The organism is Pseudovibrio ascidiaceicola (assembly GCF_900114245.1).
GTDB classification, from domain to species: Bacteria; Pseudomonadota; Alphaproteobacteria; order Rhizobiales; family Stappiaceae; genus Pseudovibrio; species Pseudovibrio ascidiaceicola.
Genome location: NZ_FOSK01000001.1, coordinates 222,906 through 279,694, shown reverse-complemented (window position 1 = coordinate 279,694; position 56,789 = coordinate 222,906). Strand labels below are relative to the sequence as shown.

At 50.5% G+C, this 56,789-nt stretch carries 59 protein-coding genes (2 of these 59 cut by a window edge); 29 read left to right on the top strand and 30 right to left on the bottom strand.

All coding sequences use genetic code 11. The annotated features are described in order from the left end of the window. The 3 genes in view from holA to leuS are tightly spaced (at most 7 nt apart) and all read right to left on the bottom strand, a layout consistent with a single transcriptional unit that may run on beyond the window. A protein-coding gene (gene holA / locus BM231_RS01445) for a DNA polymerase III subunit delta (RefSeq protein ID WP_063286218.1) crosses the window boundary here: on the bottom strand, nt 1-235 show its beginning. 806 nt of this gene lie to the left of the window's left edge; 235 of the gene's 1,041 nt are visible here — the first part of the coding sequence; its start codon is at nt 233-235; its stop codon lies beyond the left edge, outside the window. 7 nt (nt 236-242) lie between these two features. Further along, nucleotides 243-863 (bottom strand): LPS assembly lipoprotein LptE, encoded by a 621-nt coding sequence (lptE, locus tag BM231_RS01440; protein ID WP_063312956.1) that lies wholly within the window; start codon nt 861-863, stop codon nt 243-245. After that, on the bottom strand, nt 850-3,462 hold the full coding sequence (gene leuS, locus BM231_RS01435; protein ID WP_093516194.1) for a leucine--tRNA ligase: 2,613 nt from the start codon (nt 3,460-3,462) through the stop codon (nt 850-852). Before leuS ends, lptE begins: the two co-directional genes overlap by 14 nt. A 212-nt stretch (nt 3,463-3,674) precedes the next feature. On the opposite strand from leuS, the gene BM231_RS01430 reads away from it, so the two are divergent. After that, nucleotides 3,675-4,352 (top strand): YggS family pyridoxal phosphate-dependent enzyme, encoded by a 678-nt coding sequence (locus BM231_RS01430; RefSeq protein WP_093516192.1) that lies wholly within the window; start codon nt 3,675-3,677, stop codon nt 4,350-4,352. Nucleotides 4,353-4,415: 63 nt separating this feature from the next. Here the strand turns inward: BM231_RS01430 and BM231_RS01425 are convergent, their stop codons facing one another. Together BM231_RS01425 and BM231_RS01420 are read right to left on the bottom strand one after the other, a co-directional pair. After that, nucleotides 4,416-5,336, bottom strand: a complete 921-nt coding sequence (locus tag BM231_RS01425) for an alpha/beta hydrolase (protein WP_244527131.1) — start codon at nt 5,334-5,336, stop codon at nt 4,416-4,418. A 141-nt stretch (nt 5,337-5,477) separates the two neighbouring features. Further along, complete coding sequence (locus tag BM231_RS01420) at nt 5,478-6,476, bottom strand: alpha/beta hydrolase (protein ID WP_063300565.1); 999 nt, start codon at nt 6,474-6,476, stop codon at nt 5,478-5,480. Between the two features lie 386 nt (nt 6,477-6,862). Here BM231_RS01420 and ffh point away from each other — a divergent pair, with 386 nt between their 5' ends. The 9 genes from ffh (at nt 6,863) to BM231_RS01370 (ending at nt 15,554) form a co-directional block, all read left to right on the top strand. Further along, entirely contained in the window at nt 6,863-8,419 is a 1,557-nt protein-coding gene (gene ffh, locus BM231_RS01410; protein ID WP_093516186.1) for a signal recognition particle protein, read from the top strand. Beyond that, the gene (locus BM231_RS01405; protein ID WP_063303867.1) at nt 8,420-8,737 is read left to right on the top strand and encodes a chorismate mutase; all 318 of its coding nucleotides are present in this window, start codon (nt 8,420-8,422) and stop codon (nt 8,735-8,737) included. It abuts the gene before it with no gap. Between the two features lie 21 nt (nt 8,738-8,758). Then, on the top strand, nt 8,759-9,148 hold the full coding sequence (gene rpsP / locus BM231_RS01400; RefSeq protein ID WP_063294622.1) for a 30S ribosomal protein S16: 390 nt from the start codon (nt 8,759-8,761) through the stop codon (nt 9,146-9,148). A gap of 36 nt (nt 9,149-9,184) precedes the next feature. Further along, nucleotides 9,185-9,748, top strand: coding sequence for a ribosome maturation factor RimM (gene rimM / locus BM231_RS01395; RefSeq protein WP_093516184.1), 564 nt, complete (start codon nt 9,185-9,187; stop codon nt 9,746-9,748). Nucleotides 9,749-9,858: 110 nt separating this feature from the next. Beyond that, entirely contained in the window at nt 9,859-10,563 is a 705-nt protein-coding gene (gene trmD, locus BM231_RS01390) for a tRNA (guanosine(37)-N1)-methyltransferase TrmD (RefSeq protein ID WP_093516182.1), read from the top strand. A gap of 203 nt (nt 10,564-10,766) precedes the next feature. Next, nucleotides 10,767-11,228, top strand: a complete 462-nt coding sequence (rplS, locus tag BM231_RS01385; RefSeq protein ID WP_093517002.1) for a 50S ribosomal protein L19 — start codon at nt 10,767-10,769, stop codon at nt 11,226-11,228. A 921-nt stretch (nt 11,229-12,149) separates the two neighbouring features. Next, nucleotides 12,150-13,010, top strand: a complete 861-nt coding sequence (locus BM231_RS01380) for a metallophosphoesterase (protein ID WP_093516180.1) — start codon at nt 12,150-12,152, stop codon at nt 13,008-13,010. Nucleotides 13,011-13,315: 305 nt separating this feature from the next. Next, nucleotides 13,316-14,722: a 3-isopropylmalate dehydratase large subunit gene (leuC, locus tag BM231_RS01375; RefSeq protein ID WP_093517000.1), complete on the top strand. Its 1,407-nt coding sequence runs from the start codon at nt 13,316-13,318 to the stop codon at nt 14,720-14,722. A 274-nt stretch (nt 14,723-14,996) separates the two neighbouring features. After that, a complete protein-coding gene (locus tag BM231_RS01370) occupies nt 14,997-15,554 on the top strand; it encodes an HNH endonuclease (protein ID WP_093516178.1) in 558 nt (185 codons plus the stop codon). A 34-nt stretch (nt 15,555-15,588) separates the two neighbouring features. Here the strand turns inward: BM231_RS01370 and BM231_RS01365 are convergent, their stop codons facing one another. From BM231_RS01365 to BM231_RS01340, 6 genes are all read right to left on the bottom strand, one after another. Then, on the bottom strand, nt 15,589-16,176 hold the full coding sequence (locus BM231_RS01365) for a TadE/TadG family type IV pilus assembly protein (RefSeq protein WP_093516176.1): 588 nt from the start codon (nt 16,174-16,176) through the stop codon (nt 15,589-15,591). 26 nt (nt 16,177-16,202) lie between these two features. After that, complete coding sequence (locus tag BM231_RS01360) at nt 16,203-16,733, bottom strand: TadE/TadG family type IV pilus assembly protein (protein WP_159437943.1); 531 nt, start codon at nt 16,731-16,733, stop codon at nt 16,203-16,205. 4 nt (nt 16,734-16,737) lie between these two features. Then, the gene (locus BM231_RS01355) at nt 16,738-18,138 is read right to left on the bottom strand and encodes a TadE/TadG family type IV pilus assembly protein (RefSeq protein WP_159437942.1); all 1,401 of its coding nucleotides are present in this window, start codon (nt 18,136-18,138) and stop codon (nt 16,738-16,740) included. Nucleotides 18,139-18,442: 304 nt separating this feature from the next. Then, nucleotides 18,443-20,392 carry an acetate--CoA ligase gene (gene acs, locus BM231_RS01350; protein ID WP_093516170.1) on the bottom strand — a complete coding sequence of 650 codons (1,950 nt, stop codon included), beginning with the start codon at nt 20,390-20,392 and terminating at the stop codon, nt 18,443-18,445. 176 nt (nt 20,393-20,568) lie between these two features. Then, the gene (locus BM231_RS01345; RefSeq protein WP_093516168.1) at nt 20,569-20,967 is read right to left on the bottom strand and encodes a DUF1761 domain-containing protein; all 399 of its coding nucleotides are present in this window, start codon (nt 20,965-20,967) and stop codon (nt 20,569-20,571) included. A gap of 160 nt (nt 20,968-21,127) precedes the next feature. Then, nucleotides 21,128-21,730: a glutathione S-transferase family protein gene (locus BM231_RS01340; RefSeq protein ID WP_093516998.1), complete on the bottom strand. Its 603-nt coding sequence runs from the start codon at nt 21,728-21,730 to the stop codon at nt 21,128-21,130. A 463-nt stretch (nt 21,731-22,193) separates the two neighbouring features. On the opposite strand from BM231_RS01340, the gene BM231_RS01335 reads away from it, so the two are divergent. Continuing rightward, nucleotides 22,194-23,531 carry a D-alanyl-D-alanine carboxypeptidase family protein gene (locus tag BM231_RS01335; protein ID WP_093516166.1) on the top strand — a complete coding sequence of 446 codons (1,338 nt, stop codon included), beginning with the start codon at nt 22,194-22,196 and terminating at the stop codon, nt 23,529-23,531. Nucleotides 23,532-23,556: 25 nt separating this feature from the next. Then, entirely contained in the window at nt 23,557-24,714 is a 1,158-nt protein-coding gene (locus tag BM231_RS01330) for a CobW family GTP-binding protein (RefSeq protein ID WP_208859980.1), read from the top strand. 66 nt (nt 24,715-24,780) lie between these two features. Here BM231_RS01330 and BM231_RS01325 read toward each other — a convergent pair whose 3' ends face one another. From BM231_RS01325 to BM231_RS01300, 6 genes are all read right to left on the bottom strand, one after another. Next, a complete protein-coding gene (locus BM231_RS01325) occupies nt 24,781-25,662 on the bottom strand; it encodes a 3-hydroxybutyryl-CoA dehydrogenase (protein ID WP_057464631.1) in 882 nt (293 codons plus the stop codon). 146 nt (nt 25,663-25,808) lie between these two features. Beyond that, nucleotides 25,809-26,738 carry an electron transfer flavoprotein subunit alpha/FixB family protein gene (locus BM231_RS01320; RefSeq protein WP_093516162.1) on the bottom strand — a complete coding sequence of 310 codons (930 nt, stop codon included), beginning with the start codon at nt 26,736-26,738 and terminating at the stop codon, nt 25,809-25,811. Nucleotides 26,739-26,762: 24 nt separating this feature from the next. After that, nucleotides 26,763-27,512, bottom strand: a complete 750-nt coding sequence (locus BM231_RS01315; RefSeq protein WP_093516160.1) for an electron transfer flavoprotein subunit beta/FixA family protein — start codon at nt 27,510-27,512, stop codon at nt 26,763-26,765. A gap of 290 nt (nt 27,513-27,802) precedes the next feature. Next, entirely contained in the window at nt 27,803-28,378 is a 576-nt protein-coding gene (locus BM231_RS01310; RefSeq protein ID WP_057464634.1) for a cob(I)yrinic acid a,c-diamide adenosyltransferase, read from the bottom strand. 23 nt (nt 28,379-28,401) lie between these two features. Continuing rightward, on the bottom strand, nt 28,402-28,596 hold the full coding sequence (locus tag BM231_RS01305; protein WP_063286199.1) for a twin transmembrane helix small protein: 195 nt from the start codon (nt 28,594-28,596) through the stop codon (nt 28,402-28,404). A gap of 40 nt (nt 28,597-28,636) precedes the next feature. After that, nucleotides 28,637-29,167 carry a TspO/MBR family protein gene (locus BM231_RS01300; protein ID WP_084403717.1) on the bottom strand — a complete coding sequence of 177 codons (531 nt, stop codon included), beginning with the start codon at nt 29,165-29,167 and terminating at the stop codon, nt 28,637-28,639. A gap of 183 nt (nt 29,168-29,350) precedes the next feature. On the opposite strand from BM231_RS01300, the gene BM231_RS01295 reads away from it, so the two are divergent. Beyond that, entirely contained in the window at nt 29,351-30,502 is a 1,152-nt protein-coding gene (locus BM231_RS01295) for an MFS transporter (RefSeq protein WP_063294601.1), read from the top strand. Nucleotides 30,503-30,510: 8 nt separating this feature from the next. After that, nucleotides 30,511-30,996: a GNAT family N-acetyltransferase gene (locus BM231_RS01290; protein WP_093516158.1), complete on the top strand. Its 486-nt coding sequence runs from the start codon at nt 30,511-30,513 to the stop codon at nt 30,994-30,996. Here the strand turns inward: BM231_RS01290 and BM231_RS01285 are convergent. The 5 genes from BM231_RS01285 to BM231_RS01265 all read right to left on the bottom strand — a co-directional run bounded on the left by BM231_RS01285 (nt 30,993) and on the right by BM231_RS01265 (nt 37,246). Next, nucleotides 30,993-33,023 (bottom strand): SEL1-like repeat protein, encoded by a 2,031-nt coding sequence (locus BM231_RS01285; protein WP_093516156.1) that lies wholly within the window; start codon nt 33,021-33,023, stop codon nt 30,993-30,995. The genes BM231_RS01290 and BM231_RS01285 overlap by 4 nt on opposite strands. A gap of 149 nt (nt 33,024-33,172) precedes the next feature. After that, nucleotides 33,173-34,603 (bottom strand): cardiolipin synthase, encoded by a 1,431-nt coding sequence (cls, locus tag BM231_RS01280; RefSeq protein ID WP_093516154.1) that lies wholly within the window; start codon nt 34,601-34,603, stop codon nt 33,173-33,175. A 63-nt stretch (nt 34,604-34,666) separates the two neighbouring features. Beyond that, the gene (locus BM231_RS01275; protein WP_093516152.1) at nt 34,667-34,978 is read right to left on the bottom strand and encodes a YrhK family protein; all 312 of its coding nucleotides are present in this window, start codon (nt 34,976-34,978) and stop codon (nt 34,667-34,669) included. 93 nt (nt 34,979-35,071) lie between these two features. Next, complete coding sequence (locus BM231_RS01270) at nt 35,072-35,923, bottom strand: SDR family oxidoreductase (RefSeq protein WP_093516150.1); 852 nt, start codon at nt 35,921-35,923, stop codon at nt 35,072-35,074. A gap of 81 nt (nt 35,924-36,004) precedes the next feature. Beyond that, on the bottom strand, nt 36,005-37,246 hold the full coding sequence (locus BM231_RS01265) for a ubiquinone biosynthesis hydroxylase (RefSeq protein WP_093516148.1): 1,242 nt from the start codon (nt 37,244-37,246) through the stop codon (nt 36,005-36,007). Between the two features lie 127 nt (nt 37,247-37,373). Here BM231_RS01265 and tesB point away from each other — a divergent pair, with 127 nt between their 5' ends. Continuing rightward, entirely contained in the window at nt 37,374-38,255 is an 882-nt protein-coding gene (gene tesB, locus BM231_RS01260; RefSeq protein WP_093516145.1) for an acyl-CoA thioesterase II, read from the top strand. A gap of 88 nt (nt 38,256-38,343) precedes the next feature. Continuing rightward, nucleotides 38,344-38,724, top strand: coding sequence for a VOC family protein (locus BM231_RS01255; RefSeq protein ID WP_093516143.1), 381 nt, complete (start codon nt 38,344-38,346; stop codon nt 38,722-38,724). Between the two features lie 86 nt (nt 38,725-38,810). Here the strand turns inward: BM231_RS01255 and tlpA are convergent, their stop codons facing one another. Further along, nucleotides 38,811-39,494, bottom strand: a complete 684-nt coding sequence (gene tlpA / locus BM231_RS01250; protein WP_093516141.1) for a thiol:disulfide interchange protein TlpA — start codon at nt 39,492-39,494, stop codon at nt 38,811-38,813. Nucleotides 39,495-39,523: 29 nt separating this feature from the next. On the opposite strand from tlpA, the gene argH reads away from it, so the two are divergent. The 5 genes from argH (at nt 39,524) to BM231_RS01225 (ending at nt 46,157) form a co-directional block, all read left to right on the top strand. Continuing rightward, on the top strand, nt 39,524-40,924 hold the full coding sequence (argH, locus tag BM231_RS01245; protein WP_063286190.1) for an argininosuccinate lyase: 1,401 nt from the start codon (nt 39,524-39,526) through the stop codon (nt 40,922-40,924). Between the two features lie 139 nt (nt 40,925-41,063). Beyond that, nucleotides 41,064-41,333 (top strand): LPS translocon maturation chaperone LptM, encoded by a 270-nt coding sequence (gene lptM / locus BM231_RS01240; protein ID WP_063308919.1) that lies wholly within the window; start codon nt 41,064-41,066, stop codon nt 41,331-41,333. 49 nt (nt 41,334-41,382) lie between these two features. Continuing rightward, nucleotides 41,383-42,654, top strand: coding sequence for a diaminopimelate decarboxylase (gene lysA, locus BM231_RS01235; RefSeq protein ID WP_093516139.1), 1,272 nt, complete (start codon nt 41,383-41,385; stop codon nt 42,652-42,654). Nucleotides 42,655-42,750: 96 nt separating this feature from the next. Beyond that, entirely contained in the window at nt 42,751-45,396 is a 2,646-nt protein-coding gene (locus BM231_RS01230) for a TIGR02302 family protein (RefSeq protein ID WP_093516137.1), read from the top strand. Between the two features lie 131 nt (nt 45,397-45,527). Further along, complete coding sequence (locus BM231_RS01225) at nt 45,528-46,157, top strand: TetR/AcrR family transcriptional regulator (protein ID WP_093516996.1); 630 nt, start codon at nt 45,528-45,530, stop codon at nt 46,155-46,157. 69 nt (nt 46,158-46,226) lie between these two features. Here the strand turns inward: BM231_RS01225 and BM231_RS01220 are convergent, their stop codons facing one another. Continuing rightward, complete coding sequence (locus BM231_RS01220; protein WP_093516135.1) at nt 46,227-46,526, bottom strand: DUF1330 domain-containing protein; 300 nt, start codon at nt 46,524-46,526, stop codon at nt 46,227-46,229. A 103-nt stretch (nt 46,527-46,629) separates the two neighbouring features. Here BM231_RS01220 and BM231_RS01215 point away from each other — a divergent pair, with 103 nt between their 5' ends. Then, nucleotides 46,630-47,055, top strand: coding sequence for a winged helix-turn-helix transcriptional regulator (locus BM231_RS01215; RefSeq protein WP_084403523.1), 426 nt, complete (start codon nt 46,630-46,632; stop codon nt 47,053-47,055). Here the strand turns inward: BM231_RS01215 and BM231_RS01210 are convergent. From BM231_RS01210 to BM231_RS01195, 4 genes are all read right to left on the bottom strand, one after another. Further along, nucleotides 47,029-47,406: a S41 family peptidase gene (locus tag BM231_RS01210; RefSeq protein ID WP_093516133.1), complete on the bottom strand. Its 378-nt coding sequence runs from the start codon at nt 47,404-47,406 to the stop codon at nt 47,029-47,031. The genes BM231_RS01215 and BM231_RS01210 overlap by 27 nt on opposite strands. Nucleotides 47,407-47,521: 115 nt before the next feature. Beyond that, entirely contained in the window at nt 47,522-47,917 is a 396-nt protein-coding gene (locus BM231_RS01205; protein WP_063308914.1) for a response regulator, read from the bottom strand. Between the two features lie 14 nt (nt 47,918-47,931). After that, complete coding sequence (gene hpt / locus BM231_RS01200) at nt 47,932-48,477, bottom strand: hypoxanthine phosphoribosyltransferase (protein ID WP_063291253.1); 546 nt, start codon at nt 48,475-48,477, stop codon at nt 47,932-47,934. Beyond that, nucleotides 48,474-49,439, bottom strand: coding sequence for a zinc-ribbon domain-containing protein (locus BM231_RS01195; RefSeq protein ID WP_093516131.1), 966 nt, complete (start codon nt 49,437-49,439; stop codon nt 48,474-48,476). Before BM231_RS01195 ends, hpt begins: the two co-directional genes overlap by 4 nt. A 423-nt stretch (nt 49,440-49,862) precedes the next feature. Between BM231_RS01195 and ftsE the strand changes: the two genes are divergently transcribed. From ftsE to BM231_RS01170, 5 genes are all read left to right on the top strand, one after another. Then, nucleotides 49,863-50,522 carry a cell division ATP-binding protein FtsE gene (ftsE, locus tag BM231_RS01190; protein WP_057464653.1) on the top strand — a complete coding sequence of 220 codons (660 nt, stop codon included), beginning with the start codon at nt 49,863-49,865 and terminating at the stop codon, nt 50,520-50,522. Between the two features lie 25 nt (nt 50,523-50,547). Continuing rightward, on the top strand, nt 50,548-51,594 hold the full coding sequence (locus BM231_RS01185; RefSeq protein ID WP_208859979.1) for a cell division protein FtsX: 1,047 nt from the start codon (nt 50,548-50,550) through the stop codon (nt 51,592-51,594). 102 nt (nt 51,595-51,696) lie between these two features. Beyond that, nucleotides 51,697-52,404, top strand: a complete 708-nt coding sequence (locus tag BM231_RS01180; RefSeq protein ID WP_208859978.1) for a YdcF family protein — start codon at nt 51,697-51,699, stop codon at nt 52,402-52,404. A 65-nt stretch (nt 52,405-52,469) separates the two neighbouring features. Next, on the top strand, nt 52,470-53,249 hold the full coding sequence (locus BM231_RS01175) for a lysophospholipid acyltransferase family protein (RefSeq protein WP_093516127.1): 780 nt from the start codon (nt 52,470-52,472) through the stop codon (nt 53,247-53,249). A gap of 158 nt (nt 53,250-53,407) precedes the next feature. Further along, nucleotides 53,408-53,779, top strand: coding sequence for a hypothetical protein (locus BM231_RS01170; RefSeq protein ID WP_208859976.1), 372 nt, complete (start codon nt 53,408-53,410; stop codon nt 53,777-53,779). A 13-nt stretch (nt 53,780-53,792) separates the two neighbouring features. On the opposite strand, the gene BM231_RS01165 is transcribed toward BM231_RS01170, so the two are convergent. Beyond that, a complete protein-coding gene (locus BM231_RS01165; RefSeq protein WP_093516992.1) occupies nt 53,793-54,317 on the bottom strand; it encodes a gamma-glutamylcyclotransferase in 525 nt (174 codons plus the stop codon). Nucleotides 54,318-54,411: 94 nt separating this feature from the next. Here BM231_RS01165 and BM231_RS01160 point away from each other — a divergent pair, with 94 nt between their 5' ends. Then, nucleotides 54,412-55,455 carry a DUF2125 domain-containing protein gene (locus BM231_RS01160; RefSeq protein WP_093516123.1) on the top strand — a complete coding sequence of 348 codons (1,044 nt, stop codon included), beginning with the start codon at nt 54,412-54,414 and terminating at the stop codon, nt 55,453-55,455. A 14-nt stretch (nt 55,456-55,469) separates the two neighbouring features. Here BM231_RS01160 and BM231_RS01155 read toward each other — a convergent pair whose 3' ends face one another. Further along, on the bottom strand, nt 55,470-55,931 hold the full coding sequence (locus BM231_RS01155; RefSeq protein ID WP_093516121.1) for a GNAT family N-acetyltransferase: 462 nt from the start codon (nt 55,929-55,931) through the stop codon (nt 55,470-55,472). 268 nt (nt 55,932-56,199) lie between these two features. On the opposite strand from BM231_RS01155, the gene BM231_RS01150 reads away from it, so the two are divergent. After that, nucleotides 56,200-56,789 carry the 5' portion of an HpcH/HpaI aldolase/citrate lyase family protein gene (locus BM231_RS01150; RefSeq protein WP_093516119.1) on the top strand. The gene runs 313 nt beyond the window's last position, so 590 of the gene's 903 nt are visible here — the first part of the coding sequence; the start codon lies at nt 56,200-56,202; its stop codon lies beyond the right edge, outside the window.

The window sequence follows — 56,789 nt, the reverse complement described above, 5'->3', positions numbered from 1 at the left end:
AGAGAGGGATTGTCAGCGCCTCATCTATCAGCCGACTTGGATCTGCAGCGATATCAGCAGCATCCAGTTTAACTTGGGAGAATGGATCATCATTCTCGGAGGCTGCTTTGGAGATGAGTGCTTGTGCTCGCTCATTCACCAACCCGGTGTCTGGCCCATAAACAAGAATGAGGTTTACGGAATCTGGCGGGTTGGCGATGTACCGGTCAATTTCAGCAGCTTTAAGGGCTACCATAGTGGTCCTATTCTACAGGCTCTGCTGGCTCTACGGGATGTGTTGCAAAGAAACTTGCGATGCGGGTGTTGATGTCTGCAGCGACAACTTTGGCAGCGCGGTCTTCTGCGTCTCGTTCTGCTCTCAGGTTTGCAAAGCGCTGACTGGAAAAGTCAAAGGATGCAGAGGCAAAAGAGCGACCAGTGTAGAGCGTACGATCCGTCTGGATATCTGCCAGAACGAAGCTGGTGTTGACGGTGATGTTGTACGCGGTTGGCACGTCGGCCAGCTGTTCAACACCCACTTCAGCACGGCGTTTGTCTGTCAGGATTTCCAAACGATACTTCGGCGGTAGAGCATCACCACCACGGGTAAACGCGAAAATCAGCTGATTGCGCAAGACCTGATTGATATGCTTGATAGATCCAGAATCCCCATAACCTGGGAACTTCATGGAGATTGCCGCCATTTGAGCCTGGACGGTCTGGGTCTGCTCTGTGCCATCTGCTAGCAGCGTTGGACTAACGCCATAGAGTGGACGGAACTGGCAGCCAGAAAGAAGAAGTGCACCCGCAACAATTGTTGCCCCGCCGAGTAGAACCCGGCGGGAAGGGCGACCTGATTTAGCAGGGCGATCAAACAACGACATTTACAATCCTCTGAGGTACCACGATGATTTTACGTGGGGCCTTGCCATCCAGAGCTTTCTGAACAGCCTCATGTGCCAGAGTAGCTTCTTCTACCTGCTCTTTGGAAGAGTCTCTTGCTACAGAAAGCTCACCTTTTTTCTTCCCATTGATTTGAATCGGAAGCGTAATGGTGTTTTCTACCAGTAGATCTTCTTCGATAGCTGGCCAGTTTGATGTGGATACCAGTCCTTCGTTGCCAAGCATGGACCAGCATTCCTCAGAAAGGTGAGGTGTGATTGGTTCCATGAGTTGCAGGAGGAAGCCAGTTGCTTCGCGCAGAGCATATGCCATATCCGGCTTGGACAGGTCTGACTGAAGCGCCTTGCTGATCGCGTTGGTGAACTCATAAAGACGCGCAACAGCACGGTTGAAGCCAAGGCCATCAAAGTCTTTTGTGATGGCAGCCAGAGTTTTATGAGAAGCGCGGCGCAGGGCCGTTGCTTCATCACTGAACTCAGCAGGCTTTGCGATGTTGGCTTCAGTCTTTTCAGAGACTTCACCAATGATACGCCATACGCGCTGTACGTGACGCCATGCACCGATGACGCCGTCTTCTGTCCAGATGATGTCACGCTCTGGCGGGCTGTCAGACAGCACGAATAGACGTGCTGTATCAGCGCCGTAAGTGTCGATGATATCGGTTGGGTCAACAACGTTCTTCTTCGACTTGGACATCTTTTCGATGGAACCAATGGTGACAGGAGCGCCGGTTTCTGCGTGAACGGCCTTTCTGTCTCCTTCGGTGCTGATGATGTTGATCTCAGCTGGTGTTACCCATTTTCCATCGACATCCTTGTAGGTCTCATGGTTCACCATGCCCTGTGTGAAGAGGCCTTTGAATGGCTCTTTCACATCCAGATGTTTGGTGATCTGCATGGCGCGTGCAAAGAAGCGGGAATAGAGCAGGTGCAGGATCGCGTGCTCGATGCCACCGATGTACTGATCAACTGGCAGCCACTCAGAGGCAACCTTTGGATCAGTCGGATTGCTGTTCTTTGGATCAGTGAAGCGCGCGAAGTACCATGAGGAATCCACGAAGGTATCCATGGTGTCGGTTTCACGCTGAGCATCCTTGCCACAGCATGGGCATTTCACATTACGCCATGTTGGGTGGCGATCCAGCGGGTTGCCCGGACGGTCGAACGTGACGTCTTCCGGCAGAACGATTGGCAGGCTTTCTTTTGGCGCTGGCTGAACACCACAATCATCACAGTGGATGACAGGGATCGGACAACCCCAATAACGCTGGCGGGAGATACCCCAGTCGCGCAGACGATAGTTGGTCTCGCGGTGTGCCTGCTGTTTGCCTTTGGCTTTTTGCGCTTCCAGCTTGTCAGAAACAGCATTCTTCGCATCCTCGATGGACATGCCGTCCATGAACTCGGAATTAAAGATGGAGCCTTCGCCGGTGTAAGCTTCGGTACCAACGTCGAATGTGGATGGGTCTTCACCTTCTGGCAGCACAACTGCTTTGACTGGCAGCTTGTACTTGTGAGCGAAGTCCAGATCGCGCTGGTCGTGTGCAGGACATGCAAAAATAGCGCCTGTGCCGTAGTCCATCAGGATGAAGTTTGCCACATAGACTGGCAGCTCCCAAGATGGATTCAGCGGATGTTTGACGCGCAGGCCAGTGTCGAAGCCAAGCTTTTCTGCGGTTTCAATTGCTTCAGCTGTCGTGCCAATACGGCGACATTCAGCAATGAACTCCTGCAGTTCTGCGTTGTCTTCAGCCAGTTTCTGCGTAATTGGATGATCTGGTGACAGGCCCATGAAGGACGCGCCGTACAGCGTGTCTGGACGGGTCGTGAAGATCTCCAGAGTCTCATCACCGGTTGGAGCGGTTTCGGTGAACTCGAAATTGACTTTCAGACCAACAGATTTACCGATCCAGTTCTTCTGCATGAGACGAACTTTTTCAGGCCATTCAGTCAGAGTGTCGATTGCTTCCAACAACTCTTCGGAATGATCAGAGATCTTGAAGAACCACTGGGTCAGGTCTTTCTGTTCAACTTCTGCGCCTGAGCGCCAGCCTTTGCCATCGATCACCTGTTCGTTTGCCAGAACGGTCATGTCGACCGGATCCCAGTTTACCTTCGCGTTTTTGCGGTAAACCAAGCCAGCTTCCAAGAAGTCCAGGAACAGGGCCTGCTGCTGTGCGTAGTAACTTTCATCGCAGGTTGCGAATTCGCGGCTCCAGTCAAACGACAGGCCGATTGTTTTCAGCTGACCGCGCATTGCTGCAATGTTGTCGTAGGTCCAGCCCTTTGGGTGAACCTTCTTTTCAGCCGCTGCGTTTTCCGCAGGCATGCCGAATGCATCCCAACCCATAGGGTGCAAAACGTTGTAGCCGCGTGCGCGTTTGAAGCGTGCAACCACATCACCCATGGAGTAGTTGCGCACGTGCCCCATGTGTAGTCGACCGGATGGGTAAGGGAACATCTCTAGTACGTAGTATTTTTCGCGCGGATCATCGTTGTCCGTCTCGAAGACGTTCTTTTCGTCCCATACTTTTTGCCAGCGCGCTTCCGTTGCGCGTGCATTATACCTATCCGTAGCCATTTATTCCGCCGTGTGTTTGATTTTTGCCCTGATCAAGCAAATTAGGTTTGCTCGGACTGTCACCAGAAATTGCCAGCTTGGTCAAGCGGTAGACAGAGGAAAAACCAAGAAGATTTGTCAGAAATTTCTCAATGAAGTGCAACTACTCTTGCTTTTAGACCTTAGGGAGCGCATTTCATGTCTCCAATATGGATTTTTCGCTGGAGTTAGGAATGAGTGACGCTGCTGCACTTCGCCTTAAAGAGGTTAAGGAAAACATCGGAAAAGCTGAGGCGGACGTTGAACGTCCGAACGGCTCTGTAACGTTGATTGCAGTCTCAAAAACATTCGAAGCTTCAGATATTAAGCCGGTTTTAGAAGCTGGACAGCGTGTGTTTGGTGAAAACCGGGTTCAGGAAGCGATGGGCAAATGGCCTGGGCTTCGTGAGGAGTTTGAAGGTGTTGAGTTGCATCTGATCGGCCCGCTTCAGTCTAACAAAGCGAAAGAAGCTATACAGACCTTTGACGTGATCCACACTGTGGACCGCGACAAGATTGCAAAAGCGCTGAAAGTTGAGATGGACAAGCAAGGCAAAGCGCCAAAGCTGTTCATTCAGGTTAATACCGGGGAAGAAGACCAGAAGGCCGGTATTCCTCCAAAAGAAGCGGATGCGTTTATCGCGAAGTGTCGTGATGAGTATGGGCTGGAGATTGAAGGCCTGATGTGCATCCCACCTGTTGACGAAGCACCGGGCATGCATTTCGCGTTGCTAGAGAAAATCGCAAAGCGGAACGGCCTGGAAAAGCTCTCCATGGGAATGTCTTCTGATTATCCGATTGCTGTTCAACACGGCGCAACACATGTGCGTGTCGGTTCTGCGGTATTTGGTGCGCGCGATTATTCGCAGTAAGCATCACTGAAAATATTGAGTTTTGAACGGGCGAGGGATTTCTCGCCCGTTTTGCTTTCTGAATTAGAGAAGATGGTCGCTTAGCCACTGAACTGTGGTTGAGACCACGAGATCGTTGTTTTGTGGGCTGATGATGTCGCCTGCGATGACGTGGTTGTTGTCGTCACCTGAGCTTTCGATAAGCAGTCGCTGTTTTGGTGCTCCCCACTTTTCAAAGGCTTCGTTGGTGAGTGCTGCGTCGATGGTTTCATCTTTTTCGCTGTAGATGAACAAGGCAGGTACGCTTGCTTTTGCCGGGTCTTGCTCTTGCAACACAGAGATTGCTGTTGCCATTGGGAGGAGGGCTACACTTGGATAACTGATCGTCCAGCCCATCTGCTCTTCCTTAGACGGAGCCTTCGATGACGAACGGGTTTTACCAATGATCAGAGGCACATAGTGTCTTGCTAACGGCATATCGAGCAAGAATCCGCCCGCAGCTTTGACTCCGAAATTTGGCGAGACAAACACCATTGCAGCCACGTTGTCTTTCAATGGGTGATCCTGCATGGCGAGCCAAGCTGCCAATGAGCCTCCGGTTGACGTGGACATGATGATTGTTTTTTCACCGATGCGTTGGCCAATTTCGACCGCTTCAGCAAGGTCATTCACCCAGTCATTCAATGAGGCTTCAGCCATCGCTTCTCCCGAGCGGCCATGACCCGTCAGGCGGGTGAAAAACAGGTTGGCACCCATCTCATTTGCGACGCGGTCCGGGACTGGGCGGATCTCATGTTTGCTGGCGGAGAAGCCGTGGATGTAAATGATCGAGAGCGGGGTTTTGCTGCCTTTTTCGCCATTGAACCAAATGATCTCCTTAGCGGTGTCAGCGCGGATATCCTGAAACTTGGCTTCATTCTCTGACAAATACAGTTCGAGATCATCGCCCATAATTTCGGGTTTGAAGGTGATCTCTGTGTCGCGTGGTTCTCTTGGGCCTACCATGAAGGCTATTGTGCCAGTTACGAGTAAAATCAGTACTACAAAAATGAAATATCGAAATAGCATATGGGGTGCCTTTGTTCCTTAACGGCACCAGCTTATTCCAGCTTTGGTTGAAATATCAAATCAGCGCATCTGGACGCGTTATTGAGAGTAGACTGTGGGTACGTCTCTGGACCCGAGCCACTCGATGATTGCGTTGGAGACGAGCAGGTTATTTTCAGGATTGGTGATATTGCCTGCGATGACATGATGGTTGCCAGCGGACTCGGTTATTAGGAGCCGGTGCTTTGGTGCGCCCCAGTTTTCAAAGAACTTAGCTGTGGTGTGCTCATCTGATGTTTGGTCGCGAATGTCATAGATGAACATAGTCGGGATGGTTGCGTTTGCTGCATCCAGACTGCCCACCAATTTGACCGTTTCAGCAAGAGGAAGCAGGGCGGTTGAGGGATAAGCGTTGGTCCACGCGTAGATTTCTTCGAAGGTGGCGTTAGGGTCTGCAACACGATACCGACCCACTATGATTGGGGTGTAGTACTCTGCTAGTGGATATGTGAGTAGAGAGGTTCCTGCTGCAGCCAGTTCAAAGACCGGAGAGATGAGGACGATTGCTTCCACGTCCTCTTTAAGGGCGTGATCAGTCAGATCCATCCATGCTGTCAAAGAGCCACCGAATGAAGTGCTGATGATGATGACTTTGTTGCCGATGGCTTTTCCTATTGTAAGAGCTTCGGCTAAGGCATTGAAGTAGTCATCGACATTAGGCTCTCCCATGGCTGCAGGTGTACGGGCATGACCGGGAAGGCGTGTGTAATAGAGATTGGCCTGAATGGAGCTGGCGACGAGGTCGGGAACAGGTCTGATCTCATCTTTGCTGGCAGAAAAGCCGTGCATGTAGACAACGGCATAATCCGTTTTGGCCTTGGTGTCTGGATTTTGCCAGATGATTTGCTTTTCGAGACCGGGCTTAATATCTGTAAAGCGGCTTTCGACCCGTGCAATGTATGCTTCGGGGTCTTCGCCAATATCGCTTGGATTGAACGTGATAGAGGGGGACACATAGGTGTTGGCCCAATAGAGCAGGAAGCCGATGATCAGAACAATAAGAGACAGCAAAAACAGATAGTTCTTTCGGAACAGCATCGTTAAATCGCCTCTTTTTTGGCTGATTGTGAGCCAGCTTGGCAGGAAACCTGGTGCATCTGTGAGTTTTCCTTTTTATCCAAGCTTATACAATCTCCAACAAATGGCGGTTTTGCTTGACTCGGCACCTGTATTCTCGTAGATACCCGACCTAACTCCTTCTATGTGAATACTGGAGCCACTGACTGGGACCCGAAAAGGTATAAAGAGATCCCAGAAGTCAACACCCGACAGCGCGTTGCGCCCTCGGGTGATTTTTTGCTATGTGCATTTGATTTGCCGTGGCAATTTTGGCTTAGTGACACCAAATTCACTAGGAACGAGTGTACGACACCAGTTGGTTTTCTTCAGGTGTTTGTGCAGAAACGAGATTTTAAAGGAACGACATGTTCGATAATCTGTCAGATCGCCTAGGCGGCATTCTAGATAAGCTCACAAAACGCGGTGCGCTTTCTGAATCCGATGTTAATGAAGCGCTGCGCGAAGTTCGCCGCGCGCTCATTGAGGCTGATGTGGCGCTGCCGATCGTGCGTTCTTTTGTCGACAAGGTGAAACACCGCGCTGTTGGTGCAGAGGTTGTTAAGTCCATTAAGCCGGGTCAGATGGTCGTTAAGATCGTGCATGACCAGCTTATTGAGATGCTCGGTGAGGAATCTCATCCGATCGACCTGAATGCTCCGGCTCCGGTTTGCATCATGATGGTTGGTCTGCAAGGTGCGGGTAAAACCACTGCAACCGGCAAGATTGCACGTCGTCTGACACAGCGCGATAAGCGCAAAGTTCTGATGGCTTCTCTTGATACGCGCCGTCCGGCAGCGCAAGAGCAGTTGAAGGTTCTGGGTGAACAGAACCAAGTTGATACGCTTCCTATCATTGAAGGGCAGCAGCCAGTTGATATCGCAAAGCGCGCGCTGAATGCAGCGAAGCTTGGCGGTTATGATGTGGTCATGCTCGATACAGCGGGTCGTGGCCATATTGATGAGCCTCTTATGCTGGAGATGGAGCAGATCAAAGCTGCGTCCAACCCACATGAAATTCTGCTTGTTGCCGATGCTCTGACTGGTCAGGATGCCGTTAATCTGGCGAAGAGCTTTGATGAGCGCTGCTCTATCACTGGTATCATGCTCACCCGTATGGATGGTGATGGTCGTGGTGGTGCGGCTCTTTCCATGCGTGCTGTTACCGGCAAGCCGATCAAACTGATTGGTACCGGTGAAAAATCTGATGAGCTCGAAGATTTCCATCCAAAGCGTATTGCTGATCGCATTCTTGGAATGGGCGACATTGTTTCGCTCGTTGAAAAGGCTGCTGAAGCGATTGATGCGGAAAAAGCCGCAGAGATGGCTCGGAAGATGCAGAAGGGTCACTTTGACCTGAACGATCTTTCTGAACAGCTGAAGCAGATGGAAAAGATGGGCGGAATGTCCGGCATGATGGGCATGCTTCCGGGTGTTGGCAAAATGAAGAAGCAGCTTGCTGCCGCCAACCTTGATGAGAACATGTTCAAGCGCCAGATGGCAATCATCTCCTCTATGACCAAGAAAGAGCGTGCGAAGCCGGAACTGCTTAAAGCAAGCCGTAAGAAGCGTATTGCTGCGGGTTCTGGCGTCCAGGTTGCTGAAGTTAATAAGCTTTTGAAAATGCACCGCCAGATGGCCGATATGATGAAGGCTATGGGTAAGGGCAAAGGCAAGGGCATGCTCGGCAAGATGATGGGCGCTATGGGTGGCGGTATGCCAGGCATGGGCGGCGGAATGCCGAACATCGACCCGAAAGCGCTTGAGCAGATGGCTAAATCTGGCCAGCTGCCGGGCGGCATGGAAATGCCAAAAGGATTACCGGGTGGTGGGCTTCCCGGGGGATTGCCAGGCGTTGGCGGCCCTAAATTGCCCGGTCTTGGTGGAGCATCTGGTTTGCCAGGGCTCGGCAAGGGGAAAAAGTAATTGAGCGAGATCGACAAAACTGAAGAAGCCAAGGCAATCCTTGGTGGACTTCGCTCCAGCATCGACAACATTGACGCTGCTCTGGTGCATATGTTGGCTGAACGATTTCGTTGCACACAGGCTGTTGGGGAGCTGAAAGCTACCCATGGTCTTCCACCGGCTGACCCGGCCCGTGAAAAACTTCAGATTGAGCGTCTGCGCCGTCTCGCGGCTGAGGCCAATCTTGATCCTGACTTTGCTGAAAAGTTCCTGAACTTCATCGTGAAGGAAGTCATTCGGCATCATGAAGCTATTGCTGCTGAACACAGCACAGACTGAATACCTAGGAGTAAATAAACAATGGCTACTAAAATTCGCCTCGCACGCGGTGGCACTAAAAAGCGTCCTTTCTACCGTATCGTAATTGCAGACGTTCGCTCCCCACGCGACGGTCGTTTCATCGAAATCGTTGGTCGTTACAACCCAATGCTTCCTAAAGATGCAGACAACCGCGTTGAGCTGAACGAAGAGCGCATCAAGCATTGGCTCGGTCACGGCGCACAGCCATCCGACCGCGTTCTCCGCTTCCTGGACGCTGCTGGCCTGATGAAGCGTGAGCCACGCAACAACCCAATCAAAGCTAAACTCGGCAAGAAAGCTCAAGAGCGTCTTGACGAGAAGCTGGCAGCAGAAGCTGAAGCAAAAGCTGCTGCTGAAGAAGCAGCTGCAGAAGCACCAGCTTCCGAATAATATAAGCATACCCGATCTGAGAAGGAGACGCCGGCAATGGCAAACAAGCCTGAAGACCGCATTCTAATGGCTCAGATCGGGGCTGCTCACGGCATACGTGGAGAAGTGCGGGTCAAACCATTTGGTGATGACCCGCTTTCTTTTGGCGATTACGGTAAGCTCGAAAGCGCTGACGGTAGCCGCAAATTCAAGGTGAAGCGGGCTCGCGTCCAGAAAAACGTGGTAGTGACCAAGTTTGAAGGCGTGAATGACCGGAATGAAGCTGAAGTTCTTAATGGAATGAAGCTTTATATCGCTCGCGAAAAACTGCCTGAAACAGAAGACGAAGACGAGTTCTATCACACTGACCTCATTGGCCTGAAAGCCATTGATGAGAAGGGTGAGGCAATTGGAACTGTGTTGGCTCTTTTGAACTTTGGCGCAGGTGAATTGATTGAAGTTGCCCCGAAGAGCGGCAATTCTCTTATGTTCCCATTCACAAAAGCTGTTGTTCCTACCATTGATCTCAATGAGGGATACGTGGAGGTTCATGCTCCCGAAGGCTTTTATGATGAAGGTGAAAAAGAACCTGAAGACGGCTCTAAGCCAGACGCAGACTGATTTTTCGCATGACCAGATGCAGACATTGCTGAGATCATCAGCGTGATTTTTGCAGTTTGTGCATCAAAATACATTCCAGACACTGACCTTACTTGAGCAACGGGTATCCTATGACCTTTCGTGCATCCATCTTGACGCTGTATCCTGAGATGTTTCCGGGAAATCTGGCAATGAGCATGTCTGGACGCGCGTTGGAGCGCGGGGATTGGTCTCTTACAGCGAACAACATTCGCGATTATGCGACCGATAAGCATCGCTCCGTTGATGATACGCCTGCTGGTGGTGGGGCTGGCATGGTTCTGCGTCCTGATATTCTTGGCAAAGCGATTGATGATGTAACTGAGGATGAAGATATGCGTCCACGGCTGCTCATGAGCCCACGCGGTAAGCCGTTCACGCAGGCAAAGGCCCGTGAACTGGCTGATGGGCCGGGCGTGATTATCGTCTGTGGTCGGTTTGAAGGTGTCGATGAGCGCGTCATTGAAGGACGTCAGCTCGAGGAAGTCTCTATTGGCGACTACATTCTCTCAGGAGGTGAGGTTGCTGCTCATGTGGTTTTGGATAGCATTGTTCGCCTTCTTCCCGGTGTTATGGGAAATAAAGAGAGCGGTGAATCTGAAAGCTTTGAGAATGGCTTACTGGAGCACCCACATTATACGCGCCCAGTAGAGTTTGAAGGACAGGAAGTCCCATCTATTCTTAAAAGTGGTAATCATAAACTGATTGATCAGTGGCGCCTTGAGATGTCTGAAAAGATTACTCAAGAAAGACGGCCTGATCTCTGGAAGGATTACCTAGAAAATAGCCGTGGATAGCGGTTTTTCTACACTTTTTTCATGACAAACCTTCAAAAATCGGCTAAACCCGCGCCGACTGGAGTGGATTCTGTCTGGCGTTTGCCGCTAGGGTCCTAGTTCCACTTCACTTCCCGGCATAATGCCAAGGTTTGGTGAACACGTCCCGGTGGCTCGACCACTGAGGGACGCTCTGACCAATATTTAAAATGGAAGAAACTGCCATGAATATCATTGAGCAGCTCGACGCCGAAGAAATGGCTCGCATCGAAGAGAAGCGTACGCTTCCTGAGTTCTCTCCAGGTGATACCGTACGTGTTCTCGTACGCGTTACCGAAGGTACTCGTACTCGTGTGCAGGCCTACGAAGGCGTATGCATCGCACGCTCCGGCGGCGGCATCAACGAAAGCTTCACCGTTCGTAAGATTTCTTACGGCGAAGGTGTAGAGCGTGTATTCCCAATCTTCAGCCCAATGCTTGAAGGCGTGGAAATCATTCGCCGCGGTAAAGTCCGTCGCGCGAAGCTTTACTACCTGCGTGAACGTCGCGGTAAATCCGCACGTATCGTTGAAGCTACCAACGTACGCGCAAAGCGTCTTAACGAAGAAGCTCGTGCGGCTGCTAATGCTGCAAAAGCTGCAAAAGCTGCTGAAAAAGCTGCTGAAGCTAAAGGTTCTGCAGAGTAAGATTTACTCTTCAGCCTCTATGGTTTCTAAAACCCCGCTGAGAAATCAGCGGGGTTTTTTGTGTTTATGGTTAGGCTTTCTGCTGCTTGCTTGGTTTTGGGCTCTGCCGCTCTCCGGTGTCTTCCCGAGTGGAGCGGAGCGTAGACCCGGGATCCATACTCCCGGTGTCTGAGATTGGCTGAGCGCCTCAGTGGAAGATTGAGGCAAGGGGGTATGGATCCCGGCTCGGGGGCCGGGAAGACACCAGTGGGTGGGGTGTTGCAGAAAAACTTATCCCCCTAGCTTCAAACCATGCACATACTGAACCTATGCCTACGTAACGGGCTGCTGGCGGAGCGACCGTCAGTTTGTCGTAGGCTGGGCGGGGCTTCTGGAAGACGTAACGCACCTTTCAGAGGTCCGGTGAACCGAACTTCAAACGTGACCGCATGGTTTGAGGGGAAGGGCCCAGGACTATAAGGTATCACGCGGTGATAGATGCAAGCGCACCAGCAGTAAAAACTGCTTTTGCAAATGGATCTATCAAAGACGGAGGAACTGTTTGGGCATGGAAACGTGTCTGGATAAGCCACTTTCTTTCCGGGAAACCGGCTATCGTGCCTTATAGGCAAAAGAGGCGACGTTGTTCATCCCAAGAAAGCCCGGGCAAGGCGTGTAGCCAATGCCGAAGAATTAGTTTCAATAAGTAGCGCAGGTATTGCCTGCCGCCTTGCTCATCCCGACTTCCGGGAGTTCTGGTTCCACACTGCATGAGAGGTCATGTGGTGGTGTTGGTGTTTGAAGTGTAAATGTGACAAGTTCTGACACGCACCCTTTGCGCAAGTTTTCAGGGGGATATTCCGGGGAGCTGTCAGAATACAATTAATCCACGTGGGTTAGGTTGGTTCTGAAAGATGCATTGAGTAGGGGGCTTGAAGGCAAATGGTGATCGCATTCATCATCATTTTCATCATGTTACTCGGTATTTATGCCGTGTTTGTAGAGCCTTGGCTGCCACCGAGAATTACCCGGCATAAAGTTGTCGTTTCTCCAGAAGCTCTTGGCCAGAAACCTTTGCAGATTGTTGTTATGACCGACCTGCATGCGTGCTGGCCGTGGATGCGCCCTAAACGGATTACGCGCATCGTAGAGCGCGTGAACAGCCTGGAGCCTGATCTTATTGCGCTTTTAGGCGATTACCACACAGCTCTGCATCCTCCTTTTGCGAAGCCTTTGGCCTCTGCTGCCGCTTGGGCGCAGCCTATGCGGCATTTGAAGGCGCCTCTGGGTGTTTTTGGTGTACTGGGCAACCATGATTGGCTTGAAGGTGGTGAGGAGGCCAGAGAGGCGTTGGAAGCTTCTGGAGTAACTGTTCTTGAAAACAGAGCTCAGCGGGTATCTACGCGAGGCAACTCCCATGTCTGGTTACTAGGGCTAGATGATCAGTATGGCGAGGCCTGTCAGTTGCACGGGGCGGGGCGCCGGGATGATCTTGAGGTGGCCTTAAGTCAGGTTGAAGATGACAGCGCCCCACGGATCTTGCTTGCCCATGAGCCGGACATCTTTCTGGACGCAAAGAAATCTGTAGATTTGACCGTAAGCGGACATACGCACGGAGGGCAGGTTCGCTTGCCGTTTATTGGTGCACTGACAATACCATCGCGGCTTGATCGGAAGTATGCGAAGGGCGCTTTTGAGGAAAATGGAAGCACTCTCATTGTTGGCAGCGGGCTTGGCTGTTCAGGACTTCCAATCCGTTTTCTTTGCCCGCCAGAACTTTTGCTCATAGAAATATATGCTTAGGCCACAGGGCATTGATTGCGTCAGAGTGATCATTTGAGTGCTTCTAACTTGCTTTCATTACCTTTCCGTCTTGAGAGAATCTCAAGGCAAAGAAGCTTGATATTTTGGCGATCTGGGTCGATTAATAGAGCCAGTATAGCGGGAGCTTCGTTTATTGTTGTTTCCGTATTTTCAAGATTTATGCGGCCGCAGAGAGCTGCAGGTAATAAGTGAGTGGTCCTGTTTTCTCGGATCTTGAGCGCTTGGTAGGTGCGATCAGAGCCGGATTTGAAACAAGGATCATTCGTTTCCAGGAGACAAGCGCAATGTCGCAGGCCAAAACTCTTTACGATAAGATCTGGGACCACCACGTGGTCAGCACGCAAGAAGACGGCACTTGCCTGCTTTACATTGACCGCCACCTGGTACACGAAGTTACGAGCCCGCAGGCATTTGAAGGCCTGCGTATGGCTGGTCGTCAGGTGCGTCACCCAAAGCGTACACTGGCTGTTGTTGACCATAACGTTCCAACCACTGATCGCTCCCAAGGTATTGATGATCCTGAAAGCGCATTGCAGGTTGATACGCTCGCCAAAAATGCTGCCGAGTTTGGTGTTGAGTACTATTCTGAGCTCGATCAACGTCAGGGCGTGGTGCACATCGTGGGGCCAGAGCAGGGCTTTACACTGCCGGGCATGACCATCGTTTGTGGTGACAGTCATACATCCACTCATGGTGCGTTTGGTTCTCTCGCACATGGTATCGGTACTTCTGAGGTTGAGCACGTTCTGGCGACCCAGACGCTGATTCAGAAAAAAGCGAAAAACCTGCGTGTGACCGTGAATGGTCAGCTGCCGGAAGGCGTGACTGCTAAAGATATCGTACTGGCGATCATCGGAGAGCTGGGTACTGCCGGTGGCACCGGTTACGTGATTGAATACGCTGGTGAAGCGATCCGCAGCCTGTCTATGGAAGGTCGTATGACCGTCTGTAACATGTCAATTGAAGCTGGTGCACGCGCTGGTCTGATTGCTCCGGATGAGAAGACCTTTGAATACCTGAAGGGCCGTCCTAAATCACCAAAGGGCGCTGCATGGGAACAGGCACAGGCTTACTGGGAAACTCTGTTTACTGATGAGAATGCAGAGTTTGATACAGAAATCGTTCTGGATGCTGCGAACCTGCCTCCAATCGTGACTTGGGGCTCTTCTCCTGAGGACGTTGTCTCTGTTACCGGTGTTGTTCCTAATCCGGCTGAGATCGAAGACGACAACCGCCGCGCTTCTAAAGAACGTGCGCTTGAGTACATGGGTGTTGAAGCTGGTCAGAAGATTACTGACATTAAGGTTGACCGTGTATTTGTTGGTTCTTGCACCAACGGACGTATTGAAGATCTGCGTGAAGCTGCTGCCGTTGTTAAAGGCAAAAAGGTTGCAGACACCGTTAGCGCGATGATCGTTCCGGGTTCTGGTCTGGTGAAAGCACAGGCTGAGGCGGAAGGTCTGGATGAGGTCTTCAAAGACGCTGGTTTTGAATGGCGTGAGCCTGGGTGCTCCATGTGCCTGGCGATGAATGCTGACAAATTGAAGCCAGGTGAGCGTTGTGCTTCAACTTCCAACCGTAACTTTGAGGGCCGTCAGGGCTTCAAGGGTCGTACGCACCTTGTTTCGCCAGGAATGGCGGCAGCGGCTGCGATTGCCGGGCACTTTGTTGATGTGCGCCACTGGAAGTAATCGCTGATAAAATTTTGGAAATGAGCGGGAGTAGGTGACTATTCCCGCTTTTTTTATTTTGAGAGTGACATTGCGACAAAGTGTGTCGTGCGGATCTAATTGTCTGATCTATCGCGGGTTTATGCTGATGTGCTTGGTCTGTATTTCGATTTCCTTAGGGTAAGGATGATTGCCAGACTTCACATAGCTGTCATTTGCTGACTACAATATCAAAACATCTCAAGATGATTTCCGCTCAGGCGCTTGTGTTCTGAGCGAGACTCGGGAGCATGTTGTGAACGCAGTCGTTTCAGAAGGCGCATTCCCGGCGCTTGTGTTGAATGCAGATTATCGGCCTCTGTCTTACTACCCCTTGTCTTTATGGGGGTGGCAGGAAGCGGTGAAGGCTGTGTTTTTGGATCGGGTTAGTATCGTCTCTGAATACGATCAGGTTGTGAGAAGCCCAAGCCTTGAGTTTCAACTCCCCAGCGTTGTTGCGCTGAAGTCCTTTGTAGAGACAGAGCGAAACCCAGCCTTTACGCGGTTTAACGTGTTTTTGAGAGACAGGTTTCAATGCCAGTATTGCGGATCCCTGAATGACCTGACTTTTGATCACCTCATCCCTCGCAGTAAGGGCGGGCTGACCACTTGGGACAACGTCATCACGGCTTGCTCTCCCTGTAATCTACGCAAGGCAAACAAATCCTGGCAAGAAATGAACATGCGACCCAAGCAAATGCCGTTTATTCCACGTGTGCATGACCTGCATAACAATGGCCGCCTGTTCCCACCCAACTACCTGCACGAGAGCTGGTTAGATTTCCTCTACTGGGACAGCGAGCTTGAGCCGTGACATTTATAGTATTATTCTGAATATAAATCGTGCCTCATTCACGGCATGAGCCTCTTTCTTCATCTAGAGGAATGACACTGAGAAAACGTGGGCGCCGCACAGTCGTTTCTTGCAGATCAATGTCGCTAATTAAATCCAACTTGAAAATTGGTTTATATGTTCCAGTGACCTGAGTGATCAAGATCGCTTGCCCTTCTGGCACTTCTGGTAACTCCAGGTCATCTATGTGTTGTTGTTGGAAGTGAGAGCTTGGGTTGGATGCACAAGACCACAATAGAGACAGGTCAGAATTGCCGTTTGTACTAAACTCATTTATGGCGCTAGCGATAACGACCGTGAAATCATTCGTATCTGCTGCAGGTCCAACTAATGCCTGACCTATCAAATAAAGCTCTTGGGCTGCTTCCTCATCCATAACGTTTTGTTGGCGTGTTACAAGATCGACAATTGTAAATGCAGCCCTTTCATGAAGGCGTTTGGTGCGAAAACCTTCTACCAGAACTGAAGTAGCCAGAAAAAGAAGCAATAACACAGGAAATACTATCGCGAACTCAATAGCGGCCACGCCCTTAACATCCCTGAAGAAGCTAGATTGCCTCATTGAGGAAAGACTGTACTCCATCGTGATACTTCTCCAATGAGGGATTTTCAAAAGGGCTCGTTGACAAAGGCACTGCTGGAAACAAGAGCAATACGGTCACTAGAAGCAGATGGTAAGTTAAGCGCGAAGCCAATTCCGGGTAAGAGGAGCTTTTTCATGAAGCATACACGCATGAACATAAATTGGTCTCTCACGCCAGGGTTGTAACCTATAGCTGGGTCGGGCGTTGTGCCGCTGTCACGACAGATAATATCGGTTTGTGGATCACTACGTAAAGACGTAATGGGTGTTACTCTCAATGTGAGATTCTTGCGGCATTCAGCTCCAGCAAATATAAGGTCATCGCAAATTGCTTTTTCGAGATCGCTTTTAGTTACTTGTCCACTTGAGGCGGCGCCAATGTAGATCTGCTTAGTAGCATTCGTGACTGCTCGATCGAGTAGTTCCCGTTGTGTGTAGATCATACCAACTTCAAAAGCGGCAAAAATAAAGTAAAATAGTACGGGAGCTAATATTGCAAACTCAATAGCTGTTACACCCGTAGAACTACGCCAAAAGCGAGGGGTAAGTGATAGCATCGCTCTACCCCTTAATCCTGAGTTGGGAAATTGCTCTATGGATGGAGTCAAATGCTGATCCGATATCCAGATTGTCGACGAGGTAATAGTTGCCAATATTTGTTGCACAATATTGCAGCATTTCTTCAGCATTACCGTTAGCTGGAATCTTAAAGCCAATAGTGAAGACAGTGACACCATTGGTGCGCAGATCATTGCATACACGTTTGAAGTAACCATAAGCACTGTTTGTGTTAGGAGATGTGCTTGTCCAACCTTTTGACAGCATTGTTTGCTGATTGCGGCTTCCTTTAGTATCTCCTTTTGAATAATCTATTGGTCTATACTGGGCAGTGATATCGCCATCTGTCATCAAAATCATAAACTTGAGCGTTTTTGCGTCATTGAAATTGGCAGGCCGATCGGAGTTATCGCCGCCAAGTTGACCGCGCCACTTTGGTGAAAGGGCTTTTAATCCCCAAATAGCACCAATATCCATACCTGTGCCGTCGGAGAGTTCCATATCATCAATGCGATTTTTAATTTTAGTTGGATTGCTTGAGTTCAAGAGCATTGCGGTAGAGTCAGGTGGACACCATGGGTTGCCATCGTTCCATTTCCAAAAATCAGGCAACTGAGGGCGAGACTCAAGAGGAATTAGATCTTCACTTGCATCTTCTGGCCGATATTCAATGCAATTCCCACCGTCTGTGAATCTGAACTTTCCAAAAGGAATTCTGCTTCCTACATAATAGTCATAACGAGATGGGTCTTTTTTTTGTTCTCTTTCATTTATTACCCACTTTTCGAATAATTCAGATCCAACATTAACTGTGCCCCCAAAAGGTATTAGGCTTACGCTAGCTTCTTGAAATAGTTCATCGTCAAAAATTGCATCAACAAAATCTTTTGCTGCCGGTATTAGTTTGTCGATTTTTCCACTACGATCCATCGAAGATGAAATATCTAGAACCAGCGCAATCTCTGCATCGGATTTTGTTTGCGTTGCGACAGAGCTTGCATGTGCCGTTAATTTATCAATTCCAATTATCTTTAGAAAACTCGTTGGTAGTGCGATGGAAGCATTTACCGTGATCGTTCTTGAGTTCGTGGTCACTTCCGGGGCGGGCACTTGAATATCAACTGTTCTCCAAAGATCTGTGTCTGGTAAATTTGACTTCACGTACTCTTTTGAAGTTTTTTCTAGATCAGAGGAGGACCTAAGTGATGCTGCTGCTAATGCAGCGGATTCTGTAGCAGCTCGAAGTCTATTTTCAATACTTGCAAAATGTGCAATGTCTACTGTACCGGCTACAGCAATAACTAGCGGTATAAATAATACGGCGACCATTATTGCTACATTGCCACTCGCATTACTTTGAAATCGTAGGAAGTTATTTCGACCTAGAATATACAGACCACGCATATGAAAGCTTTCCCAATGCATATTACAGGTTGTCTAAGGGAAACGACCCGATTCGACCAATCAAACAGCTATCTTTAACAATGTAATTTTAAACCAGAATTCTATCTAAATTTCTTCAACGTTGATTGTTTCTTTTCGCGATATAGAATTTATAGTTTATAGAAAGTTTACAGACGGGGACTGTAAGAAATGACATTGTACGTAGTCTGGTGCTAAATCTAAAAGTAACTTTATGTTTTTGAAGATAAAAACCCCGCCAAAATGGCGGGGTTTTGTGTTCTAGGTTGCATACAATAAGTTTCGCCTAAACCGTTTCAGCTTTGTTTTGGCGGTTGTCGATTAGGTCGCCAACGACGGTTGGGTCGGCTAGGGTTGACGTATCGCCGAGGTTGTCGAAGCTGTCCTCTGCGATTTTGCGGAGGATGCGGCGCATGATTTTACCGCTGCGGGTCTTTGGCAGGCCCGGGGCGAACTGGATGAGGTCTGGGGATGCAATTGGGCCGATTTCAGCGCGGACATGCTTGACCAATTTCTTCTTCAGTTCTTCAGAAGGCTCCAAGCCCTCCATGAGGGTTACATAGGCGTAAATGCCTTGTCCCTTCACATCATGCGGATAACCAACTACTGCAGCTTCTGAGACCTCTGGATGGGCGACGAGGGCGCTTTCAACTTCAGCAGTCCCCATGCGGTGACCAGATACATTGATCACGTCATCAACCCGGCCGGTGATCCAGTAGTAGCCATCTTCGTCACGACGACAGCCATCGCCAGTAAAGTAGAAACCTTTATAGGTCGCGAAGTATGTTTGGACGAAGCGCTCGTGGTCTCCGTAAACGGTTCGCATTTGGCCTGGCCAGCTGTCTGTTATGACGAGGTTGCCTTCAGTTGCGCCTTCCTGGAAGTTGCCCTCAGCGTCAACAATAGCTGGCTGAATGCCGAAGAATGGGCGTGTTGCGGAGCCTGGCTTGAGATCTGTTGCACCTGGTAGTGGTGTGATCAAGATGCCGCCAGTTTCGGTTTGCCACCAGGTATCAACGATTGGGCAGCGCTGTTCGCCGACAATGTTGTTGTACCATAACCATGCTTCTGGATTAATTGGCTCGCCTACCGATCCCAGGATGCGCAATGATTTGCGGGATGTGTTGGTTACATATTCATCACCTGCGCCCATCAATGCGCGAATTGCGGTTGGGGCGGTGTAGAAGATGTTGACGTTGTGTTTGTCACAAACTTCCCAGAACCGACCTGCTGTTGGGTAGGTTGGAACCCCCTCAAACATCAGCGTTGTTGCGCCGTTAGCGAGTGGGCCGTAGAGGATATAGCTGTGGCCTGTGACCCAGCCAACATCAGCCGTACACCAATAGACTTCGCCTGGGTGGTAGTCGAAAACGTATTCATGCGTCATGGAGGCATAAACGAGGTAACCACCAGACGTGTGCATCACACCTTTTGGCTGGCCTGTTGAGCCAGAGGTGTAGAGAATGAAGAGCGGATCTTCCGCGTTCATCTCTGCTGGAGGGCAATCTGCAGAAGCTTTTTCGGTTTCTTCGTGATACCAGAGATCGCGGCCGTCCATCATATTGACGTTGCCACCGGTGCGTTTCACAACGAAGACCTTGTCGACATTGCCGCATTTTTCGATTGCGCGGTCAGTGTTTTCTTTCAAAGGTACTGTTCTGCCACCGCGGACACCTTCGTCAGCTGTGATGACAAAGCGTGATTTGCAGTCTTCAATACGTCCGGCCAAGCTGTCAGGAGAGAAACCGCCGAACACAACAGAGTGAACTGCGCCAATACGGGCACATGCGAGCATTGCGTAGGCTGCTTCAGGGATCATTGGCATGTAGACAGTGACGCGATCGCCTTTTTGCACACCATTGGCAAGCATGACGTTTGCAAAACGGTTCACTTCTTCAGACAGTTGCTTGTAAGTGATTGTCTTGCTTTGATCCGGCTCATCACCCTCCCAGATGATTGCTGGTTGATCGCCGCGCTCTGCCAGATGACGGTCAATGCAGTTGGCTGCTACGTTCAGAGTGCCGTCTTCAAACCATTTGATGGAAACATTGTGGTAGTCGTAGGACGTGTTTTTGACCTTGGAATAAGGCTTAATCCAGTCAATCCGTTTTCCGTGCTCTCCCCAGAACCCGTCGGGATCTTCAACGGACTTCTTGTACATTTCCAAGTACTGCTCGTTGTTGAGCAGGGCGTTTTCGGCAATCTCAGCCGGTACTGGATATACATCACCAGTCATGGTCAATCTCCCCATTTCCTCCACGGGTAATCACATACCCAACTCCTGTGGCGTATTATGGGCAGCTGCCGTTGGGGCGTCTAGCGAATATGCTTCGAACTTTCGTAGGTCCCTTTGTCTCTAGGTTCGTTTGGCCTACGAAAATTCAGCAATACGAGATGTCGAGGTATCCGGAATTAACCAGATATCACCGCATAAACCATGCCTTGAACCATCAAAACGCCGAGCCAATGCCCTGCATCGATGAGCGTAAGCATCCATGAGGCTCGTTGGAATTTGTGATTGACGATCAGGCCTGTGAGTACAAAGCCGCCCCAGATTACGATTGCTGCAGTCACGCCACTGGCAATGGCGACTGAGCCTGAGTAGACGAGAATTCCGGCAAGGACGAAAGCCATGATCATTTCGCAGAGAAAAGTAATGATGTAAGTGGAAGGAGACATCTGAACGTCTTCTTCTGATATGCCAACAGCATTCATCCAGGAATATGAAAGCACATAGTACCAAATAGAACCAAAAATATATGAAGCGATTCCCGCAGCAAGCACACCTGGTAAGTAAATTCCTTCAATCATATCAATACACCCTGTAAAAGATATGGTGTGCACATGACTTGATTATTTATTATTTGAAAAATGTATTGAAATTATTTGGTAGCTTCAAGTGCTACTCAATTTCTAATCGCGCTGAAATGGTGGGAGAGGGTGGGGTGGGCCACCCTCGTACTTAAGCAGGTTATTGCATTGCCGCAGCTTTTTCATTGGCCTTTGCAAGAGCTGGTCGACTTAAAGCCCTTGAAAAATATTCGCTGACAGGTCCTTCTGGCCATTCAAACTTGGAGATTTTAGCCCAGACTGCACAATGGCCGATGATGATATCAGCAATTGTGAAAGTTTCGCCCGTCACCCAAGTGTTTTCGCCAAGGCGTTTCTCAAGCAGCTTCATTGATTTGTTCCATTCAAATCGGCAAGCAGGTTTAATGTCTGGTACGCGTTGGTCTTCAGGGTGAATAAATGAGTGTTTTGCAGCCATCCAAAGGATGGAGTCCATTTCATCAAGGGCGAAGTTTGTAAAACTATCCTGCCGGGCGCGATCTAAAGTTCCTGATGGGAATGACAGGCTGGAATGTTTGTCTGCTAAATAAGTACAGATTGCCGTTGAATCGTAAATGGTTTCTCCGTCAACGATCAGGGCAGGAATCTTGCCTGATGGATTTACGGCATAAACATCTTCCTGATGAGGTTTGCTGGGCACGACCTCATAAGGCAAATTCAGTTCTTCCAATAACCAGAGTACCCGCATGGTTCTTGATTGCGGGTGGCCAATAACTTTGTACATAAGATCCTCCTCTTGGATCCGATCATCTGCGTTGATGGTGCAAAAGAAAAGCAAGAATGACTGCGACTTGAGGATAAGCTTTCAGATTACAAGGTGTGCAGCTTTAAATAGGCAAAGTTGATCGATGCTGAGGTGAGTAAAAAAGAGAGCCCCTTACAAGTGAAGGGGTGATTACGACAGTGTCTCTTTGGTAGTTTGATTTCACAAAATAACCATCACAAGAAAATGCCCTGAAATGTTTGGAAATAGCGGTCTCTTACTGATATTGTCACCCTAATATTTCAGGAGAGACACCAAGTTTTATTCCCGGTGTCTGGTGACATAGTTTTTATTGTTTCCCCCTACTGTATTACCTAACGGTAGCTTGGGCTGTTCATGAAACTAAACTAGCGACTGAGCTATCGAAGACAGCTATGCAAAGGTTGTTTGCTGCAAAAACTGGTAGGCGTGGAGCGGTAAGATCGTGAATTTTTCGGTTTATTGGATTGCCCAGAAACTTCGATTTTTTGCGGTTTTCGCAATAGCTTTGGCCTCTGTGCTGACAAATGCTCGTGCAGATGTCGCTGCATGGTTGTTGATGGATGCCGATAATGGTCGTGTTTTGGAGCAAAACGGTGCTTTCGACCGCTGGTACCCTGCTTCGCTTACGAAGATGATGACCGCCTATATTGCCTTTAAGAGTATCTCTCAGGGTGAGATGGCCATGAGCGATATGGTGATGGTTTCTCAAAACGCACTCAACCAGCCTCCAAGCAAGATGGGGTTTAAGGTCGGCACGACAATCACGCTCGATAATGCCTTGAAGATGATCCTTGTGAAATCGGCCAATGATATTGCAGTGGCCGTTGCTGAGCGGGTAGGTGGCACTGAAGAAGACTTTATCAACGAGATGAATGCGACTGCGCGTCGGCTAGGAATGTCGCATACCAGTTTCGTCAATCCTCACGGTTTACCAGATAATCGACAGGTCTCATCTGCGCGTGATATGGCGCTGCTAGCGAGTGCACTGTGGAACCAATTTCCGCAGTATCGCTCTTACATGAGCCATCCGGGAATTAGATTTGGCCGGAGAACATTTCGGTCCGGAAACAGGGATTTCCTTCTGCGTACGGATGGTGCAAATGGCTTGAAAACTGGATATATTTGTAATTCTGGTTTCAATGTTGCGACTTCTGCAACGCGGAATGGAAGAACAGTTATTGCTGTTGTTTTGGGGGCGGCTTCCAGTTTAGAGCGCTCAGCCTTTGCTAAGAAGCTCATTGATAGCGGTTTCAAGAAGACAGCAGGAACGAAGATTACTGCGTTCCGCGGAAGTGGGAATATCAACCCACCAAAAGACCACTACTGTAAGCGCAATGCTAAGCCAACGGCTCAACAGCTCGTTGATCGGTTTGGGACAAAACGTGGCTCTGCCAGCATGATGGCTTATGCTGATGCGGCCAGTCCGAGCCCACGCGGCAAATCTATTCGTCTTTCCAAGAAGAAAGTGAACTGGGGTTTGGTCTATGAAGAAATTCTGGGCCCACAATTGAAGTCATATGCACCAGTGACTGTGCGTATTGGCAATGAGCACCCTGTTGTCGCGCTAAAAAAGCTCGGAAATGCAGTGCCTTTGCCAACTCCTAAGCCTGGGTCGCAAAAGAGCTTGGAGCCTGCGCCTATTGGAGGCATTCAGCAGCTTAATGTGCCAGTGGGCAAGGGGGCTTCTTTACAGCCGCTGAAATCAACTCCTAAACGAGATTTGTTTGGCAGCCCAGGTGGGCTCTATGCTAATACGTCTGCCTTCGGTAAAACGCAGTAACCGTAGCTACAGGCAGTGCAGAATTATGGCTAGTACCCAAGAGAGGCGGAGTCCGCCAACCCCGATCCCAATGAGCGTCATTACTGGCTTTCTGGGAGCGGGTAAAACAACGCTTCTTAATCGAATTCTCAAAGAGCCAGTGTTGGAAAATACAGCGGTCATCATCAATGAATTTGGTGAGATCGGTTTGGACCATTTGCTCGTAGATACCATTGATGATGGGATCATTGAGCTTTCATCTGGTTGTTTGTGCTGCACTATTCGTGGTGATCTCATCAATACGCTGGAAGATATTCTGCGCCGTATCGACAATGGCCGTATGAAGAAGATCGACCGCGTGATCATTGAGACAACTGGTTTGGCTGATCCAGCTCCGGTGTTACACACTGTGATGCTACATCCGTATTTGGTCATGCGATATCGGCTTGATGGCGTGGTGACATTGGTCGATTCCGTCAATGGTCTGGATACGATCCATTCTCATGAGGAGGCGGTCAAGCAAGTCGCTGTTGCTGATCGTATTGTGATGACGAAGACGGATTTGCAGGAACCTTCTGATGATCTGCTGGCTGAGCTGAAGCATCTGAACCCTGGCGCAATTGTGCTCAATGCCCAAGATGGCTCTGCAACAGCTGCCGCACTCATCAACTGCGGACTGTACAATCCTGAGAGCAAAATACCAGACGTTCAGAAGTGGTTGAGGGAAGAGGCGTACAAGGATGAGCACGCCTCACATGATCATCACGGGCACCATCATCATGGTGGCGGGCATGATCACCATCACGACCCGAACCGCCATGGTAAAGATGTTCGCGCCTTTACGCTTGAGACCGATAGGGCAATCCCAAATGCTGCATTGGAGATGTTTCTGGACCTGCTGCGCTCTGCACATGGCCCTAAGCTTTTGCGTGTTAAAGGGATTATAAAGACCGTAGAGCACCCGGATCAGCCTTTGGTGATCCATGGTGTGCAGCATGTCTTTCATCCGCCTGCGCGGCTTGCAGAATGGCCTGATGCGGATCAGAGAACGCGGCTCGTCTTCATTACTAAGGGCCTATCTGAGGGCTTTGTGAAGAAGATGTTTGATGCATTCACAGGCGGAGTTGCTGCTGATACGCCAGACCGTACTGCGATGATGGATAATCCACTTTCCATTGGTGGGTTTAGTGGTACGTTTAAGTAACCAGCTGAACAGCAACAATAAAAAAGCCCGCTCAAGTGGCGGGCTTTTGTGTGTCTTGTAAACGCTTTAGCGCGTAGGGACTGGAACCTCACCGCGGTAGTCATAGAAACCGCGTTGGGTTTTGCGTCCAAGCCAGCCTGCCTCAACATACTTTACGAGTAGTGGGCATGGGCGGTATTTGCTGTCTGCTAGGCCTTCGTACAGCACTTGCATGATGGACAGACAGATATCCAGACCAATAAAATCAGCCAGTTGCAGCGGACCCATTGGGTGGTTTGCACCCAAACGCATTGCTGTGTCGATTGCTTCAACGGAGCCAACACCTTCATAAAGAGTGTAGATCGCTTCGTTGATCATTGGCAGCAGAATACGGTTCACCATAAAGGCTGGGAAGTCTTCTGAAACTGCAATCGTCTTATGCAAGCCGAGGGTGTAACCCTTGGAAAGTTCAAAGGTTTCATCGCTGGTTGCAATGCCACGAACAAGTTCAACTAGTTCCATAAGTGGAACCGGATTCATGAAGTGGATGCCGATGAATTTTTCCGGACGGTCTGTAGCAGACGCCAGACGCGTGATGGAAATTGACGAAGTGTTTGTGCCAAGGATGGCATCAGGTTTCAGAATTGGGCAAACACTTTGATAAACCTTGCGTTTGACCTGCTCGTTTTCACTCACAGCTTCTACAACGAGGTCTGCATCGCTTAAGGATTTAACATCGTCAGATGTTTTGATGCGGGTAAGAGCAAGATCGCGATCTTCTTCAGTGATCGTGCCCTTTGAGATCTGACGCGCCATATTGCCATTGATGCTGGCCAAGCCTCTGTCGATACGATCCTGATCGATATCGTGAAGCACGACATCGTATCCTGCCAAAGCACTTACGTGTGCGATGCCATTGCCCATTTGACCGGCGCCAATAACACCGACTTTCTTTACTTCGACCACCATTGTCAGATCCAAATTCTTACAAGCATCGATTAAACGTGCTTTGACGTTCTCGTAACAACATACATCGCAAGTCTTGCCTCAAACAGCAAGAACCCCAGAATGAAATATTAACATCCCGGGGTTCCTGAAAAGCTAATCAAATATGATTAGAGGGCTTTTTCCAGTTCAGGAAGAGCCTCGAACAGGTCTGCGACAAGTCCGTAATCAGCAACCTGGAAGATTGGTGCTTCTTCGTCTTTGTTAATTGCGACGATGATCTTGGAATCTTTCATGCCTGCAAGGTGCTGAATTGCACCGGAAATGCCGCAAGCGATGTAAAGATCAGGTGCAACAACCTTACCGGTCTGGCCAACCTGCCAATCGTTTGGTGCGTAACCAGCATCAACAGCTGCACGGGATGCACCGATTGCTGCGCCGAGCTTGTCAGCAACAGGGGTGATGACTTCGTTGAACTTCTCTTCGGAACCGAGAGCACGACCACCGGAGATGATGATCTTAGCGCCTGCGAGTTCTGGACGATCAGAAGCTGCGATTTCTTCACCCACGAAGGAGGAAATTGCCGGATCAGCAGAAGCTGCAGCAACTTCAACTGGAGCAGAACCGCCTTCTGCAGTTGCGGCGAAAGATGCTGTACGAACAGTCAGAACCTTCTTTGCATCAGCAGACTGTACAGTCTGAATTGCGTTACCTGCGTAGATTGGACGCTTGAACGTGTCTGCAGATTCAACGGCAATGATCTCAGAGATCTGCATCACGTCGAGCTTAGCAGCAACGCGTGGCAGTGTGTTTTTGCCATTGGTTGTCGCAGCAGCAACAACAGCATCATAATCAGCAGCAAGTGCAACGATCAGATCGCCAACTGGTTCAGCAAGCTGGTGCTCATATGCTGCGTCGTCAGCAACAAGAACTTTAGCAACGCCAGACAGTTTGGAAGCAGCTTCAGCTGCTGCGCCACAGTCTTTACCTGCAACGAGAATATGAACGTCGCCGCCCATTTCTACAGCTGCAGTCAATGCTTTAGCTGTTGCTTCGTTCAAAGCAGAATTGGAATGTTCAGCCACAAGAAGCGTGGTCATAATGCTAACTCCTCTTGACCTATCTTAAAGAACGCCAGCTTCGTTTTTGAGCTTGTCTACCAGCTCATCAACGGAAGCGACCTTAACGCCTGCCTTGCGTGCATCAGGCTCAGCAGTGTTGAGAACCTTGAGGCGAGGGGTAGCGTCTACGCCATAGTCCGCCAATGTTTTCTCAGCAATCGGCTTTTTCTTTGCCTTCATGATGTTTGGCAGAGAAGCGTAGCGAGGCTCGTTCAAACGCAGGTCAGTGGTGACAATCGCTGGCATGTTCAGCTTAACAGTCTGCAAACCACCGTCGATTTCGCGGGTGACGTCTACTGTGTTATCGCCAAGGTCAACCTTGGAAGCGAATGTGCCCTGTGCCCAACCCAGAAGTGCAGCAAGCATCTGACCAGTCTGGTTGCAGTCGTCATCGATCGCCTGTTTACCGAGGATAACGAGACCTGGCTCTTCTTCATCTACGATGCCTTTGAGAACCTTAGCTACTGCGAGAGGCTCTGCAACGTCGTCGGTCTGAACGAGGATACCGCGGTCAGCGCCCATTGCGAGGCCGGTGCGGATCGTTTCAGTTGCCTGCTTAGGACCGATGGAAACAACAATGATCTCAGTTGCTTTACCAGCTTCTTTCAGGCGAAGAGCCTCTTCAACGGCGATTTCGTCGAAAGGGTTCATGGACATTTTGACGTTTGCGAGTTCAACGCCGGAGCCATCCGCTTTCACGCGAACTTTTACGTTATAGTCAACGACCCGTTTTACGGGCACGAGAATTTTCATGTTCCTAGAACCTCCACTAGAAATGCAGGGGAGTATGCGTCGCCACCAAGTTGATAAGACACAGCTTCCGCCGGGCTACCAGAGCCAAAAGGGAATGCAAATTGCATTACATTTGCGGCGACCGTACTGAGCAATTTTGGGGCTGTCAACGATCGCCTAGGGTAAATAGGTATTGGGTTTCAACCAATGTATAAGGCCAAGTAGCCTTAAGGTGAAGATAGTTGTCCATAAGTGTTGATAGTTTACCTATTCGTCAAGCACCTTTGGCCGATTTTTTCATCAAAAAATCGCTATCTGTTTTTGCCCGCTACCCACAAAACGTCGCCTTCGCCCTTCAAATTTGCATAGCGAGACGCAACGAAGAAGAGGTCGGAGAGGCGGTTGAGATACTGCAGAGCTTGTTTGTTGACCTTCTCTTTTTGAGAGAGAGCTGCAACGAGACGCTCGGCGCGGCGTGAGACGGTTCTGGCTTGATGTAAGTGCGTTGCCAGTGGTGTGCCACCCGGTAATACGAATGATTTCAGTGGGGTAAGTTCAACGTTCATCTGGTCGATTGCGTCTTCTAGAGCGCTTACCTGATTGTCTGTGATGCGTAGTGGTTCGTATCCGAGGTCTTCGCCTGTGTCTGGTGTTGCCAGATCGGCGCCGAGATCGAACAGATCGTTCTGAATGCGGCCAAGCAGTTCGTCCAGTACTGGCATTTCTTTGGATGCGTGCAGGCGGACTATGCCGACGACTGAGTTGGTTTCATCAACGGTTCCGTAGGCCTCGATGCGCAGATCATGCTTTTGTCTGCGCTCTCCGCTGCCAAGAGCAGTGGTGCCGTCGTCGCCAGTTTTTGTATAGATCTTATTGAGAGTGACCATTGTGTACCAATTTCAAACCAAAATCAGGATGTGCTTGCGAAGTAAACGGAAAGCATAATCAATATGATAGCTGCGAACTGCAAGAGGACGCGATATCTCATAAGCTTTTGCGAACGGTTTGGATCTCCTCCGCGCATCATGTTCCAAAGGCCGAGGGCGAGGACCAGAGCGACGGCGAAAAGAGCAATAGGAACTAGAGTGGCAACAATACCGCTCATCAAAATCTCCAATAATAAAAGTCTCGATTGAGGTGTTGGATTAATTCAGAACCACAATAGAGGCATTCAGGACGGCTGCAAAGCTAACCCAAAGGAGATAGGGCAGATAGAGCCAAGCTGCAAAGATTTGCGCTCTATAAAATAGTCGGAAAGTGAAAAAACTTAGCGCGAGCAAGATGATAAGGACAACAAGGCCAAGTGTCGGGTTTTGCTGTCCGAAGAATGCCCAGGACCAAATACCATTTAAAAACAACACTATAACGAAAGTTAGCTGAATGCTGGTTTTCGAAGGTGGTTTGGCTGCCTCGTTGGTGCCAGTCTGTTGAAATTCAGTGGCCAGCCAGATGCTGATGCCAAGAAGTGCGTAAAGAACGGACCAGACCGGCGCAAAAATCCAGTCAGGTGGATTGAAGGATGGTTTGTTGAGAGAGGCGTACCATTCAGGGATGGCCGGTGCAGTAACGATGCCGCCGTAAGCTGCTGTTGCATAACATAAAAGCCCCCATCCAACGAGACGACTCCAGACAACTCTGTTCTTTAACTTGGCTTTTGTGGTGTCGCTTAGGGGCACGGAAATTCCTTTTTGAAAGGTTTTGCGCAGAAATGCGTTTTTTACGCATATCCTGCGTTGATTTGCGTTGTTACGTCAGCAAACGGCGTTGTGCTGTATTAGGTGCTCTACACAGCTTGCATTTTTCTAAAATATCACGCTAGATATTTAATAGGTCGTTTTTCTCTCTTCAAAGCTTTTTCCATGACACAACAAGCAGTCCTTGGTGCGCGCGATGTGAATCTTATTCGCGGCGTCTTCTTTCTACAACCTATAGCGCTTGGCGCTTGGTTTCCACGCATCGCAGAAATTCAGCAAAGACTTCAGGTGAGCGAAGGGGAGTTTGCCCTTGCTCTTGTCGGTATGCCGGTTGGGCTGCTGTTCATGCTGATGTTTGCCGGACGGCTTACGGAGAAGTTTGGTGCACGCCAGCTTTTGATCGCGGGTCTGTTTGCGTTTATCTGTCTGATGCCATTGCCGACGTATGCTGAATCCATTCTGCAGCTGTTTGTTTATCTGGCAGTTGTTGGCAGTTCGCTGGCGTTTGTGGAACTGTGCATGAATGTGATTGCAGACAAGACCGAGCGGAAGAGTGGGCAGCTCATTATGTCGGGCTGCCATGGCTTGTGGAGTCTTGGTGTGCTGGTGGGAAGTTTGATCAGCTCCGGCTTTTCCTGGGTTGGTTACGGGCCATCTGAAAGCATTCTCATGGCAAGTGGTATGGCGTTATTACCAGCGCTGTTTACCTCTTACAGCCTGACAGAAGGACGCGAGCCAGATATTGCAGAGAAGTCTGAGAGTGGTTTCCAGATGCCGAGTGGTGCGCTGATTGCGGTGTGCTTCTTTGCGTTTGGCATCACGATGACAGAGGGTGCGATTGCTGATTGGTCTGCGATTTATGTGACTGATCTGTTTGATCTATCAGCTGGTTACGCAGGTATTGCCTATAGCGCTTTTGCTTTGATGGTGACATTCGGGCGCTTAACCGGAGACTGGTTGCGATCTCGTGTTGACGTTCAGATCGCAGCTGCTGGGATTGTTATCCTTGCTCTCATTGGCGTCGGAATTCTGGTGATTTCGCCAAACTATGCGGTGTCATTGCTTGGTTTCGGGCTGGTTGGGCTGGGGGTTTCTGGTGGCTTTCCGCTGGCTGTTACGGCTGCTGCTGAAAAACCGGGCCGCTCTGCTGCTGTCAATGTGGGCTTGATGACGCAGATTGCTCTCGGCGGTTTCCTCGTCGGTCCTCTCGTCATCGGCTATGCCGCTGATCACCTCGGTATCCAAGGCGGCTTTATGCTGATGTTACCGGCACTTGTGCTGAGCTTGCTGATGAGCCGGTCTCTGATTAAGCGGTGAGGGGAAGTATGAGAGAACTAGAGATTAGTTTTCGGAGCATTCCTGCAACGTTGACATACAAACTACGTCAGCAAGTGCTCTGGCCAGACTCGCCGATAGAGCGGGTCATGGTTCCAGAAGATCACCAGGCCCTTCATATTGGAGCCTTTGAAGAAGAAAACCTGATTGGTGTTGGATCTTTCTTCTTCGATCTGCCCTTTGTGAGACTGCGAAAACTGGCGGTGTTGCCGGAAAAGCAAGGGCGCGGCATCGGAAGCAACCTCATACGGTTTGCGGCAAGTCAGCCTGACTTGCAAAAAGCGGATTACATCTGGTGCGACGCAAGAGAAGGTGCTGTTGCTTTCTACCAGCGCCTCGGTTTCAAGGTTCAAGGCAATGCTTTCCAAAAATTTGGCGTTTCTTACCTGCGTGCACGGGTTGAGCTTGCTCAGCTTTCACAGCAACAGCTGAGGATTGAGGAGCTCTTAGATGCTGCACCTCTGGTCACTCATTAAGTGGGGACTACGGGTAGGAACTTGAACCTTATCGGTGCTTTGGTTGGGTCTGATTGTTTGTTGGTTTTGAGCTTCTTCATGAGGGTTTTGGCTTTGCCGACGGCTTGATCCAACTCTTTGGTATTCAGGTGATCTGCTATGTCTTCTTGTGCTTTTAGCGCAGGTTTGCTGCCGTTCTCTGCTGCGATGTAAAACCAGACATAAGCGCTTTCTATGTCCCGCTGAACTCCGCTGCCTTTGTAATAGGCAAGACCGATGCGATATTGGGCTTCTACATGACTTTGCTGTGCGGCGCGGAGAACCCATTTTGCAGCTTCAGCTTCATTCTTTGCAATGCCTTGGCCTGTGGCATTCATACGTCCAAAATTGAATTGAGCTTGAGCATGATTTTGCGTTGCCGCGAGATAGTACCAGTTTGCTGCTTCAGTGTTGTTTTGCTCTACACCCACACCGTCTTCGTAGGCTCTTCCAATACGGTATTGCGCTTCGGCATGACTCTTTTCAGCAGCGAGGCGCATCCATCTTGCAGCTGTGGTTTCGTCCTGCTCTACCCCTTGTCCTGTGGCATAAAGAAACCCAAGGTTATACTGAGCGTCCGGGTGGCCTTGCCTAGCGGCAAAATGGTACCATGCTGAGGCTTCTGTCAGGTCTTGCGGCAGGCCTGTACCATTGGCGTACATAACAGCAAGGTTATACTGCGCATCAGCAACACCTTGTTCAGCTGCTCGGCTGTACCAGTTTACAGCCTTGTCATAGTTCTGATCTACACCCAGACCGATTTCATAGATGCGGCCCAGATTAAACTGAGCGTTGGCATGCCCTTGTTCTGCAGCCAGACGGAACTTTTCTGCAGCTTTGGGGTAGTCCTGTGGTGCGCCTTTTCCGTTGGTGAAGGCACGACCAAGATTATAATGGAATCCGGCAAGATGTTGCTCGGCAGCCTGACGATACTCCTTCGCAATACCGGAATAGTGCTGCTTTAGGTCTTCGCTGACATAACGCATGTCTGTGAGACGGTTTTTTGCGATCGCATTCCCGTTATCGGCTGCAAGGCGATAAAACTTTTCTGCTTCGGCGTAGTCCAGTTTTACACCTAGGCCGACGGTGTAAAGATACCCGAGTTCAAGCTGTGCTTTCGCGTGGTTTTGCTCTGCTGCGAGACGGTAAAGCTTTGCAGCTTCAGCATAGTCCTGCTGAACGCCCTGCCCATTTTGATATAAGAGTGCGAGAGAGTATTGTGCCGATTTGTCACCCTGATCGGCTGCAACTTCGTACCACTTTGCAGCCTCACTGTAGTCTCTGGAGCCGCCTTGGCCATTGGCGTACATATAGCCAAGTTCTCGTTGTGCTCCGGCATGGCCTCTCTCAATGGCGAGGCGATACCATTTTTCTGCTTCCTGATAGTCTTTTAGGACACCTCGTCCATCGTGGTACAGGATCCCAAGATTGTATTGTGCGCTTGTATAGCCTTGCTTAGCTGCAAGGCCATACCACATCGCTGCTAGAGCATAGTCCTGCGGTACCCCTCGGCCTTCTTGGTAGTAGTATCCCAGATTGTATTGCGCGATAGAGTTGCCCCTGTCAGCAGATAGGCGGTACCATTTTGCTGCTTCAACTCGGTCTTGGGCCACGCCTTGGCCTTTTGCATGCATGTAACCTATTTCAAGTAGCGCTCCAGCGTGACCTCCATGACGATGTTCTGTTGCATGCCGATACCACTTCAATGCTTTTTGAAAGTCACGTGCTACGCCTTGACCATCATGATACAAGACAGCGAGGTTATATCCTGCACTGGCATGCCCCTGCTCAGCCGCACGCCTGTACCATTGTGCAGCTTGAGCATAGTTTTTTTGCACGCCATGACCGTTTTCATAGGCACGACCCAGTTTGTATTGATAATGAGCATCGCCTTGCTCGGCGGACCGAACGGTGCTTTTGAAGTTGTTTCCGAATGCAGGAAGGATTGCTTGGCTGGACAGTGAGATGGCCAGAGCTGCCAGAGCTAACTTCAAATGCCGCAACTGCATATTTTCCCCCGAATCTGCAACGCTTCAAACAATAGCAGAGATTACAATTTTAGGATTGGACAGTCGTAGTTCTGTCTCAAACAACCTTATTGAAAAGGTGAGAGTCTAAATCGTGATTGCATTTAGCTTCGTATAGGTTAGCTGCAGGACTACAAGATAGGGCTGACTGTTGCGATGATGTTGTTTTTTATTCGCTTGAGGTATGACCAACTGGAAACGGTTTCAAAAAAGACCTGATCTGAACTGTCGAGGTATTGCTGTTGTCGGCCCAGAACAGCGTTCGTTATTGCCTTGTCCTGCAACAAAATGTTGTTTTCGTAGTTTAGGTCAAAGCTTCGCAGATCCAGATTGGAAGAGCCGATCAAAGTGATCTTGTTATCCATTGTGAGTGTCTTGGCGTGTAATAGACCGCCTTTGAATTCAAAGAGATCACAACCGGCCTCCAGAAGCTTGAAATAATGGCTGCGACTTGCAGCTGCCACGATCCAGCTGTCGTTGACCTTCGGGAAAATCAAGGTGACTTTTACGCCTCGATAAGCTGCAGCGCGCAGGGCTTCCAGAACAGTTTCATCGGGGACAAAGTAGGGCGTCGATAGTGTGAGTTCGAAGCGGGCGGTTGCAATAAGGCAGGCAAAGAGCTGAGGCGTTGCTCCTTTGCGTTCCGTTGGGCCATCGCCCATCACCTGTGCCGGGAACCCTTCTTGTGCCGGTTCTAACTTCAACTCAAAGTCATTTAGCTTTTCGCCTGTTGCCTGCATCCAATCGCTTATGAACAGAAGCTGATTTTGCGTCACAATGGGCCCGGTCAGGCGTAGCATAATGTCGACCCAGGGAGCGTATTTTGCTTTGACCAGAAATTCCGGATCAGCTGAGTTTCTACTGCCGCAGTAAGTGACTTTCCCGTCGATAATCGTGATTTTACGGTGGTTGCGCAGGTCCAGTCTGCTGGTCAGAAGTGTTCGCACTGGTTTGTCCAGCGGCAGGGCGACAGCCAGTTGAACGCCTGCCTCCTTCATCTTTTCCCATAGCTGTGATTTTATGAGCTGGTGTGAGCCGAGACCATCTGCCATCGCGCGGCATACGACCCCTCGCTGGGTTGCTCTGATCAAAGCGTCGGCGAGTGCTGTGCCAGTGTGGTCACTTAGCCAGATGTAATAGAGAACATGCACATAATCCTGTGCGGCATCGATGTCTGCTATCAAGCTGTCGCGGGTAGCCGTGGCATCTTCCATGAGTGTGGCGTTGTTTCCAGCAACTGGATAAAAGCCGTTTATTGAACCAGCATAATGGAAGCTGTTGCGGTATTCCGGGTTGATTAGCTGATCGACATCAGCTGGCGTGCCCATGAATTGCTTAGCGTTTTCATGGATCTCATCAAAAATCTCTTTGTGACGTTTGTCTGCGCGATGGCCAAGATCCGTTTCTCCAAAGAGGAAATAAATGGCGATGCCGACATAGGGAAGCACGTTCAAAACGATGAACCAGGCGAGGCGAACCGGTGGTGACAAATCATCTCGCAGCAGAATTCGGATTGTAAACGTCAAAACTAATAGAACATGGAAAACTAGTATGAAGGTCATTTGAACTCGGCTGCGTTGAAATTTAGTCCTGTGGTTGGTCGTTGGTGAACGTGTTGGTTAGGTTCACTTCATATCGGGGTTTAGCCAACCCGTATTATTCTCAGTGCCTTCAGGCAGGTCCTCATATTTTCCAAGGCGGATATATGCAATTTCCCGAAAGAGCTTAATTGTTGGGCGGAGCCCGAATAAAATTGATCCGATCAGAAACAGCCAAGTTCCCACATAAGTGGTTGCCTCTTTAAAGAAGAGAATGCTGCCAACCACGAACAAGGCTGCTGCAGAGAAATCAACAGCAGTATAAGCGAGCTCGCAATACGCATAAATTTGCTTATGTCGCTCACTCATTGTGCAGTTATCAGGATGAAATAGTGCCATGGGGGAACTCTTTTGCTGGGGTTATAAATCCAGAGTGCACGCAATACGGGGCACTGGAGTTTGATTTGAGGAAATTCGTGGTGTTTCGTTCACTTACTCTTCCGACTTTGCAGACCTTCTCAGGATCATATCGATCATTGAGGTTGGCAGGATGCGTCGCAGAGTACCCATGATGTGGGTTGGAACAGTTACGTAATAACGTGCCTTAGCCTTGGGCGCTTCTATGGCGTGGGTTAATTTGCTGACGACAGCGTCGGGTTGCAGTTTGAATTTTGTGGTGCCGCCTTTGGCGAGCATGGAGAGGCGGCGGTTGTAGCTTTCGCGGAAGTGGGAGGCGTTCTTGGTGTCCTCTCCGATTTCCTCATAGAACATTTTGACGGCAGTTTTTGAGAACTCGGATTGAATCGGACCCGGTTCGATCAAAGAAACCTGTATGCCTGAGCCATGCAGTTCCAGCCGCAGGGTGTCGGTGTAGCCTTCCAGTGCGAACTTGGTGGCGTTGTAGGCGCCGCGGTAGTCCATGGCGACGAGGCCTAGGATGGAAGAGCATTGCACGATGCGGCCATGACCCTGGTTGCGCATCACCGGAATGATAAGACGGGTGAGCTCGTGCCAGCCGAAGAAGTTGGTTTCAAACTGACGACGCAGGGCATCGGTGGGAAGATCTTCAATAGCGCCGGGAAGGCCATAAGCGCCGTTGTTGAACAAGGCATTAAGGCGTCCGCCTGTGATTGCCAGAACTGACTCAACGGCGGACTGAATAGATTCGGTTTCGCAATAATCTAAATGGAACGCCTCAAAGCCCTCAGAACGCAGGCGTTCTGCATCCTCTGGTTTGCGACAGGTGGGAAAGACCTGCCATCCTCTGTCTCGCAAAATGTATGCAGCAGAGTAACCAATGCCACTGGAACATCCGGTGATGAGGATGGAGCGTTTGTCTTTCACGGGTGTTCCTAAGCTTTTTGCGTGGCCGCGTGTTCTTGTCCGAAAACCGGCGTCCACTTTTCGGGAATACGCTTGCCTGGATTACAAAGGATTGCCGAGGAGTAGTTTTGGGGAAGGGCCGGCCAGGCCTGCTGCTTCGCCGATGAAGTGCTTTTTCAGGAACGGCATGCGCTCAACAAGACCGAGGCCGAGATCGCGAACTGCGCGGACCGGGTCGATGTTGTTGGAGAACAGGCGGTTCAGCACATCGGTGGTCATGCCCATCTGCCATGTGTCGAAGCGGCGCCAGCTCTGGTAGCGCTCCAGAATGTGTGCTGCACCGATGTCGAGACCAAGACGATGCGCGTCTACAAGCACTTCTGAGAGGGCTGCAACGTCTTTGAAGCCGAAGTTGAGGCCTTGTCCAGCGATTGGGTGGATGCCGTGAGCGGCATCGCCTGCCAGCGCAAAACGGTTGGAGACGAAGGAGCGTGCCAAAACAAGGTTGAGCGGGAAGGCCTGACGTGGGCCGTCGAGTTTCAACTCTCCCAGATGATGACCGAAGCGGCGCTCCAGCTCGATCTCGAAGGTGAACTCATCGCCATTGACCAGACGATTGGCTTCTGCCGTCTTTTCAGTCCAGACGATGGAAGAGCGGTTGCCTTTCAACGGCAGGATCGCGAATGGGCCGGATGGCAGGAAGTGCTCTTCTGCGCGGCCATTGTGTGGGCGCTCATGTGCGACTGTGGTGACGATGCCGCTTTGATTGTAGGCCCAACGGTTGCATTGGATGCCTGCCAGATCGCGGAGTTTGGAGCGGACACCGTCAGCTGCCACGATCAGGCGCGACTGGATGGATTTGCCGCTGCCAAGCGTGATGTTGACGTGGGCTGGCTCTACTGCGAAGTCTTTAACACTGTCGGGTGCGAAGATGTGAACGCCTGCATCTGTGGCTGCATCATGCAATGCGCCGACCATGTGATTGTTCTGAACCATATGAGCAAATGGTTCGCCGTCATCAACATCGCCAGCAAAGGTGAGGAAGATAGGGCGCACACTGTCATGCAGCTTGCTGTCTGTGACGATCATTTCGGTGATCGGCTGGGATTCATCTTCCAGCTTGTACCAGATGCCGAGTTGATCGAGCATGCGAACAGCACCTGCTGCGATGGCCGAGGAACGCGGGTCATTCTCGATTGCTGAGCGTGGGCGCAGGTCTACGAGCGCGATTTTCATGGAAGGTTCTGACTGCTTCAAAGCGAGCGCAAGCGAAAGACCAACATAACCGCCGCCACCAATGGTGACGTCATAAAGTTCTTCAGTGGCGGTTTGTTTCTTGCTCATAGAACTCTTTCCTGTAATCGTTTGCCCTATAACCATTAGGTTAGCCCAATTGATCGTTGACACTATCGATATAGCGCCACACTACTCACATGCAATCGAAATCACTACAAAAATAGGTTTGTCTGTAATGACGAAGGCTGTTGAAAATCTGCTAGACCTTTTGGATCTGGAGAAATTAGAAGAAAATCTGTTTCGTGGCACAAGCCCACAAAGCGGGTGGCAGCGTGTTTTTGGTGGACAGGTGATTGGTCAGGCTCTTGTTGCTGCCTCCCGTACGGTTGGCGCAGAGCGTCAGGTTAATTCGCTGCATGGGTATTTTCTGCGCCCGGGCGATCCAAAGGTGCCAATCATCTATGAGGTGGACCGCATTCGTGACGGTGGCAGCTTCACCACGCGGCGCGTTGTGGCGATCCAGCATGGCCATGCGATCTTCTCCATGTCTGCTTCCTTCCAGCGCGTTGAGACGGGCATGGAGCATCAGATTGAGATGCCGGATGTGCCAATGCCGGAAGACCTGATGCCGATCTCTGAAATCTCCGATGAACTGATCTCAAAGGCGCCTGAGCCGGTGCAGAAGTACTGGAAGCGGGAGCGCCCGATTGAGCTGCGTCCGTTGGATCTGGGGCAGTATTTCTCTCGCAAGAAGCAGGAGCCGGTGCAGCATGTTTGGGTTCGTGCGGCCTCTAAGCTGCCGGATGATCCGCGTATTCACCAGTGCGTGCTGGCGTATGCTTCGGATATGACACTGTTGGATACGGCGCTGTTCCCTCATGGCATCAACGTGTTTGTGCCAAACCTGCAGGTGGCGAGTTTGGATCACGCTATGTGGTTCCACAGCGACTTCCGCTTTGATGAGTGGCTGCTTTACACGCAGGACAGCCCACGCTCAGCTGGTGGCCGTGGTTTCAGCCGTGGTAGCCTTTATACGCGGGATGGTGTTCTGGTGGCTTCCGCCGTTCAGGAAGGCCTGATGCGGATGAGAGATCGTCCGGTGCCGGGTAAGGGGTAAGATCAAAGATATTGCTCGGTGCAAAGGCTATTCTGATGTTGCAGCAATCTGTTTGTTTCTTTGATTTTCAAGATAACGGGGTGTGAGCATGTTTAAGCCCAATAGCGTTATTCTCTATGTCGATAACGTGGAGAAAAGCACCGAGTTTTATACGGACGTTCTGCAAAGCGGCCCGATTGAGAGGTTTCGGGAGTTCTCTCTGTTTTCTTTGGGGGAGGATGTTACCCTCGGGCTACAATCCGCGCAAGGGATTGATCCGAAGCCTGAACCATCCTTTGGAGGGTTTGAGCTGTCACTGAGTGATGTTAGCCGAGAAGAGGTGGATCAGGTTTATACCCTTTGGAAAGAGAAGGGCATTCCCATCCTCATGGAACCTGTCGATCTGGATTTTGGCTACACGTTTGTTGCAACCGATCCTGACGGGCATCGGCTGCGGGTGTGTGCGACTGATACGACAAATGTGACTTAGTATTTTTGTCCGAAAACCAGTGTCTGCTTTTCGGCGACATGCGATAGAGCCTGCTCCAGAGAGTTTGAGGCAGGCTCTTCTGCTTTTTAATTTGCCTGAGCGGTTTTGTTTTCTTTTTGTCCGGCCAGTGCAGCATTGACCAAGGTGAAGGCTTCTGGGGCTGCCCAGTCAGCTGGGCCGAACATGGTGCCGATTTCGCAGCCGTCTTCACCGATCATGATTGTGCTTGGCAGGCCAGGGGCTTTGCCTTTGGTGCGTAGGTCGTTGAAGGTCTTCATGGTGTGGTCTGAGAAATAGGCCAGATCCTTCACGCCGATATCATTCAGGAACTTCAGCGGTTTTGGATTGTTCTCGCCGCGGTCCATGTTCACAGCGATGACGTTGAACTCTTCGTTGCCGGCTTCACGCTGCAGTTTGTCCAGATGGGGCATTTCTTTGCGGCAAGGGGCGCACCATGTGGCCCAGAGGTTGAGCAGCTTGGTGCCCTTCAGATCCGCCATGGTGATGAGGTTGCCGTCTGCATCGTTGAATTTCAGCTCAGACAGATTCAGAGGCTTCTCAGCAGGCAGAAAAGCGGCGACTTCGCCTGTGGTCAAACCCTTGAGATTTTTTGCGGTATTCATTGAAGAAGAGCAGGCGAGGGCTTGTGGATCCTCACTTTTTTGCTGATTAAGCGCCCATACAGCTCCGCCTACGACGACAAATCCAGCTAATGCTGCAATAAGCCCTTTTCCGAGGCCGAACTTTCCGGTAACTGTCAGTTTCTTCATATTAAACCCAAATCATAATGAGGCTAGACATGAGCAACCGCATGTGGGGGGGCCGTTTTGCGGAAGGGCCAGATGCAATCATGGAAGAGATCAATGCTTCCATCGATTTTGATCGTAAGCTCTACCGACAAGACATAGCCGGATCCAAGGCTCATGTTAGCATGTTGGCTGCACAGGGCATCGTTAGCGCAGAAGATGCCGAAAAGATAGCTCAGGGTCTAGACACAATTCTGTCAGAGATCGAGGAAGGTACCTTTACCTTCTCGCGCGCGCTTGAAGACATTCATATGAATATCGAAGCGCGTTTGGCAGAACTGATTGGACCGACCGCTGGCCGTCTTCATACAGCTCGTTCACGTAACGACCAAGTTGCCACAGATTTCCGTCTTTGGGTACGCGACTCTTTGGACGATCTTGAGGCACAGGTGACAGACCTGATGCAGGCTCTTGCTGAAAAGGCTGAAGAGCACGCTGCTGTTGTGATGCCGGGCTTTACACACTTGCAGTCTGCGCAGCCGGTGACATTCGGCCATCACCTGATGGCTTACGTTGAAATGTTCTCTCGTGACCGCTCCCGCCTGCAAGATGCGCGTGCGCGTATGAATGAGAGCCCACTGGGCTGTGCGGCGCTGGCTGGTACATCCTTCCCGATCGATCGTGAGATGACAGCGGCTTCTCTGGGTTTTGATCGCCCAACAGCGAACTCTCTGGATGGTGTTTCTGACCGCGACTTTGCGATTGAAGCGCTGGCGGATGCCTCCATCTGTGCGATGCACCTGTCCCGTCTGGCAGAAGAGATCGTGATCTGGTGCTCAGCTCAGTTTGGTTTCATCAAGCTTTCCGACAAGTTCTCGACTGGTTCTTCCATCATGCCACAGAAGAAGAACCCGGATGCAGCTGAGCTGATCCGCGCGAAAACTGGCCGTATCTATGGCGCGCTGAATTCTCTTCTCGTGATGATGAAGGGTCTGCCGCTGACCTACTCCAAGGACATGCAGGAAGATAAAGAGCAGGCGTTTGACGCTTTGCCAAACCTGTCTCTAGCTCTGGCAGCCATGACCGGCATGATGCGTGACCTTGAGCCGAATGTGAAAACGCTGAAGAAAGCGGCGGGTTCTGGCTACTCCACCGCGACTGATCTGGCTGACTGGTGCGTGCGTGTGGTTGGCATGCCATTCCGTGACGCTCACCATGTGACTGGTGCACTTGTTAAGATGGCTGTCGATAAGGGCGTGGACCTGCATCGCCTGACATTGGAAGAGATGCAGAGCGTTGAGCCGAAGATCACTGACGATGTCTACAGCGTTCTTTCCGTTGATAAATCTGTTCGTAGCCGTGTCTCTTACGGCGGCACCAGCCCGGTGAATGTGCGCAAGCAATCCCGCCGTTGGCTGAAGCAGCTTGAGCGTGAGCAGAAGACGGAAAAGTAAGTCTGTTCTTCGGATGATCTTGCAGTCATCGTTGTTACGGTGCAGAAATAAAACTGAGAGTAGGCTCTGGTTCGCCCGAGTCAGTCCTTAGGTCGAATTTCTGGTTTGGTAAGATCATCCAGATTGGAGCAGAGAAAACATGAGCTCGCAAGGCATGAAAGACATTACAAAAAGCCGTAGTTCCAAGCTTTTGATTGGCCTCACAATTGTTGCACTCGGTCTGAGTGTTTCCGCTTGTGGGCGTAAAGGCAGTTTGGAAACGCCAAGCCAAGCTCGGGCGACTGCAGATGGTGCACCGCCACCCCTGAATGATGCTCCTGCACCTGAGATTCCTGGAGACAAGGACGAAAGTCTGTTTCTGGATCCGTTGATTGGTGCAGATGAGGATGATCCCGACTTCAATTTTTAGACTGGTTCGCTAAACCCTTTCGGGGCAGGGCCAGTGCAGAGGACCTACATTGCATTACTTTGAGTTCAAGGATGGCGTGCTTCACGCTGAAGACGTTGCGCTGACTGAAATTGCAGCGGAAGTTGGAACCCCATTTTACTGCTATTCCCGCGCAACATTTGAACGTCACTTCAAGGTTTTTGATGGTGCGTTTGATGGAATAGATCATCTGACCTGTTATGCAATGAAGGCGAACTCCAACATCGCCATTCTGACGGTGCTGGCAAAACTTGGCGCTGGTGCGGACGTTGTTTCTGAAGGGGAACTGCGTCGTGCGCTGAAAGCGGGCATTCCTGCAAACAAGATTGTGTTTTCCGGAGTTGGCAAGACCCGTCAGGAAATGCGTTTTGCGCTGAATGCCGGCATCCTGTGCTTCAATGTGGAATCTGAGCCTGAGCTGAAGCGACTTTCTGCTGTTGCTTCCGAGATGGGCAAGACTGCGCCGATTTCTCTGCGCATCAACCCAGATGTGGATGCAAAGACCCACGCTAAGATCTCTACCGGCTTGGCTGCGAACAAGTTTGGTATTGCCTGGGACCGTGCACGCGCAGTTTACAACGAAGCTGCGCAGCTGCCGGGCCTGAAAGTGACCGGTATGGACATGCATATCGGCTCTCAGATTACTGAGCTTGGGCCTTTTGATGATGCTTTGGAACGCCTTGGTGTACTGATTGGCATGCTGAAGGAAGATGGCATTGAGATTGACCACCTTGATGTGGGTGGCGGCCTTGGCATTCCTTACGGAAGCGGAATTGAAGCGCCTCTGCCTACTGAGTATGCGAAGGTTGTTCGTAAACACATCGAGCGCCTTGGCGTGACGCTGATTACCGAACCGGGCCGCTTGATTGCTGGTAATGCGGGTATTCTCGTTACCGAAACGATTTACCGTAAAGAAGGTGAAGCAAAGAACTTCGTCATCGTGGATGCTGCGATGAACGATCTGATCCGCCCAACCCTTTACGAAGCGCACCATGATATTGGTGCAATAAGTGAAGAACGCCAGAACGGTGAGCAGATGATGGCAGACATTGTTGGCCCTGTTTGTGAGACTGGTGATTATCTGGCTCGCGACCGTGAAATGCCGAAGTTTGAGGAAGGCGACCTGCTGGCCGTTTACTCTGCTGGTGCTTATGGTGCGACCCAATCCGGCACGTACAACACGCGTCTTCTGGTGCCTGAAGTTTTGGTTGATGGCGACAAGTTTGCGATCATCCGTCAGCGTCCGAGTTACGATGAGTTACTAAATCAAGACGTTGTGCCGAACTGGGTTGAAAAGGCTTAACTCTGTTTGAAAGCCCCTTAGGTTTGCCAGATTGCTGATCTACGTTAATCGCCGTATGCTCAAAAGAAAAAGCAGGCGGCGATTAGCGAGGCCTTTGTGACCCATCAGAATGAGAATGGCGGCAATAAAAACCTAAAGAATGCCATAGCTTCCGCAAGTGAATTGCGAGAGCATAAGAAGCGTTATGGCGAAGGGTCCGGGCTATTCGGCCTGTGGCAGTCCCTGTTTTCTCAAAGATTATCCTACCGATTGAAAAGGCTGGCTTTTAAAGCGCAGCTTTATTTGTTTTGGGAGCGATTTTGGCCCGCCATTCAGGTGCCGCTTATTGTGGCGTGCCTGTATGTTGCTGTTAGCTTTTTAGGGTTGTGGCAGCTGCTTGGGTTTTATGGCTCTGCCGTTGGTTCTATCCTGTTTCTCGCTGTTTTCATTTGGAGTTGTTACCCGCTTTTACGTCTAAAACTTCCCGATGAAGCGGAGGGGCTGCGCAAAGTTGAGCTTGCCAGTGATCTGCCGCACCGACCTTTGCTCTCCTACAAGGATGAGCAGGCGACCGGGATGGATGACGAAGAGGCACTTGCCTTATGGTCTGCGCACCAAAAGCGGTTGCGAGAACGGCTCAAGAATCTGCGCGTTGGGGGTGTTAATCCACGCGGCTTTGCCAAAGACCCTTATGCTCTGCGTGTTTTCGCGGTTATGTTGCTGGTGGTTGGATATTCCGTTTCGGATGCGAACCGGTGGTCTAGCCTTTTGGCACCGTTCCAGTCTCAGGGTGTGGGAAGTGTTTTACCTGCTCGCATTGATGCGTGGGTGACGCCGCCTGCTTATACGGGTGAGGCGCCTGTTTTCCTGAGCGGAGATGCCAATCAACTGCGGGATTCCAGAGATGCGCTTTCCATTGCCAGTGGCAGTGAGGTGTTGGTGCGGGCGCAGGGCACGGGTGAGTTCTCCGTTGTTTATTTTTCGCGCCGCGGACAAGAGGTTTTGGAACCGGAACGTGTTCAACCGGGTGCTGGTGAAAGCTCTGATGAGCTGAAAACCACCGAATGGCGTTTTCCGTTGAACTCAAGCGGGCGCTTGCAGATCCTTCAAAATGACTCTCCGAAATATTCCTGGAAGATTGCGATACGGCCAGACTTGCCGCCGCGCATTCGTTTGTTTGATGATCCGGAAGAGCAGCTTTCCGGCAGTCTCAAACTGACTTATCTGGTGCAGGATGATTACCGCGTGGTTTCTGCCGAAGCCATTATGGAGCAGGTTCAGCGCGGGGATGCGGATAAGGTGGGCCGATCTTTGGTGGAGGCGCCGCGGTTTAATCTGAGCTTGCCGCCCAAGGATGCCAAAATGGCTGTCGGGCAGACCTTTCAAGATCTGACTGCCCATCCATGGGCAGGTTCCGAGGTGGCTCTTGTACTTGTTGCTCGTGATGAAGCTGGGCAAGAGGGACGCTCGCAGCCCGTCTATATCAAGCTGCCGGAGCGCCGCTTTAATAAACCGTTGGCGCGTGCTGTTGTTGAGCAGCGCCGTAATCTGGCAATGAACGTTGAGAGCTACCCGCAGGTGGTGGATGCGCTGGATATGCTGATGATTGCGCCAGAGCGTTTTATCGATGATGCAGGGTCTTATCTGCCTTTGCGGTTTGCTTATGCCGAGCTGGTTGCCGCCGAAACGGATGAGCAGCTGACAGACATGCTGGATGTGCTTTGGAATGTGGCGCTGACGATTGAGGATGGTGGCTTATCTGCCGCTGAGCGAGCTTTACGTGAGGCACAGGAGGCTTTGCGGCGAGCGTTGGAGCAGGGCGCATCAGAGCAGGAGATTGCTGAGCTGATGAGTGATCTGCGCAAGGCGCTGGATGATTATCTCAAATCCATGGCCCAGCAGATGCGCGAGAACCCTCAGCAGCTTGGCCAGATGCCGATGGATGAGAACTCCCAGCAGATCACACCTCGCGATCTGGATGACATGCTTCGCCGCATGGAAGAGCTGGCGAAAACCGGCTCTTTGGAAGCGGCCCGTGAGTTGTTGGCGCAGATGCAGCAGATGTTGGAGAACATGCAGAACGCGCAGCAACAACAGCAAGCGCCAAGTCAGCAGCAGCAAGAGATGTTGCAGGCTCTGGAAGATCTTGGCGAGATGATCCAGAAGCAGCGTAATCTGATGGATGAAACGCACAAGTTTGATCCAGACAGCCAGCAGCGTCGGCCTGCTCAGCGCAATGATCAGCAGAATAAGCGTGGTCAAGGCGGCGAGATGACCAACGAGGAGGCGCAGCAAGCCTTCCGCGAGTTGCAGCAGCAGCAGCGCAATCTCTCTGATGACCTGCAGAAGCTGCTCGACAGCATGGCAAACAACGGTGCTAAGCCGAGCAAGGATCTGGATAGTGCTGGTAACTCCATGGAGGATGCTGGTGATGCGCTTGGTGCACAACAGGCTGATGAGGCCGTTTCTGAGCAGAGCCAGGCTCTGGAATCCCTGCGCAAAGGCGCTCAGCAGCTTGCAGAACAGCTTGCTGGACAGGCTGGTGGGCGAGGGCAGGCAACCAATTCTCCGCTTAACGAGGATCCGCTTGGCCGTATGCGCCGCGTTGAGGGGCCGGAGTTTGGCAGTCAGGTGAAAGTACCAGATGAAATTGAGGTTCAGCGTGCGCGGCGTATTCTTGAAGAGCTGCGTCGCCGACTTTCCGATCCAGACCGCCCACAGCTTGAGTTGGAGTATCTGGAGCGACTGATGAAGCGGTACTGATCAGCGGTTTCAGGATGCTTTAATGAATGCTTAGAAAACTAGATTGACCGCGATGCAGGTCCTTCCGGTTTTCTTTGCCATTTGGTGGCTCCTTCATTGTGACGTCTGCTTTAGCTCTTATACTTTCCTCTATGAGCACAGATCAAAACAAACCCGAAGCTCTGGCGCACATCATTGAAGAAGTGATGGATGACTGCATCAGGGTGTTTGTGCTGAAGGGGCTGGATGCTTGCTCCATGGAAGATTTTTATGAGGCATGTGGACCACACCGGACCTATGTGGAACAACACTTTACGACCAAGCATGAGTTTTGTGCAGCGGTTATGCTGTGGTGGCTCAACAGCATATTTGCTGAGCTGAAAAGCACGATTTCACTGCATTCCAACCTGCATTCTGCCATTGAAGCGGTGCTCTATGAGTTCATCGATATCTGTGTTGGTCATCGTGAAAGCAAGCACGGCGATAAGTTCTGTGTGCTCGATAATATGGCGTTGTTTGATGAGGAGCTGCTGGCAAAGTTTGCGATGTACTATCAGGAGGGTGTGAAGCACTTTCGCTTGAAGTTCATGGATCTGAAGAGCGAGTTGCGAGACCCTGATGACATTGAAAAGCTTTTGATCTTCTATGTGATGATCCTTGAGGGGCTTTATGTCCTGATCCGGCGCGGGTTCTCTCGCAACATGCTTTTTGAGTATGCGGATATGAGCCTGCATACGCTGGAATTTTATGAGAAACGCTCCTCTGACAAGGCCACTGATTAAAAGGCTGCAGGCAGCATATTGGGGAATGGAGCAGCTGCCTGCGTGGATGCTTGGTATGAGCGGCGGGTTTTAGGCTATCAAACCTTCATCAAAAATCGCCATATCGCTGTTTGAGATTGTGTGGCGTAGAGCTTTCAGCGGCTGATACTCTTCGTCATTATAAAAGCCTTCAGCGTGTGCTTTTGTTGGAAACTCCATGAGGATGAAGCGACCATCGGGGAGATTGCCTTCGGTAGCTTCCAGATTGTCGACGATAGAGAGTGCTTTACCGCCGTGGCGCGTGAGAATGGCGTGGGCGTTTGGTAGATAGTCTTTTGAATGAACTTCGGTGTCCTCAACACGAACCCATGAAATCATATAGGCTGGCATGGTCTTTCCCTTTCCTGCTTGATTTGCCTGTTGAGCTCAATCTAGGTCTGGCGCGGATGAACTCAATCGGGCACTTTCAGGTAACCATGAAAGAAATTTGGATATGAAACAGATCAGCCATGAGAAATACACTCTGGATTGCCCAAGCCGTCAGTTGCTGGAGATGCTGTCTGACAAATGGGTGCCTGCGCTGATCATCATCCTATCCGAAGGTCCGCGCCGTCCGGGTGATCTACAGCGTTCACTGGAGGGCATTTCCAAGAAGATGTTGCGGCAAACCCTCAAAAATCTTGAGATATGGGGCCTTGTCGATCGGCAGGATTACGAGACTGTGCCGCCTCGCGTCGAGTATGCGCTGACGGATCTGGGGCTCAAGTTCATGGAGCCTTTGGCCCTGTTATGTCATTGGGCAGCACAGAATGGAGATGATGTGTTTTCGATCTACAGCAAGAAACTCGCAGCAGCTGGTAAACTGGAACTGCCTGAAGATGTTGATGGTGGCTTAACTGCTCACCATTTGCCGCAGTAGCTGCTGCGCAAGTGTGAGTGCTGGGTCGTTGCCATGCCGGATATCTTCTGGCGTTGGCATAACCGGATAATCTGGTTGGATACCCACTCCTTCGAACCTTGTTCCATCCGGGAAATCAGCACGTTTTGCAGAAATGGTGAGGTGTGTTTTTGGCAGCGGGGCTTCGAAGTAGGGCTGTCCGGTTGAGCCCGCGGACGCTTCTCCAACGATTGTTGCGCGACCGGAATGTTTTAGCGGGATCAAGAGGTCCTCGGTTGCTGAGCCGCTACCTACATCAATCAGAATGATAAGCTCTCCCCGAAACGGTGTTGCGCTAGCCGGGAAGGTTTCGTCCTTTGTGAGGAGACGCATAGGCGTTCTTTCACGGCAGACCGGGATCGGCTCCAGGCAAAGCTTTGGCCTGAAAAACAAAACGCGACCGCTCGGAGGAGGGATCGCGTTTCTTGAAACTTTATTGGGGAAGGCTTTAAGCAAACGCAGTTTGCTGAGAGCCTTCTTCCTCTGCCAAGGCAGTGGTGACGGCTTTTCTGACTTCCACCAGTGAAAATGGTTTTGTCAGAACGTCCTTCACGCATTTGCCGACTTCTTCAGAGCGTTCACGCTGGTCTGCGTAACCGGTCATCAAAAGGATTGGCAGGCCCGGATAGCGAGCGCTACTTTGCATTGCAAGTTCGATACCGTCCATCTCCGGCATTCTGATGTCGGAGAGCAGAAGGTCAAACTTGCCCTGCTGTTGCAGCAGTACAAGAGCGGCTTCGGCGCCATCTTCTACGGCGGTCACTTTGTGCCCGTCCAGCTCCAATGCACGTTTTACAAAGGCGCGGACCGCATCATCGTCTTCCGTCAGAAGTATGTGAGCCATTATAGCCCCCCTAGTTAGTCGTCACCTTCCTGCGGCACGTAGCCGATGAATGGCAACTGTCTCCATGCATGCCCCATGTCCATACCGTAGCCGACAACGAATTTATCCGGACAATCGAAGCCCGTGTAATCCGATTTAACATCGGCTTTTCTGTGGTTCGGTTTGTCCAGGAGTGCAGCAATCCGGACAGACTTGGCTCCACGTGCGGCGATCATGTCGCGTGCAAACTTCAGAGTGCGGCCAGATTCGAGAATATCATCGACCAAGATGACGTCTCTTCCGGTCACGTCGCTTTCGATATCGCGGAGGACTTTTACCTCTCCTGACGACACCGTTCCACTTCCATAACTTGAAAGGTGTAAAAATTCCATTTCCGGAACGGAACCTGCTCTGTGCAAAGCACGGGCAAGGTCAGCTGCAAAAATGAAGCTTCCTTTCAAGACCGCTACTACGAGGAGATTGTGAGGCTTGTCCTGTGAGATAGCTTCTGCGACGGCTTTTACGCGTGCCGCAATTGCTTCTTCATCAAACAGCACGCGGATTTCCGGGTTACCGGTCATCTAATGCTCGCTCTTTTCTTTTGGCGCTCAACAAAGCGCAATTGAATGTCGGCGGCTCGCTCTGGCGGATTGTTTAGCCGAGCTCTGAACCGGGTTTTATCACCTGGTGCAAGCCAGTCTTCTCTTGGCTCAACAATCCAGGAGTGTATCTCTTGCGTGTCCAGTGAGCGCAACGCCAGCTTAATCGCCGGAATATACGTCTCGCTTCTTGTAATATTTTCTACAGAACCTTCCACAACAAGCACGACGAAACCGTCGTCCACCTCACGGAATGTTCTCAGATCCTTAAATACAAGACCACGCAGATTTACGGTCATACCAGCCAACTGGTAAAGACCAGCCAAATCGGGGAAGGTTCTTACAATTGATTCACGGTAGTGCACAGCTGAAAAACAGAGTGCTAGTGAAGCAGCAAGAAGACTTGCGCCCAGCAGGCCTTTCGCGCTTATAACACCTGATTTGCGGGATGACTTAGTTTTTTTTCTAGATCTTCGGTTGGACTTCTGAGAGGTGCCTTCAGATTTCTTCTTCTCGTCGGATTTGTCATCCTCAGAACCCGTTGGTTCCTCTGATGCCTCATAGGATTTGCTGGCTTTGTCACCTGACTGAGTGCTGGTGTCCTCGCCCATAGAACCGCTTGAATCTGAAGGTTCTTCTTTGGGTTTTCCTACAAGGTCTTCTTCTGAAAACGCTTCGTGACGGTCCGCTTTGTCGCCGATACCAGCCCAATCTTTTTCATCAAAGCTTTCGGAGAAAGAGGGTTCCTTGCGATCATCATCGGGTGTTGAATTGTTGTGTACTTCCGGCTCTGCATCAAGTGCAGTGGCCCAATCGTCCTCTACCTCAGGTGTAACCTGCCAGATATGATTGCAGCTGGCGCATTTTACTTTGCGGCCTGTATCTCCAATTTTGTCCGTGGGGATCTCATAGGCAGTATTACATTGAGGGCAGATAATTTTCATCGAGTGTGGTCCAAAAGCGGATTGCCTTTAAAAGGAATGGTCAAGCCGCTTAAATCCTTCATTTTCTAGCGTATTCCTCTCCGAAAGCGGAAGGAAGCTGTCAGGAATACGTCTCAGAGCCACCAAATATGCAATGTACTCACAAGTACTCAAATGCGCAGGTTTTGACCAGCCTAAATACAGGTACTTCACGTCAGGTTGAGTGACTAGAATTTATTCTATCTGAAGTATGAGGACCTCTATTTCCTTAATGAAGTGTTAATTTATTCGAGGGATATCCAAAGGAACAGGCTCGCATAAATTTGCAGGGGTAAGTTCAGTCAAAAATTGAACGCGAGAAAATTATTTTTTAGAGTGATTTGCACGAGTTTGGCCTCATTTTTCTGATAAGGCGAAACCTCACGTCTGCTAGGGGAACTTTCGGTGATACGCTTTGAGAATGTGGGACTTCGGTATGGCATGGGCACTGAAGTACTTCGGGATTTGACCTTTTCCATTGAGCCGCAATCTTTTCAGTTTCTCACTGGTCCTTCAGGTGCGGGCAAAACAAGTTTGCTGCGCCTGTTATTCCTTTCTATGCGCCCCACTCGCGGGCTGATTTCTGTTTTTGGCAAAGACACCACCAAAATCGCAAAGGCTGAGCTGCCGTCCATGCGCCGCCGGATTGGCGTGGTGTTTCAGGATTTCCGTTTGCTGGATCACCTGACCACTTATGAGAACGTGGCGTTGCCTCACCGTGTTGCGGGGAAATCCGAGGCAGAGTACCGTCCTGATGTGATTGATTTGCTGAAGTGGGTGGGACTTGGTGACCGTATGCATGTGTTGCCGCCTGTTCTTTCTGGTGGTGAAAAGCAGCGTGCTGCTATTGCGCGGGCGCTGATCACACGGCCTGAAGTTTTGCTGGCGGATGAGCCGACTGGTAACGTGGACCCACCACTTGCCCGCCGGTTGTTGCGTTTGTTCATTGAGCTGAACCGGCTCGGCACTTCCGTAGTGATCGCAACCCACGATTTCCACTTGCTGGAGCAGGTGGAAGCGCGGCACCTTATCCTCAACGACGGGCGGTTGGCTGTTCATGACTGATACTCAGCAAAGAAGAGAGCCGCCAATGTCTGGCCCGAAGTCTGGGCCAAAACGTGCGTCAGCTGGACAAAAAAGGCCTACAAGACCGCGTAAAGGGCCGCCAAAAGGCAAGGGTGGTCGCCCGGTCAAAAAAGCGACAGGTGCGAAACCTTCTGGTTTGCGGTTCAAGCTTAAAGAAAGGCCTGCTCCGATTGTTCCGCCGCAGGCGATCTCCGGTCAGGCTCTGATGCTTGTTGTGGCAATCATGAGTTTTCTGGCCTGCCTGACCGTTGGGTTTGTGGCCATCGTCAATGATGCGGCGAATGATTGGACCAATGATCTGGTGCGCGAGGTCACTGTTCAGATCCGACCTGCAGATGGCGTGAACATGCTGCAGGAGATTGATCGCACGCTGGCTCTTGTTCGCGAATTTCCCGGTGTTGGAGATGCGCGTGCTCTTTCAGATGAAGAAACCAAGGGATTGCTTCAGCCCTGGCTTGGGGCCGGGCTTGAACTGGAGGAGCTTCCGGTTCCACGTCTTGTTCTGGTTGAAATCGATGATCCTGAGCTGCTTAATCTAGCGGATATGAAGGCTCAGATTGAGCAGGATATTCGTGCAGCGTCGGTGGATGATCACCGTGTCTGGAACCGCCAGCTTTCAGCTATGGCGAACACTGCTGTGCTTGTGGGCTTTGGTATCCTTGTGCTTGTTCTGTTTTCCATGGTGCTCTCCGTCATTTTTGCGACGCAGGCTGCTATGTCCGGCAACAAGGATGTGGTTGAAGTGCTGCACTTTGTTGGTGCGGAAGTCAGCTTTATTGCCTCCGAGTTTCAGCGTCACTTCCTGATGTTGGGGCTTAAAGGCGGGGTCATCGGCGGTACAATTGCCGCACTGAGCTTTCTGGTTATCGGTTTCTTTGGTAGCTCGGACATCACTTCGGTCAGCGGAAATCAGGTGCAGGCCTTGTTTGGGGCAGTGCAAGTGAGTGCGATTGGGTACGTTGGAATTGTTGCGGTTGTGGTGCTTGTTGCTGTCCTAACCGCTCTGACGTCTCGTCTGGCTGTCCACAGACATTTGGCAAATATGGATTAAGTGTCGTTTTCTTCCCATTTTCGCCAGTTCTGATATGTAGTCAGGAAAATATTCGTTCAGGTTTGTGGCTATAAGCATTGTAGCGACATCATGGAGCATTCTTTGAATACGCGCGACACAGCGGCTAAATTTAAAGCACCCGGTGAGCAAGAGCCGGTACCAGCCAGCGTTGATAAACGCCCGGGCCGGAAGTCGTTTGTCCGGCGTAGTGTTCGCTTCTTCTTTTTGCTGTTTCTGATTTGCTCTGTCGTTTTTGCGGCTGGCTTCTTGTGGTTTGTGGAAGTTTTGCAGCCTGCTGTGCAAGCTGTTGTGCCCAAGCATGCCGACGGTATTGTTGTTTTGACAGGTGGCAGAGATCGGATTTCGCAAAGTCTGGATCTTCTGGAAGTTGGAAGTGCGAAGCGTCTTTTGATTTCTGGTGTTCATCCATCAACCAGTGCAAAGCAGATTGCGCGGCTTAATTCCAAACGGATGTGGTTGTTTGATTGCTGCGTTGATCTGGACCGAAAAGCGCTCAATACCATCGGGAATGCTGAGGAAACTGCGAACTGGGTGCGAAAAAATCAGTTCAGCTCATTGTTGGTCGTCACCAGTGCCTATCACATGCCTAGAGCATTGGCAGAATTGCAGGTTCGCCTGCCGGATGCTGAGCTTTACCCAAGTCCTGTCTACCATAAAGAGCTGGATTTAGAGCATTGGTATGAAAGTTCTTCGATAACAAAGCTTCTCCTACGCGAATATGTGAAGTATATCCTCGTTCGGCTGCGAGTTGAGCTGGACGCTGTATTCCCTGTAAAACACTCCTCTTAATTTCGTAAGATGAAATCTAAATTCACCTTGGCATAGTGTCGGGTGGAAATGGTTGTGAAGGTCCTATGCTCGTCCTGCGTTCCGTTCTTTTTAACGTGCTTTTTTACATCAGCACCCTGATCATTATGATCGCATGTATGTTTTTGTTTATTCTTCCTGTCCGGTATTGCTGGTGGCTGCTGCCATTCTGGTGCCGCGTAGAGAAGTTTTTGTTGCGTTGGGTTGGTGGTGTAAAATCTGAGATCACAGGCCTTGAAAACCTACCAGATACAGGCTGTGTCATTGTTTCCAAGCACCAGTCTGCCTGGGAAACGTTTGCGCTTGCTGAGTATTATCGTCAGCCTACGTTTATCTTGAAGCGAGAGCTGCGCTGGGTGCCATTCTTCGGGTGGTATCTGATGAAGTTCCGCCAGATCCCTGTTGATCGCGGTAAAAAGGGTAAGGCCCTTGCTGCCATGGGTAAGCGAGCTGCTGAGGCGATTGCAGAAAATCGCAATATCATCATCTACCCTGAAGGAACACGTCGTCCAGCTGGTGCTGAGCCACAATACAAATATGGTATCGTGCACCTTTATAAGACGCTGAACTGCCCGATTGTTCCGATTGCTCTTAACTCAGGTGTTTATTGGCCGCGTCGCCGCTTTTTCCGTTTTCCTGGCACGATCAAAGCAGAGATCCTTGAGCCTATTCAGCCGGGTCTGCCACCGGAGGAATTCTTCAAACTGTTGCAGGAACGTATTGAGACTACCTCTGATCGTTTGCTGGATGAAGCTGAAAAAGATACGCCGGATAACATTATCATCAAAGAAGCTCGTGTACTGCAGGCAGAATATAAGAAAAAATAAAGATTTTGCGTGGAAATCAGATGTTTCAAAGGAAGAAGGCCGCCTTTGCCTTAAAGGCGGCTTCTTTTTTTGACAAAGCTCTGGCTCAACTTGTAATATGTTCGCAGTTTGTTCTATAAAGTACTATGGGAAATAGCAGGAGAAATCAGGAGAGTGCGTTGCAGTACTCATTGTTTGATGATCGCTTGCCAAGTGGCAGGTCTCCACGAGTGTCAGAGGAGTTAGGTGCTGGCAGCCAGTTCAAATACTGGTCTGGTGCGTCTGGACACCGTTACCTCTTTACCCGGATCTCTCCGGAAGAGGTTTCTGACTATGCGGAGAACCTTGTTCTGATCACAGACAAGAAGAGCGAAGCCGTTGTCTGGCTCGGGTTTTTGGGTATGTCGAATGAAAAGACCCCAATGCCTGCGCTGAAAGCTTCGCAGGGTGCATACGTACATCTTCTGGCAGAAGATAGCGCGGAGAGGGATCGCGCTCACAATGATCTGCGTACGGGGATCTTTTCTTATATCAAGCAGGAAGACGAATAGTCGAAGCCTGAGGTTATATCGAGAGTTGTCGTGCCAGCCATTCTACGTTCTGGTCTTTAATACCCATTTCCTTCATATGCGCGTGAGTGTTGAGTACATACTCCGGATTTGCGCCAGACTGACCCACAGCCCCCTTTACAATCTGCAATTGGTCTTCTAGCGGTAACGCACCTGCATATTGCTCGTGTTTCTGGTCTGCAACGAATGTGACTGCACGGACTTTGGTGCCTTCTTCGTCCAGCAAACGGACACGGCGGTGTGTTTCCAGATACACCATAGTTTGCTGTTCGCGCTCGCGGAGGTACCCAAGTGTGTGCTGCCAGTTTTCTGGTGAGACTTTGAATGCCATGCCGATGCAAGCACCGCCTTTATCCAGCCCAAATACCAGTCCAGGGTTGTCTTGAGTCCCACGATGAACCCATGAATACACACAAAGAGATCTATGGACACCATGCAAGATTGCCGGGACTGCTTGCTCGAAAGTAAAGCCAGGGCGCCAAATTAGTGAGCCGTAGCCAAATATCCATAAATCTCGCATAACTATTTTCTCGTAGAATTCTTTGAGTGACACGCCTATCAGGCTCGTAATCAGCATGCAACTCACAGCACTGTGTGAGGGTAACGGAGAGTAGATGACTGAACCAAAAGTATCCCGACCCCCAAGAAAGTCGGCGTATTTCGTTTTGGCGATCCTTGTCGCCTTGATTATTGGCGGGTGGTCCGCCTATTGGGCAGTTGGACGCGGAATTGTTTCCGACGTTATTCGCAATGGCGTGAAGGTTGCTGAAGCAGACGGCGGAAGTCTTGAATGTGGTGACCAGCAACTTGGCGGATACCCGTTCCGGTTTGAACTGACCTGTACTCCTTTCCGCATGGACAAGAACGGAGAGTGGTACTTTATCAATGAGTTACGCGGTGTCGCGCTGGCTTATAATCCAACTCATGTGATCTTTGAGGCGACTGGTCCTGCTGAGATGAACTTTGGCCAGCAAGGGCCTGCATACTCCGCGCACTGGAAAACCGCTCAGGCGAGTGTGGTTGCTGAAAACAGCAAGCCTGCCAAAATTGACGCTGTCTTTAAAGAGCCGATGCTGACTTACACCATTGGCGAGCAGTCTGTTGAGCTGAATGCTAAGCTGACAGAAGCACATATGCGCCGTGTTGAAAGCAATGAGGATGCGCTTGATTTGGCCGTGCAGATCAATGGTCTGACGGCAGGCAAAGTGTCTGATGATGTGCCGCTGGATATCAGCCTTGTTATGCAGTTGCCGGAGGGCTCCAAGCTTCTGGATGGCAAAGTTCGCAATATTGCTGATTTGATGGTTGATGAAGAATTAAAGGTCAACGTTTCCAGCTTGCAGCTGAAAAGCGGTGAGTTTTCTGTCAACACGGGTGGTGATCTGGTGATTGACCGTCAGGGTCGTTTGAATGGAACACTGCCGCTGGTGATCACTGGCATTCATCAGCTGGAAGATGTCTTGCGACCACTGTTCCCACAAGGCTCCAAGACGCTTGAATCGCTGCAAAAGACTGCGATGAGCATTGGGCAGGGAAGTGCAGTGAACGGTGTTCCTACGCTCAAGATCCCCGTGACTATTGAGAATGGGCGCGCACGTATCGCGTTCTTTGATTTGGGGCCTGTGCCTCAGCTGATCATAAAAGAAAGCGGCTCGTAAGAGCCGCTTTTGGTTTATGCGAGAGCCAGACGATCAATCGGGACGATGAAGCTGTCTTTGTCGTCTGGTTCTGCCAGATTTTCAAAGAGGCTGTTGTCGACCTTGTTTTTGTTTGGCACCAGCCAGCGGACGTGAAGCCAATCACGTTCCTTACCGATCCTGGAGATTTCTTCCACGAGTGTGCGACCAATGCCGGTATGGCGATGATCCTGCACGACGTAAATGTCATCCAGCTGGCCAATGCGCAGGCCAGAAATCAGGTCTGGAATGTCAAAGAAAGCGGCAAACCCAACAAGTGTTTCACCTTGGAATGCACCAATGATTTCGATGGACTTGTCTTCGAGCAGGCGCTCGGAGAAGACTTCGTCCGGGCGACGTGGAGCACCGCGCTTGAGAGCTTGAGCATTCTCTGCAATGAGAGGGGCCAAGTCTGGCGCGTCACCGGGTTTTAAGGCTCTAAAAGAAAGATCAGCCATTATACCTCTTCCCGTTCCTTCGTTTGATTTTGCGTTATAGAGTGACCCCAAAAATCCCTTAAAATCAAGGTGTGAAAGTCTCATAGGGCTTGGATTTTTGTGGGATGCCTAATTCCTGAGACTGGCTTGATTTTTATCGATGCCATTATTGCGGCCAAAGACCTAGTGTTTGACGGTTCAAAACTGGCAAATAGCACGAATGGTGAGTAGTGAAGGCGGGTTGAGGTCTCTAAACTCAGCCTGATTTTGCAACGCAACAGGAAGTGCCATGTCTAGCTCAGAGCAAGTTCACAGTATCAGACCGCGTCGTAGTGCGCTTTACATGCCGGGCTCAAACGCACGTGCATTGGAAAAGGCCAAAGGGCTGAATGTGGATGTATTGCTGCTGGACCTTGAAGACGCCGTTGCGCCTGATGCCAAAGAGATGGCGCGTACTCAGGTGTGTGAGGCTGTCGCTGGCGGCGGTTATGGGTATCGCGAGCTTGTTATTCGCATCAATGGAATGAAGACCCCTTGGGGTCAGGAAGACCTGAGAGCGGCTGTTGCTGCCAAGCCGGATGCAGTGCTTCTGCCGAAGGTGGAAAGCCTTGCTGATATCAAGCCTGTTGCTGATTATCTGACTGAGCAGGGTGCTGATAGTGTTCGCATCTGGGCGATGCTTGAGACGCCGGGTGCGATTCTCAATGCTTCCGAGATTGCCGAGGCTGCCAAGGATCCGCATAACCGTCTGGACGTGTTTATTATCGGCACCAATGATCTGAGCAAGGAGAGTGGTGCCAAGATCTTGCCGGGTCGTGCTGTCTTGATGCCATGGCTGATGACCTTCCTGGCAATTGCGCGTGTTGGTGGTGCGGATAT

Bases quoted from the DNA above. Each gene is read 5' to 3' on its own strand.
- BM231_RS01285 (WP_093516156.1), bottom strand. From the start codon at position 33,023: ATGCAGTTGCGGCATTTGAAGTTAGCTCTGGCAGCTCTGGCCATCTCA.
- BM231_RS01345 (WP_093516168.1), bottom strand. From the start codon at position 20,967: ATGATTGAAGGAATTTACTTACCAGGTGTGCTTGCTGCGGGAATCGCT.
- BM231_RS01255 (WP_093516143.1), top strand. From the start codon at position 38,344: ATGTTTAAGCCCAATAGCGTTATTCTCTATGTCGATAACGTGGAGAAA.
- BM231_RS01275 (WP_093516152.1), bottom strand. From the start codon at position 34,978: ATGGCACTATTTCATCCTGATAACTGCACAATGAGTGAGCGACATAAG.
- BM231_RS01320 (WP_093516162.1), bottom strand. From the start codon at position 26,738: ATGACCACGCTTCTTGTGGCTGAACATTCCAATTCTGCTTTGAACGAA.
- BM231_RS01210 (WP_093516133.1), bottom strand. From the start codon at position 47,406: ATGCGTCTCCTCACAAAGGACGAAACCTTCCCGGCTAGCGCAACACCG.
- BM231_RS01215 (WP_084403523.1), top strand. From the start codon at position 46,630: ATGAAACAGATCAGCCATGAGAAATACACTCTGGATTGCCCAAGCCGT.
- BM231_RS01305 (WP_063286199.1), bottom strand. From the start codon at position 28,596: ATGAGCGGTATTGTTGCCACTCTAGTTCCTATTGCTCTTTTCGCCGTC.
- BM231_RS01165 (WP_093516992.1), bottom strand. From the start codon at position 54,317: ATGCGAGATTTATGGATATTTGGCTACGGCTCACTAATTTGGCGCCCT.
- BM231_RS01355 (WP_159437942.1), bottom strand. From the start codon at position 18,138: ATGCGTGGTCTGTATATTCTAGGTCGAAATAACTTCCTACGATTTCAA.
- BM231_RS01310 (WP_057464634.1), bottom strand. From the start codon at position 28,378: ATGGTCACTCTCAATAAGATCTATACAAAAACTGGCGACGACGGCACC.
- BM231_RS01155 (WP_093516121.1), bottom strand. From the start codon at position 55,931: ATGGCTGATCTTTCTTTTAGAGCCTTAAAACCCGGTGACGCGCCAGAC.
- BM231_RS01185 (WP_208859979.1), top strand. From the start codon at position 50,548: ATGTCTGGCCCGAAGTCTGGGCCAAAACGTGCGTCAGCTGGACAAAAA.
- ffh (WP_093516186.1), top strand. From the start codon at position 6,863: ATGTTCGATAATCTGTCAGATCGCCTAGGCGGCATTCTAGATAAGCTC.
- BM231_RS01340 (WP_093516998.1), bottom strand. From the start codon at position 21,730: ATGTACAAAGTTATTGGCCACCCGCAATCAAGAACCATGCGGGTACTC.
- lptM (WP_063308919.1), top strand. From the start codon at position 41,064: ATGAGCTCGCAAGGCATGAAAGACATTACAAAAAGCCGTAGTTCCAAG.
- BM231_RS01430 (WP_093516192.1), top strand. From the start codon at position 3,675: ATGAGTGACGCTGCTGCACTTCGCCTTAAAGAGGTTAAGGAAAACATC.
- rplS (WP_093517002.1), top strand. From the start codon at position 10,767: ATGAATATCATTGAGCAGCTCGACGCCGAAGAAATGGCTCGCATCGAA.
- BM231_RS01195 (WP_093516131.1), bottom strand. From the start codon at position 49,439: ATGAAAATTATCTGCCCTCAATGTAATACTGCCTATGAGATCCCCACG.
- BM231_RS01325 (WP_057464631.1), bottom strand. From the start codon at position 25,662: ATGGTGGTCGAAGTAAAGAAAGTCGGTGTTATTGGCGCCGGTCAAATG.
- BM231_RS01360 (WP_159437943.1), bottom strand. From the start codon at position 16,733: ATGCTATCACTTACCCCTCGCTTTTGGCGTAGTTCTACGGGTGTAACA.
- tlpA (WP_093516141.1), bottom strand. From the start codon at position 39,494: ATGAAGAAACTGACAGTTACCGGAAAGTTCGGCCTCGGAAAAGGGCTT.
- acs (WP_093516170.1), bottom strand. From the start codon at position 20,392: ATGACTGGTGATGTATATCCAGTACCGGCTGAGATTGCCGAAAACGCC.
- leuS (WP_093516194.1), bottom strand. From the start codon at position 3,462: ATGGCTACGGATAGGTATAATGCACGCGCAACGGAAGCGCGCTGGCAA.
- BM231_RS01290 (WP_093516158.1), top strand. From the start codon at position 30,511: ATGAGAGAACTAGAGATTAGTTTTCGGAGCATTCCTGCAACGTTGACA.
- tesB (WP_093516145.1), top strand. From the start codon at position 37,374: ATGACGAAGGCTGTTGAAAATCTGCTAGACCTTTTGGATCTGGAGAAA.
- BM231_RS01265 (WP_093516148.1), bottom strand. From the start codon at position 37,246: ATGAGCAAGAAACAAACCGCCACTGAAGAACTTTATGACGTCACCATT.
- BM231_RS01175 (WP_093516127.1), top strand. From the start codon at position 52,470: ATGCTCGTCCTGCGTTCCGTTCTTTTTAACGTGCTTTTTTACATCAGC.
- BM231_RS01225 (WP_093516996.1), top strand. From the start codon at position 45,528: ATGAGCACAGATCAAAACAAACCCGAAGCTCTGGCGCACATCATTGAA.
- lptE (WP_063312956.1), bottom strand. From the start codon at position 863: ATGTCGTTGTTTGATCGCCCTGCTAAATCAGGTCGCCCTTCCCGCCGG.
- BM231_RS01420 (WP_063300565.1), bottom strand. From the start codon at position 6,476: ATGCTGTTCCGAAAGAACTATCTGTTTTTGCTGTCTCTTATTGTTCTG.
- BM231_RS01380 (WP_093516180.1), top strand. From the start codon at position 12,150: ATGGTGATCGCATTCATCATCATTTTCATCATGTTACTCGGTATTTAT.
- hpt (WP_063291253.1), bottom strand. From the start codon at position 48,477: ATGACCGGTAACCCGGAAATCCGCGTGCTGTTTGATGAAGAAGCAATT.
- BM231_RS01205 (WP_063308914.1), bottom strand. From the start codon at position 47,917: ATGGCTCACATACTTCTGACGGAAGACGATGATGCGGTCCGCGCCTTT.
- rpsP (WP_063294622.1), top strand. From the start codon at position 8,759: ATGGCTACTAAAATTCGCCTCGCACGCGGTGGCACTAAAAAGCGTCCT.
- rimM (WP_093516184.1), top strand. From the start codon at position 9,185: ATGGCAAACAAGCCTGAAGACCGCATTCTAATGGCTCAGATCGGGGCT.
- BM231_RS01295 (WP_063294601.1), top strand. From the start codon at position 29,351: ATGACACAACAAGCAGTCCTTGGTGCGCGCGATGTGAATCTTATTCGC.
- BM231_RS01365 (WP_093516176.1), bottom strand. From the start codon at position 16,176: ATGGAGTACAGTCTTTCCTCAATGAGGCAATCTAGCTTCTTCAGGGAT.
- BM231_RS01425 (WP_244527131.1), bottom strand. From the start codon at position 5,336: ATGGTAGGCCCAAGAGAACCACGCGACACAGAGATCACCTTCAAACCC.
- BM231_RS01220 (WP_093516135.1), bottom strand. From the start codon at position 46,526: ATGCCAGCCTATATGATTTCATGGGTTCGTGTTGAGGACACCGAAGTT.
- BM231_RS01160 (WP_093516123.1), top strand. From the start codon at position 54,412: ATGACTGAACCAAAAGTATCCCGACCCCCAAGAAAGTCGGCGTATTTC.
- BM231_RS01315 (WP_093516160.1), bottom strand. From the start codon at position 27,512: ATGAAAATTCTCGTGCCCGTAAAACGGGTCGTTGACTATAACGTAAAA.
- cls (WP_093516154.1), bottom strand. From the start codon at position 34,603: ATGACCTTCATACTAGTTTTCCATGTTCTATTAGTTTTGACGTTTACA.
- argH (WP_063286190.1), top strand. From the start codon at position 39,524: ATGAGCAACCGCATGTGGGGGGGCCGTTTTGCGGAAGGGCCAGATGCA.
- trmD (WP_093516182.1), top strand. From the start codon at position 9,859: ATGACCTTTCGTGCATCCATCTTGACGCTGTATCCTGAGATGTTTCCG.
- BM231_RS01330 (WP_208859980.1), top strand. From the start codon at position 23,557: ATGGCTAGTACCCAAGAGAGGCGGAGTCCGCCAACCCCGATCCCAATG.
- leuC (WP_093517000.1), top strand. From the start codon at position 13,316: ATGTCGCAGGCCAAAACTCTTTACGATAAGATCTGGGACCACCACGTG.